Origin of the sequence: Flavobacterium macrobrachii (assembly GCF_014486675.1) — a bacterium.
In the GTDB taxonomy this organism is placed as follows: domain Bacteria; phylum Bacteroidota; class Bacteroidia; order Flavobacteriales; family Flavobacteriaceae; genus Flavobacterium; species Flavobacterium macrobrachii.
The window spans coordinates 1-57,671 of sequence record NZ_JACTAC010000010.1; the positions used below are offsets into that span (position 1 = coordinate 1).

The window sequence follows — 57,671 nt, forward strand, 5'->3', positions numbered from 1 at the left end:
ATATTTATACATGACAGGGTTGTTTTTAATTTACATTTTTACGATTAATGTCCACCACTTACTTTTTTATCAAAACTAATACCTTGTTGTTTTAGAATTCCGCTTACTTTCCATGCGTAGAAAGCCAAATAGGCAAAACAAAGTACACCGACAATATAACTCGATTGAATGGTTGTAACATCGGCTACATAACCTTGCAGTAAGCTTACAAAACCTCCACCCATAATCATCATAATCAAGAAGCTACTTCCTTGGCTAGTGTGTTTTCCTAAACCACTAACAGCTAATGTAAAAATACATGGCCAAAGCGTACTACAAAATAATCCAACACTTGTAAATGCATAAACACTAATCATTCCGTCAGTTGCCATTCCAATCAATAAAGCTGCAATTCCTAAACCGGAGAAAATCAATAACATTCGTGCTGGATTTCCTCTACTAGCAATATCAGCAGCAATCAATACTAAAATGATTAAAGCATATACATAAAATGGTGTCAAATCGTGTTTTGCAATAGCATTAACCAACAAGAAAACTCCAAATGCTAAATAAGGTGCAATGAAACGCAATATCTTTTGTGTGCTCATGTTATCGGTAAACGCTTCAACAGCTCCAGTCCAACGACCAATCATCAAACTTGCCCAATATAACGAAATGTAAGGCGCAATATCTTTAGTTAAAAACCCTAAATTTTTCTCCATATACGCTGGCAAATTACTTGCTGTAGAAACTTCTACACCAACGTAAACAAAAATGGCAATCATTCCCAATACTAATTGAGGATATTTCAACGCCGAACTTCTTGCTGAACTTGCTTCACTTTCTGTTTCTAAAATAGCTTGCGGTTTATCTGGAATTGATGAAAACTTTAATAAAATAGCAACCAATAAAAATGCTGCTCCAAGAACCAAATAAGGAATTTTTACACTTTCAATACTCATTTCTGTTTTTTCGGAAGTAGCAGAACCAAAAATAGCAAAACTCACAATTAATGGTCCAATTGTTGTTCCAAGGTTATTAATTCCTCCAGCCATTGTTAAACGTTGTGAACCTGTTGTTATTGGTCCTAGGGCAATCGCTAATGGATTTGCTACTGTTTGTTGTAACGAAAATCCTAAAGCTACGATAAACAATCCTGAAAGCATTAATGGAAACGAACCAGTATTTGCCGCAGGATAAAACAATAAAGTTCCTAAAGCCGAAATCGCTAATCCTAATGCTAGCGAATTTTTGTAGCCAATTCGGTTAATTAAATCGCCTTTGGTTACATACGAAATCAATAAATACAAAAGTGAACCAACAGTATAAGCAATGTAAAATGCCAAAGAAACCAATTGACTTTCTACTTGTGATAAATCAAATGCTTCTTTAAAAACAGGAATTAAAATATCATTACTTGCAGCAACAAATCCCCAAAAGAAGAAAACAGTTACCAAGGGAATAAATTGTGCCCAATTGGTTTTAATTTGGTTAGTACTCATAAATAAATTTTTAAATTTTGGTTTAGTTAATTGGTTTAAAAGAAATAGCAGTTCCTCCACCTTTGGCCAAAAGTAATTTAATTTTTGACTTAGAAGTAACTTGTATAGTTTTTATAGCATATGATTTTGGGTTCTTTTCCCAGTCAGCATCTTTACCATCTTGATAAATAACCGCTTCGTATTTTTTGTTTGGAGAAAGGAAATCTAGTATTATTTCTGTTTGACGTGCATTTTCATCAGTAATTGCTCCTAAAAACCATTTTTCAGATTTTTTATCTTTCCTCGCAACTGTGATATAATCTCCAGGTTCTGCCTCAATATATTTAGTCTCTTGCCAATCTGCTGGAACATCTTTTATAAATTGAAATGCATCAAGGTGTTTTTCATAATTTTCAGGTAAATCAGCAGCCATTTGTAAAGGCGAATACATGGTTACATATAATGCTAGTTGTTTTGCTAAAGTGGTATGTACTTGCTCTTTTTTAGTCTTGTCGTAAAAGCTCATTTTGATTTCAAAAATTCCCGGTGTGTAATCCATTGGTCCACCAAGAAGTCGTGTAAACGGAAGTATTGTTTCGTGCATTGGTGGATTTCCATTACTCCATGCATTAAATTCATTTCCTCGAGCTGCTTCTGCTGCAATATAATTTGGATAGGTTCTGTGATAACCTGTTGGTCGTGAACTTTCGTGAGAATTAACCATTAATTTATTGTCTGCCATTCGTTTAGCTACAAAATTGAAATGGTTTACCATAGTTTGTCCATCGTGAAACTCGCCACGCGGAATAATTTTTCCAACATAACCTGATTTTACCGCTGGATAACCGTATTGTTTCATTAAATCCATTGCTCGGTCTAAATGCCTTTCATAATTAGCCACTGAACCCGAAGTTTCGTGATGCATAATCATTTTTACACCTTTAGATTTGGCATAATCGTTAACTGCTTTTAAATCAAAATCTGGATATGGCGTTATGAAATCAAAAACGTCTTCTTTCCAATTACCGAACCAATCTTCCCAACCTACATTCCATCCTTCAACAAGAACTCCATCAAAACCATGCTTTGCAGCAAAATCAATATATCTCATAGTATTTTCTGTAGTTGCACCATGTTTGCCACTGGCTATCAACTCGCGAGACTCTGTATTTTGAGCATTTTGACTTCCTGCATAATCCCAAGTTGATTTTCCAACGTGCATTTCCCACCAAATTCCAACATACTTCATAGGTTTTATCCAAGAAGTGTCTTCAATTTTTGAAGGTTCATTTAAGTTCAAAATCATTTTAGAATTTAAAATATCTCTAGCATCAGTACTTATTATGATTGTCCTCCAAGGCGAAACAGACGGAGTTCTTAGATAAGCTTTATCTCCAATTGCATTTGGAACTAATAACGAAGTAAAACCAAAAGTCTTAGTATCTAAATTCAAATGCATCACTGGATAGTCAACAACTGCTGCTTCAAAAATATTCAAATAAACACCATCTTTTGATTTCATCATTAATGGTGATTGAACTACATGTTTTCCTGAAATAGACTTAACTCCTATTCCGTTATTCAAATTTAATTTTTGAGTATCAATATCTGACAAAAGTGTTTCATTATACTCATATTCCTGACTATCAAAATCACCAGGTATCCAAAATGAATTATGGTTTCCTGTTAAATTAAATTCAGAAACTTCATCTGAAATCACAAAATAGTTCAGATTAGGTTGTTTAGGAAAAGAATATCGAAAAGCAACACCTTCATCAAAAACTCTAAAAATAATCGAAAGCTTTTTATCATTTGCTTTTTGTACCAAAGTAATTACTAACTCATTATAATTATTCCTAATCGCACTTTGTTCACCAAGTACAGGTTTCCATACTTCGTCAAAGGTTGATGTATTACTATTTTCAACTGTAAATCCTTTAGTAAAATCGGTTCCATCCTTTAGTTTTAAACCTAAAAAACTCTGATTTACTACTTTCTTGTCTTTTAAAGTTACATAATAATTTGGTTTTCCTTCATTATCTAAACCAAAATTAACTGTTAAAGATTTGGAAGGTGATTGAACTTTTTGAGCATTTACAACTGAAACCAAAAAAAGTAATACTAAAATTTGAATTTTTTTCATCTAAAATACTTTGAAAATTTTTACAGAAAAAGTGGTACTAACTTTTCTATTTTGTTATTTTTTAATACTAAAAATTAATACATTCAAAAAAATGCTGATATAATTTTCATAAAAATACATTTAATCGCAAATTCTACTAACAGAGAACAAAAATAGTTATTAACGAAAACGATTTCTTTTACCATTTTTAACAAGTCTGAAAAAAAAATCCCGATTATATCGGGACTTTATTTATTTTCCATCAACATAATCCTGAAGATAAGCAAATCGTGGTGTTAATTTTCCATTTTCGGTTATCTTAGCACGATGTAGAATTCCGTCTTTATCATTATTAAAAAATGCAGGAATAACGTGTTGCATGAACATTTCGCCAAAACCTTCGCTGGCATCTTTTGGCAATTCACATGGAAGATTATCTACCGACATCACCATGATTGAACCTGGATGAGTGAATGGAACTTCTTTATCTTCGCTTGGCAAATACCCAAAAAACGGTTCCGCAATAGTTGATGCTTTAATAGTGCAAGCAATTGGTCCGTTAACATCACACGAAATATCGGCAACAACTTGAATTTTATTTTTTGACGAATTCAACATTTCACGAGTTAAAATATCAGGTGCGTTATTTCCATGAAAATGTCCTGCCATATAAATATCCGCTACCTTGGTAAATCGTTCAAAATCAGAAATATAATCTTTTGGATTTTTATAAAAATCTTGATTGTCTAAAATTTGACCGTCTTTTCGTTTGTTGTAATCTAAAACATCAATTTGAGTATAAACGGGTTGTGTATAAATTTTATTCAAAAAATCATCCACCGAAACTTGTTTTACCTTCATTCCGTCTAGAATTTCTTTTGCACCCATTCCTACTTTTCCGTGACCAGTCAACACAATTTTTATGTTGGGAAGAATTTGTCTTTTTAGTCTAACTATTAAATCGTCTTTGCTTTTTAGTGTTTCAGCTTTGGGCAATGTAAATAAATCATATTTAATTCCAAAAGCTCTAAAACCGTTGTAAGCACCAACAATTCCTGCATATCGCCCAAAACCAATCAATCGTCTGTTATTGGCATCAACTATGGTTTCGTGGTCAAAAAGTTCGATGTTTTTTTCTAAAATAGCTTGCAGTAACTTTCTATTATAAGGTTGAAATTTAATGGTATGCGAGAAGAAAAAGTATTTTTTGTTTGCAAGTAATGCGTCAACTGGAATTTCTTTTACGCCAAATAAAACATCGCAATCCGATATATCTGTAGCAACTTCAATTCCAAGATTAGCGTATTCTTCATCTGAAAAAACTCGAATATCTGAACTTTCAACTTTAATTTCAGCTTCCGGATATTTCGTTTTCAACTTTACTAATTCTTCGGGAGTAAAAACAACACGCCTGTCTGGCGGATTTTTTCTTTCTTTAATAATTCCAAATTTCATTACCTCAAATTTTAATTGCCCAAAAGTAAAGGTAACGAAAACGTTTTCAAAACTTTTTTTTATAAAATAATATTGTGGAAAACATGTTGAAAGGTTTGTCGTTTTTGTTCTATAAACCCATTTTGAATAATTATATTTGTTATTCCACATATTTATGAAAATGAAAAATAAAATTATTCTATATATTTCCCTATTACTATCCTTTTTTATAATTACAACTATTGCCGTTAGCTCGTGTTCCAAACAAGAAAAAATCGAAGAAGACGTTGTTAAAATCAACGAAAACGGAATTCCAATAATGCAACCTTTACAAGAAGAATTGCCAAAGCTTTCTGCTGATTTTTTAGCCGATAAAAAATATGGTGCATCATTTTTTTTTGAAAAGACTTGGTCAGAGAAAAATGATAATGTAGCTTTTTTGGTTGCTAAAAATGGACAGATTATTTATGAAAACTACATGGGTTTTGCCAACAAGCGAACCGATGAAATGATTACCAAAGACACACCTTTGCATACCGCTTCGGTAAGTAAAATTTTGACTGCAACAGCCGTTTTGATGCTTATTGATGCCAAAAAAATTGCGCTTGATCAAAAAGTTAATACAATTATTAACAATTTCCCTTATCCAGATGTAACCGTGCAAACACTTTTAAATCACAGAAGCGGAATAAAAAACTACGCCTACTTTACATATGAAAACAACAATTGGGACAAAAAGAAAACCTTGACCAACGAGGACATTATTAAGGTTATGATTGATAAAGAAATTCCGCTTGAGCGAAAAACAGATACTAACTTTAGTTATTGCAATACCAATTATGCTGTATTAGCTTTAATTGTGGAAAAAATCACCGGAATGAAATTTCCAGCAGCAATGAAAGAAATGATTTTCACACCACTTGGAATGACCAATACCTATGTTTGCGATTTTGAAAAAGACCGCGAAAACATTGTTCCTTCATACAAAGGTAATAATATGGAAATTGGCACCGATTATTTGGATGGAATTTATGGCGACAAAAACATTTATTCCACGCCACGTGATTTACTGAAATTTGATACCGCACGATATGCACCATTTTTCTTAAATCCTGAATTGATTAAAAAAGTATATCAAGGTTACAGTTACGAAAGCAAAGGTTTGAAAAATTATGGTTTAGGTATTAGAATGATTGAATTTGAAAAAGGCGAACCATTTTATTTTCATAATGGTTGGTGGCACGGAAACACTTCTTCTTTTATAAATCTTAGAAAGGAAAAAGTGACAATTATTACTTTATCCAACAAATACACCAAGAAAACTTATCAATCTAAAAAGCTTGCTGGCCTTTTTGGTGATTATCCATTTTCTCCAAATGAAAATAGTGATGATTAATAAAAAAACAAAAAAGCCTATCTTTAGATTAATCTAAAAATAGGCTTTTTTGTTGTAAACATGCCTAATTAACTATTCTTCTTTTTTAGTTTTTTTAGTTGCCTTTTTTGCTTTTACTTCTTCTACAACTTCTTCTTTGATTGTTTCAGCATTTTCCACTTTTGGCTCTTCTTTTGAAACTAAACCTTTAGCTTGAAGAATATTATACCAATTCAAAAGCTTTTTAATATCAGAAGCATAAACTCTTTCTTCATCATAATCAGGAAGAATTTCTTTGAAATAAGCAACCAATTTTGTGTTGTCTTCTTTATGAGAAATTGCTGGACCTTCGTTTTCTTTGATGGCAATTGCTCTCAAAATTTCTACTAAAGGTTTTTCTTCACTGTATGTGTACATTGAAATTTCAGACAATAAACTAACATTACTTCTCATTCCAACAGTAATTTTTTTTCCGTCTAACAGCGATTCTGCTAAAAACCCTGAACGAGTTTGTATTTTTAATTCAAATAATCCTGGTTTTCCAGCAATAGCTAATATTTTATCTACGTTCATCTTTTTTGTTTAATTAAGGGCACAAATATATAAATCAAAAATCAATTTCAAAGTTCAATTTCAATTGTGAAGTTTAAATTTTCTATTTTCGCAAAACGCTTGATTTTTGTTATTGATTTTGTAATTGTTATTGAAAATTATCTTCCTTTTTTGTTAGCAAATTTCATGCGGTAATCTGGTCGCGCTTTTCCATCCATAATGTTTTGGAGTTTCTTTTTAATCAATGTTTTTTTCAACATCGAAATTTTATCGGTAAAAAGAATTCCTTCAATATGATCGTATTCATGCTGAATTACGCGAGCAATCAATCCATCGAAAACTTCCGTTTTTTTATTGAAATCTTCGTCATAATATTCTAACGTAATTCTTTCGTTTCGATAAACATCTTCGCGAACGTCTGGAATACTCAAACAACCTTCGTTAAAACCCCATTCTTCGCCTTCTTCTTTCAACATTTTGGCATTGATGAACGTTCTTTTGAAGCTTTTTAGATGTTCGTGTTCTTCTTTTGACAAATCATCGCTGTCACTAAAAGGTTCGGTATCGATAATAAACAAACGGATAGCCAAACCCACTTGTGGCGCAGCTAAACCAACACCATATGCATTGTACATGGTATCATACATATTGGCAATAATTTCTTTTAAGTTTGGATATTCTGGCGAAATCTCTGCTCCAACCTGTCTTAAAACCGGTTCACCATATCCATAAATTGGGATAATCATTTTGATTGCTGATTTTAGATATTAGATTTTAGATATTAGATATTTCATTCTTTTATCTATTTGTCTATCGTCTTTATCTTAATTAATTTCTGTTTTTTTAAAGTGGCAAAATTAATGAAATTAAATCATTTTTCGGAGTAAATAATCTTGGAGTAAAATTGTAGCGGCAATTTCGTCAACCAAAGCTTTGTTTTGGCGTTTTTTTTTCTTCAATCCGCTATCAATCATGGTTTGAAAAGCCATTTTTGAAGTAAAGCGTTCATCCACTCGCTCTACTTTCATTTCGGGAAAAGCGGTTTTAAAATCAGCTACAAATTTTTCGATAATCGGTGTACTTTCAGAAGCTAAACCATTCATTTGCTTTGGTTCGCCAATCAGCACTTTTATTACATATTCTTTTGAAAAATAGTCTTTTAGAAAAGCAATAGCTGTTTCGGACGGAACGGTTGTCAAACCCGAAGCAATGATTTGCATTTCATCGGTAACGGCAACTCCGGTTCGTTTTATTCCATAATCGATGGCTAAAATTCTTGGCATATTTTGTTATTTTATCGCTTTAAATCGAGCTAATGGTGCCATTTTTCCTTTAACTAATTGAAGTTCATCTTCAACAATTACATAACTATCTACTTTTTCAAGCATTTTGACAAATTTTTGTTCCAAATCCATTTCAGGACAAGCCATCATGGTAGAAGCAACTGTCGAAAAAGACAGTGAAAAACTGGTTTTCATTACATAATTTCCCATCATATTATTACAACCCGCAAAAGCAGAAAATCTTCCGTCTTTGGAATTCAATTTTAAGAAATAATCCTTTTTGCCTTTTTGTTTGATTACTTTGGTATTCAATTCTACTAATTTCCATTTTGTTTCTGCTAAAGTAAACTTTCCTACCGCTGGATTTCCTTTTTTGATTATAGTTTTAGCCTCAATTCTATCATTCAAGTTTACAGTTGATTGATTATCATGTTCTGAATTCTCCATAGTTACATTGGAAACGTGTTGTTTTGATAATATGTAATCTTCAGCCAAACCGCCAGTGATTTTTTTACCTTCCATATCAAGTTGAGTTAAGTTATTTTCACCCACAAAATAGAATTTTGGAGCGTTTTCCATATCGTTCAAAATGATTGTATTTCCTGATTTATTCCATGAAAAAGTTCCTTTCTTTTCAAAAACTTTCTCACCTTTTCCTAGATATTTAGTTTTAACACAATAAGTGTTATTTTCATTAATAACAACCGTAGTTTCTAATCCTTCACAATCTGCACAAGGCAAAATACCTTTGTAAATTCCAACATAATCTATAGAACTCTTGGCATTATGACCATCCGTTACTTGAGATAAAACGGTATCTTTTTGAGTGTTTTTTTGTTCTGTCTCTTTTTGTTGACAAGCGAATAAAAAACTAAAAACCATAGCTAATGTCACTAATTTTGATTTCATTATACAACTGTTTTGGTTAGGATTATTTCTACTACAAACTTACTATTTTTGGTTTTTCTTTAGAACAGTTTAACATTATTTTTTAACTATTTAAAAAGTAAAATTCCACGATTGTAGAATTAAAAATTGGAAGTATATTTGTCAAAATTCAAAAAATCATGGTTACATTACAAAACGTTATTGAAACGGCTTGGGACAACCGAGCTTTACTACAAGAAGAATTAACAATTAACGCTATCAAAGAAGTTATTGCTTTGCTTGACGCAGGAACTTTGCGTGTTGCTGAACCAAGTTCTACTGGTTGGCAAGTAAATGAATGGGTAAAAAAAGCGGTTGTAATGTATTTTCCAATTCAAAAAATGGAAACTTGGGAAGCAGGCATTTTTGAATATCATGACAAAATGCTTTTGAAAACAGGTTATGCCGAAAAAGGAATTCGAGTTGTTCCACCAGCAACAGCAAGATATGGTGCTTACATTTCTAAAGGTGTGATTTTAATGCCAAGTTATGTAAACATTGGCGCTTATGTTGATGAAGGAACAATGGTTGATACTTGGGCAACGGTTGGAAGTTGTGCTCAAATTGGTAAAGACGTTCACCTTTCTGGTGGCGTTGGAATTGGCGGTGTTTTGGAACCATTGCAAGCTGCACCAGTAATTATTGAAGATGGCGCATTTATTGGTTCGAGATGTATTGTGGTTGAAGGTGTTCGTGTAGAAAAAGAAGCTGTTCTTGGTGCCAATGTTTGCTTAACTGCTTCTACCAAAATTATTGACGTTACTGGCGATGAACCTGTTGAATATAAAGGATTTGTTCCGGCACGTTCGGTTGTAATTCCAGGAAGTTATACTAAAAAATTTGCTGCTGGCGATTATCAAGTTCCATGCGCATTGATCATTGGAACAAGAAAACCATCAACCGATTTAAAAACATCTCTTAATAATGCATTGAGAGAATATGATGTAGCAGTTTAATTTTCTGAAATAAAAAATATAGTAAAATCTATGAGTTTATCGCCAATTGGGCAAGCTCATAGATTTTTTTTATTTGCTTTTCTTGGAAGTGGTTTTCAATAATATGTTCTCTTCCTGCTTGTCCCATTTCTTTAGCTTTTGCTGGATTTTCTAGAAGTTGTATCATAAAATCTGCCATAGCATTTTCGTCTTTTTCTTCAACTAAAAAACCTGTTTTTCCGTGAATTACGGCTTCTTTAATTCCGCCGTGAAGTGTGCTTACAACTGGTAAAGCCGAAGCACTTGCTTCTAGAATTCCGAGTGGTGTTCCTTCCATATCGCCATTAGAAGCTGTGATAGAATGCTGTACAAATGCCAATGAATTCCCCATCAAATTAGCAATTTCATCCGAATTAAGAACGCCAGTAAAATGAACCGAATTTGAAATATTTAATTCATCAACTAGTTTTTGACATTCTTCATACAAACCGGTTTTTCCACCAACCATAACTAATTTAGCTTCGGGAAATTGTTGTAATGCTTTATTGAACGCTCGAATGGTAAACAGTGGACCTTTTTTTTCTGTAAATCGTCCAACAGCTAGAAAAGTATTGGTATTGTTGTTTTCGGATATTGGTTTGAATTTTGAAACATCAACACCATAAGGAATAAGCTTCAGTTTTTCGGGAATTGCTCCAACTGCTATTAACTTATTTTTCATGACTTCTGAAACCGCAATGGTGAAAGTTGCATATTCAAACATTGCTTTGTATTTAGTTTTGTACTCTTTCAAAAGTCTTTTATCGGTTGCATCATGTCCGTGAAAAATTACAACTAAAGGAATATTCAACGCTTTACAAACTGGTACCATGTGCGCGCCAGGCATTCCATAATTTGCCAAAACAACTTCGATTTTATTGTCTTTCAGGTATTTTTTTACGGCATAATTTCCGAAGAAATTGTTTCTTCCTAAAAACAATTTTACCACTTTGTGAATTGCCCATAAAAATTTAGACGTCAACAAAGTTCCATCTTCTTTTTTCTCAGGAAGTCGTCCGCTATGAATAGTATAAACATCAGCCCAATTTTTAAAACCCGCAATTTGATCACGAATAAAAGTTTCGGAATAAGCATTTCTACTGGAACGAGTTATACAAATACGCATAGCTTTTTTTGAGTTTAATTAAAGATTAGAATCAATACCGATTGGTGTTTTGACTACTTTATTTTTTCTGGTGTTTTCTCGGATGGCATGATTTTTTTTCCATGTTTCTTCGTTTACGTAACCGCGTTTATGATCAAGATGAACACAAATAGCTGAATAACGTATTTGTTTGGATTTCAAACCTTTATTGAAAAGCCTTTCGCCCAATTCTCTATCTTGTCCGCCATATTGCATTTCTTGATTAAAACCGTTGACTTCCATCAAATCTTGTTTCCAACCCGAAGAATTATGTCCGTTCCAAGAAGCATTAGTTGGCGTTACAAAATTTAAGATTTTGGAACCTAAACCCGAGGCTAAAAATTTAATATTTTTAAAACTTGACGGCAAACCATTGGCTTTTAACCAATTCAAATCAAAACATCTTTGATTGATAATATCGTCTTTTGAAATTAATTTGGAAATATCCATTGGCAATTTAAAATAACCACCTGAAAGAAAATAACCTTTTTCTCTGAACTTACCATGAACTTCTACAAAATCTTTCCTTGGAATGCAATCACCATCAGTAAAAATTAAATAATCGGAAGTTGAAGCTAAAATGGCTTTATTCAAAATTTGCGATTTTTGAAAACCATTATCTTCTTGCCAAACATGAATAATTGGAATATCAATTTCGGTTCTTAATTTATCTATCAAATTTTTGGTAGCTTCACGCGAACCGTCATCGGCAATTATAATTTCGAAGTTTCGAAACGTTTGCACGCTAAAACCTAGTATCACTTTTTCAAGCCATTCTTCTGAATTATAAGTACTAAATATGACCGATATTTCCATTTATTTTAATTTTCGTTGCAAAATTACACTTTTTTATTCTTTGTCAATTCCTGATGTTATCCAAGTAACTTTATTTTTTTGATTAAATTTTCGAACTTCGGAATTGAATTTCACTTTTTCGGGATTGACATAACTTCGAGTATGATCGAGATGAACACAAATTGCCGAATAGCGTATTTGTTTAGACAACAACCCATTATTAAACAATCGTTCACCCATTTCTCGATCTTCGCCACCATATTCTAACAATTCATTAAAACCATTTATCGCTAGAATATCATTTTTAAATCCGGAAGAATTATGTCCGTTCCAAGAACGCTTTGTTGGCGTAATCCAATTCATAAAACCAGCAAAATAACGATTTCCAGTAAGCTTTGATAATTTGAAATTTGTTTTCAATCCTTGCTTTTTCAACCAAGAAATTTTGAAACAATCTTGATTGATAATGTCGTCATCTGAAATAGTTTTGGAAATCGACATTGGCAATTTAAAATAACCACCTGAAAGAAAAAATCCGTTCTCCTTGTATTGTAAATGTGTTTCCACAAAATCTTTTCTTGGAACGCAATCACCATCGGTAAAAAGCAAATAGTCAGAACTGGATTGAAGTATGGCTTGATTGAGAATTTTACATTTTCTAAAACCTAAATCTTCGTGCCAAACGTGTTGAATGGGATGCAAAAACTTTTGCTGAAAAAAATCAATTACTGCTTTAGTTTTTGAAGTCGAACCATCATCGGCAATGATTATCTCAAAATCTTTTTCTGACTGTACAGAATATCCCAGCAACACTTTGTGCAACCATTCTTCGGAATTGTAAGTAGAGATAATTATGGACAACTTCATACTATACAAACATAAAGAATAAATTGGATTTTAAGCAAAAGTTGGACTATCGTTTTTTAGGATTGAAAAAAAAACTAATTTTACCAAAAATACTAAGACCAATCTCAAAACAAATGACCAATCAACTGAAAAGCAATTTTGATATCGATGCTGTAATTTTATGGGTTGATGGAAGCGATGAAAAGCATATCCAAAAATTATCGCAATATGTTGAAAACAAATCTTTACTGGATAAAAAAGGTTTTTTAACGCGCTATTTACAAGTTGATGAGATTGAATATTGTGTAAAATCAATACAACGATTTGCGCCTTATGTTCGAAATATTTACATCATTACAGACAATCAAATTCCTTCGTTTTTAAAAAATCAATCCAATAATTCGGAATTTGAAAACGTAAAAATCATTGATCATAAAGTCATTTTTAAAGGATTTGAACAGTATTTACCAACGTTCAACTGCTATCCAATTGAAACGATGATGTCGCGAATTCCCGATTTGGCTGAACATTTCATTTATTTTAACGACGATATGTTTATTGTAAAAGAAACCAAACCAACCGATTTTTTTACAGCCAATGGTTATCCAGTTTTGAGAGGAAAATGGACCAATTTTGACACTAATAGTTTTAAAGAATTTTTGAGAAAAATTGGCATCAAAAAACGACGCATTTCAAAAGTTACTTATAAAAAATCTCAAGAAAACTCGGCCAAAATGCTCGAAATGAATCAGTATTTAAAAGTTAGTCACACGCCTTTTCCAATGCGAAAATCACCCTTCAACGATTATCTCGATAAAAATACTGACATTATGATTAACAGTATCAAACATCGTTTTAGAGATTCTTCTCATTTTATGATACAACTTCATGCAGCACATTTGGAAATATTGAACAATACTTATGAATTGAAAAAAAACTACAACTTAGTTCATTTTGGTTCTACCGAAAAATCGATGCTTTGGATAAAATCGAAGTTGTTTTTAACTGAAAAAGACAAAAGCAAACTATTCGTAAACATTCAAAGTTTGGATCTTTACCCCAAAGAAAAAATTGATTATATCTTAAATTGGTTGGATAGAATTTTAAAATAATTATATAGGTTTCTTATTCCTATGTTTCCATCTTTTGTGCGTCCAAAGATAAAATTCTGGAGCTTCAAGTATTTGTTGTTCTACTTTTCTTAGAAATGTTTCCGTAATTTCAAAATCAGGAACTGACTTGGCATCATCGGTTAATAATTCAAATTCCATTTCATAAAAACCTCTTTTTACTTTTTTAATTTTCATAAACATAATGTTCATGTCAAACTTTTTAGCAAGCATTTCGGCACCAGTATAAACAGGAACTTCAATTCCCATGAATTTACTCCAATAGGTTTTTTGTTTTACTTGTGGTGATTGATCACTGGCAAAACCATACAAACCTTTGACTCCTTTTTCATTGTTTGATTCAATAGTTGGAACGGTTTCTTTGGTCGTAATCAAGTATGCCTTAAAACGTGAACGTATTTTTTTTACTAAATCGTCAAAATACTTATTATTTATTCGTTTGTAAATGGCAAAACCCTCAAAAGTAATTCGGCTATTAATAGAAATACTCCATTCATAACTAGCATAATGACCACACATTAAAGCAATACTTTTTCCTTGTTTTTCTATTTCTAAATAATAATCTACATTCTTCAAAACAAATCTTTTCTCGATTTCTTTTACCGAAATCGTCATTGTTTTTATCATTTCAAGAAACATATCACACAAATGTTTATATGATTTCTTTTCTACAAGAAGTCGATCCTTTTCACTCAAATGAGGCAAAGCCAAAGCTAGATTCTCTCGAACTGTTTTTTTTCGATAACCAATAATTCGGTAAACCAAAATATAAACACAATCGGAAAAAATATACAGCAATCTGAACGGCAGAATTGAAATTAAAAAAAGGATTGGGTATAAAAGTATATAAAGTAGAAATTGCATTTTTATTTTTTTTGCAAATATAACCAAAACTAAATTCTGATTGTTTACCTTATCTTTGCTAAAATTTTGAAAAAAATGAATATCAACGAAGAAGTTCATAAAGCCTTTGAAGTAATCCAAAACGGAGGAATTATTCTTTATCCAACTGATACGGTTTGGGGAATTGGCTGTGATGCTACAAATCCAGAAGCAATCAAAAAAATCTACGCTTTAAAACAACGCGAAGAGAGCAAAAGTATGATTTGCTTAATGAATGGCGAAAAAATGATGTACAATGTTTTCAAAGAAATTCCAGAAGTAGCTTGGCAAATTTTGGATTTATCCGAGAAACCAACCACTTTAATTCTAGATAATCCGAGAAACGTAGCTGACAACATTATTGCGGAAGACAAAACTCTTGGAGTAAGAATTGTCAAAGAACCTTTTTGCTTCAAATTGATGGAGCGAATGAAAAAACCATTGGTATCGACTTCAGCAAATATTTCGGGTATGTTTACCCCTAAATCTTTCAAAGAAATTGCTCCCGAAATTATAAATGGTGTTGACTATGTTGTAAATTTGCACCGCGAAAAAATTTGTGACAAACCATCAACGATTATTAAGTTGACCAATGATAGTCAAGTAACAATTATACGTAAATAAAACACTACTCGTTGTCATTCCGAGGAACGAGGAATCTCATCAAACTATTCTGATTATGAGATTCCTCGTTCCTCGGAATGACAAGATTGAAAATAAATTATGAACTACAAAACAGCCTTAAACAATCCAATATTTGAAATAATCTCCAAAGCGAGCCAAGAACTTAACCTTGAAAGTTATGTTATTGGTGGTTTTGTTCGTGATTTTTTATTGCAACGCGATTTTAAAAAAGACATTGATGTTGTAGCTGTTGGTTCTGGAATTGATTTGGCATTAAAGGTTTCGGAATTGTTGCCAAACAAACCTAAAGTTCAAGTTTTTAAGAATTATGGAACAGCAATGCTTCGTCACAAAGAAATTGACATTGAATTTGTTGGCGCGCGAAAAGAAAGTTATACAGAAGAAAGCCGTAATCCAACTGTTGAAAACGGAACATTAGAAGATGACCAAAATCGACGTGATTTTACTATAAATGCGTTAGCTTTTTCATTAAATCCAACTAATTATGGTGAACTGATTGATCCGTTCAATGGATTGCAGGATTTAGAAAACAAAATTATCAAAACGCCTTTAAATCCTGACATTACCTATTCTGATGACCCGTTGCGAATGTTACGAGGAATTCGTTTTGCTACGCAATTAAATTTTACCATCGAAGAAAAATCGTTACAAGCCATTGCCGATAATAAAGACCGAATAAAAATTATTTCAGGTGAAAGAATTGTGGATGAATTAAACAAAATTCTGGCAACCGAAAAACCGTCCATTGGATTTTTACATTTATACAAAACTGGTTTACTCGATATTATTTTACCCGAATTGACTGCGTTAAACAATGTAGAAGAAATTGAAGGTCATACACATAAAAACAATTTCTATCACACCTTAGAAGTTGTCGACAATATTTGTCCAAATACTGATGATTTGTGGCTTCGTTGGTCGGCATTGTTGCACGATATTGGAAAAGCACCAACAAAAAAATTCAATAAAAAACAAGGTTGGACATTTCACGGACACGAATTTTTGGGCGGAAAAATGGTCAAAAAAATATTTGAGCGTTTGCACATGCCATTAAATCATAAAATGAAGTTTGTTCAAAAAATGGTGATGATGAGTTCGCGACCAATTGTTTTGGCAGAAGAAATTGTTACTGATTCGGCTGTACGACGATTGGTTTTTGATGCCGGCGAAGATGTTGATAATTTAATGACACTTTGTGAAGCTGATATTACCACCAAAAACCCGAAGAAATTCAAGAAATACCACGATAATTTTGATATTGTTCGCAAGAAAATCATTGAAGTAGAAGAACGTGATCGTGTTCGAAATTTTCAACCACCAATTTCGGGAGAAGAAATTATGGAACTATTCAACTTAAAGCCATCTCGTGAAATTGGCATTCTAAAAGAAGCCGTAAAAGAAGCCATTCTCGAAGGAGAAATTCAAAATGAGTATCAAGCGGCTTTGGATTTTGTTTTAAAAAGAGCAGAAAAATTAGGATTGAAAAAAATATAAAATTTTGGTATTAGATTAACTATTGTTATATGTTTTTTTATTCATCAATACTTAATTTTGTAAAAATAAAAAATTGTGAAAAAAGATAAATCAGTCATTTATTGGCTACTTTCAGGATGTATTTTACTTTTTATAATGGTAACTGTTGGTGGAATTACACGACTAACCAATTCAGGATTATCAATGACTGATTGGCATTTGGTTACCGATACTTTCCCACCAATGAGTGAAGAAAAATGGCAAGCTGCTTTTGACGAATACAAGAAATTTCCCGAATACCAAAAGATTAATATTCATAACGATTTTCAACTCGACGATTATAAATTTATCTATTTTTGGGAATGGTTTCACCGTTTTATTGGTCGAATTATCGGTTTGGTTTTCATTATTCCGTTTGTTTACTTTTTAATCAAAAAACGAATTGATAAAGCCACACTTAAAAAATGTTTTGTTCTCCTTTTTATGGGCGGATTTCAAGGATTTTTGGGTTGGTTTATGGTAAAAAGTGGTTTGATTGACAATCCAGATGTAAGTCATTTTCGATTGGCTTTACATTTGACTTTTGCATTTATAACCTTTGCTTATACGCTTTGGGTTGCATTGGATTTAATTTATCCTGAACGAAATGAAGTGATTATTTCGCTAAAAAAACTAGCCAGAATTACTTTAGTTTTTCTAATTATTCAAATTATATATGGCGGATTTGTAGCTGGTTTAAATGCTGGATTAATTCATAATCATTGGCCATTAATGAGTGATGGTCAATTTTTTCATGAAAGTATAAAATTGGAATATGACAGTTGGTTGCTTCGCTTCACCGAAGGAAAAAGTGGTGTTCAATTTGTTCACCGAACAATGGCTTATGTGGTTGTTGGTTTAATTTTATTTTTATATTTCAAAAGCAAAAAATATTCGCTTTCAACCCAACAAAAAAATGGATTAAATGCTTTGGTTATTTTGGTTTTTTTACAATTTGGGCTGGGTGTTTTTACGCTTTTATACGCTGTTCCGCTTTGGCTGGGATTAACCCATCAAATCATGGCTTTCTTTCTGTTGTCAGCAATGACATACACATTACATCGATTATCAAAATAATACGATTTTCATGACTATATTGTCGCAGTTACTTGTTAACCATTTAAATGTCAAAACTTGCCAAAGAAGATAAATTTTTAGATTTATCAGATTATGGAAGATCTTTCGGGAGATTTTTTGCTAATCAATTAAAAGAAACTCGCTTTACTCCTATTCATGTTACGCTCCTTTTCGGAATTTCTGGAATATTAGCTATTTATTTTATCATAAATAATCAATATTGGCTAGCCGCTTTTTTTATCGTGCTAAAATCGGGCATTGATGCAGCTGACGGTGAACTGGCAAGAATGAAAAATACGCCATCCTATTCGGGAAGATATTTGGATAGTGTTTTTGATATTATTTTAAATTTTCTGTTTTTAATGACCATTTGTTATGTTTCAAAAACTACTATTTGGTTTAGTTTATTGGCTTTTATTTGTATTCAGCTCCAAGGAACATTATACAATTACTATTATGTTATCTTGAGAAACAAATCTGTTGGTGGCGATACAACGAGTAAAGTGTTTGAATACAAAACGCCCAAAGCTTTGCCAGGCGAAACTCAAAAATCCGTTGATGTTTTATTTAAAATTTATACTGTAGTTTATGGTAGTTTTGATAAAATGATACACGCTTTAGACAATGATGCCTACAAAGTCAAGACATTTCCAAACTGGTTTATGACACTACTTTCAATTTATGGTTTAGGATTTCAATTATTGATTATAGCGGTAATGCTACCTTTAGGTTGGATTGAATTTATCGTTCCCTTTTTTATTGTTTTCTCCATTCTAATCTTTGTATTAATATTGATTAGAAAACGATTTATAAACTAAAAAAAGACTTCAAATTGAAGTCTTTTTTTGTATTTGTTATGCTTTTTTCTTCACTTTTATCGAACATCCAATGGCTTTTGTAACCACTGGAGAAGGTTCAGTTCCTTTTTCTAAAGCCGCAATGGCATTTTCTAAATATTTTTCTTTTACTGCCGAAGCATCATCGGTGTTATCATCTATCGCACCAATATATTTTACGATAAGATTTTTATCCAGAAGAAATACATGAGGTGTTTTGGTTGCGCCATATTGTGGATAGATTTTTTGCCCTTCATCAACTAAGTAAGGAAACGAAAATCCTTTTTCTTTGGCTTTCTTTTGCATCAATTCAAAAGTATCGTCAGGTTGTGCCGCTGGATCATTTGGATTGATTGCCAAAAGATAATAACCTTTCTCTTTATACTTCTTTGCCAAAGTGTTAATTCTATCTTCATATTTTACAGCAAACGGGCACGTATTGCATGTAAAAACAACAATAAAACCTTTAGCATCTTTATAATTTGCCATGCTGTATTGCTTTCCATCAACCGATTTAAGTTTAAAATCTGTTGCTTTATCGCCTGGTTGATAACCAGTTGATACTGTTTTTTCTCCAACTAAAAAGGAAGAAAAAAACATCATTAGTAATGTTACTACTTTCATAATTATTATTTTAGATTGATAAATGAGTTTACGTATTGATTAAGTTCATCAAAATTTTCAAAATCGCGTTCGGCAAATTGTTTTTTCTTCCTATTGAGAAGTAACGTAGCCGGAATAGCACCAGACCAATCAGCATCTACTTTCGAAAGCCACGAATTATAATCTTTGTCTGCTAAGAGCAAAACTTTGGATTTCAATTTTCTTTTATCGATAAATGGAATGAGTTTTTTGTCTAAATCTTTCTTGCTGTCTAAACTGACCAAAATGACTTTTACATTCTTATTCTCGGCATTTAATTTTTCAAAATAGGGTAATTCTTTGATACACGGCGCACACCAAGTTGCCCAAAAATTGATAACATAAATGTTTTCATCTTCTATCAAAATGTTTGTGGCAAAATCGTCATAGGTATCATAAACCGTAACTTTTTCTTGCGCTTGAACCGAAAAAGTAACGAAAAGTAAAACGAATAAATGATGAACAGCTTTTTTTATCATAATCCACGAAGTTAGTGAGTTATGATAAGAAGCAGTTTTGTGTTAACAAAATTTTATTATTGTTTTGCCCTTCGAATACGCTCTGGGTGACAAAAGTACTATTGAATTAATACTCTTTAAAAAACAATCCTTACTTTAGTAATTCAATTCTACAATTATGAGAGAAGAAATCACCAATTACATTTCGCTTTTGGATGAAAATTATCAGGAAATTGCACATCGATTATTTGAAACGATTGAAGCAAATTTGGTTTCAACCGAAAATAAAATTTGGCATCGACATCCAGTTTGGTTTATAGACGGAAACCCAATTGTTGGTTTTGACAAACTGAAAAACGGTTTGCGATTGATGTTTTGGAGTGGCGCAAGTTTTGATGAAGAACAACTAAAAATTGGCTCAGGAAAATTTAAAGATGCTTCCATAACTTACACGTCTTTAAACCAAGTAAATACTGACGATGTAAAACGCTGGGTTGAAAAATCATTCAATATACAATGGGATTATAAAAATATCGTGAAACGAAAAGGTAAACTTGAGCCACTTTTTTAAATACCCAAACCATTCCTTACAATCATTCACACGTTCGCGAGCAACAATTACCTCATCGTCTTTATTGGTTTGGAAAGTTAATTTTTATTATATTTTTCTTTCTTTTACTTAAAAAAAGATTTTTTTCATGAGCTAAATACTAAAATTAAAGTTTTATAACTCCTATTTAACAATTCTGAAGAAAGTTGAACAATAATTATTAAGTCTATACGTTTAGTATAAAAACATTTTAATTTTCAATTGAACATGATTAAATCATTTCATCTTTTTTTCTTATTACTACCTTTTATTCTATTTTCTCAAAACCAAAGTCAATATCCTGATACAATCATTGACTCTTATAATAGTACTTCCAAAACTCGTGATAAGTTTTATGGAGGTTCAAAAGTTCCGTCAAAGAGAATCGCAGTATCTTTAGACTCTCTTTTCTTTAAAAATGACTGCTTCATTAGTTTACCTCAAGACAGCTATATAATTGTTGGATTTACTGATAATTACATAATTGATGCACCACAACAGAATGATATTTTTATTGAAGAAGTTGGTGGTGCAGGTGAATATGCTGATGTATTTGTAAGTTCTGATAATTTAGAATATACTTTTTTAGGTGTTGCTGGAGATGGTAGTGTTAATGAATTTGATTTGGCAAAAATCAATTATAAAAAACAAGTTAAATACATTAAAATAATTGGTAAAGACAATAAAGGTTCCTCTCCAGGTTTTGACTTAGGAAGTGTTTATGGATTACCAGGAGCTAATAAATATGAAGAAATTATCATTCTGGAAAACGTATTATTTCAAACCAACAAATCGATTTTATTGGAGCAATCTTTTGAGCCTTTAAATAAATTAGCCCAACAACTTGAAATTAATTTGTCTATAAAAATAGAAATAAGAGGTCATACCGATAACAAAGGTACAGAGGCTAAAAATCAATCACTTTCTGAAGAACGTGCCAAGGTAGTTCTGAACTACCTTGTTTCAAAAGGTATAGCTACGAGTCGATTTTCTTATAAAGGCTTTGGAAGTACACAGCCAATAGCTTCAAATGATACCGCTGAAGGACGTGAAAAAAATAGAAGAGTTGAGTTTATAAAAACCGAATGAAAAGTTTATCTTACCCCAACCATTCCTTAAAATCATTCACACGTTCGCGAGCAAAAGTAAATTTTATTTTTTTTGTAAAAATTACCAATTTTTGGTAACTTTGATTAAAATTAAAAATTATGGGACGAAATACATCTGTTTCTTTGGGAGATTATTTTGAAGATTTTGTAGATAAAAAAGTGAATCAAGGTCGTTTTAAAAATACGAGCGAGGTTATTCGTGCTGGTTTGCGCTTATTAGAAGAAGAAGAAAATAAAATTTTAGCCTTAAAAAATGCTATTCATCAAGGAATTGAAAGTGGAATTGCTGAAAATTTTGATGCAAAAAATCATCTAGAACTTCTAAAAGCAAAGAAAAAAAATGGCTAATTTTTTATTAACCAATAAAGCTGTTGATGACTTATCTGAAATTTGGAATTACACCTTTCAAGAATGGTCGGAAAGCCAGGCTGATAAATATTATTTTCAACTTCTAAGCGATTTTAAAGAGTTAGCAAGAAATCAAAATCTCGGTAAAAATTATTCTGAAATTTCAAAAGAAATTTTTGGATACAAATCTGGAAGACATATCATTTTTTATCGAAAAATAGATAACCAAACGATAGAAATCACAAGGTTTTTACATTCTCAGATGGATTTGAGAAATAGAATTCAGGATTAAATTACCCCAACCATTCCTTAAAATCATTAACGCGTTCACGAGCTACAATTACCTCATCGTCTTTGTAGGTTGGTAAAATCACTTTTAGTCGTGAATTACTGTGCAACTGAATTTCCTTAATCGCTTTCATCGGGATGATGAATTTTCTTGAAACTCGATAAAATAGTTTTGGATCAAGTTCGGTTTCGAGTTGTTCTAAAGTGTTGTCTAACAAATAATCACGATTATCCAATGTATGCAGATATGTTCCTTTGTTTTCGCTGTAGAAACATTCTACTTCTTCAATGGCAATCATTTTCAGTTGTTGTCCCATTTTTATCGTGAAGCGTTTTTTATATTCGCGATCCATTGGGTTAACCAACATTTTTTTAATCATTTCGAAGTCTAAAGACAAACTTGGAGCTGCAACGTTTCTAGCTTTGAATTTATTAACTGCAATTTCTAAATCGTCTTCGTCAATAGGTTTCAACAAATAATCAATACTGTTTAATTTAAAAGCACGCAACGCATATTCATCATAAGCAGTGGTAAAAATCACGGCACTTTTGATTTCGATTTGCTCAAATATTTCAAACGACAATCCATCGGAAAGTTGAATATCCAGAAAAATCAAATCAGGATGTTGGTTACTGTTGAACCAGTTGATAGCTTCTTCAACCGAATGCAACATGGTGTTGACTTGCAATCCTAATTTTTCAACCTTTCTTTGCAATAATCGTGCGGCTGGTTTTTCGTCTTCAATAATAATGATATTCATATTTGATTATTTGTGGATTTGATGATTTGACTTCTAAACTTTATTCTGCGTAAAATGGAACTTTAAATTTGCACTCTATATTGCTTCGTCCATTTCACAATTAATGGTGTGAAAATTACTGTTGGCAGCAACCAACCAACAATACCTGGCAAAAAATGATTATTCACCACGATAAAAGCCGTCAATGCAGCAATATAGGAACCAACCATTCTTTGAATGTGCAATAACAACCAATAGTTTTTTTCTTTGATATTACCTTTATAGACTTTGATGTCTTTTATTGCCATCAAACAACAAACTACTCCAAAAACAAGAAGTACTATTCCAAAATAGACTTTGTTTATCAATAAATAACTTCCGTAAGTAATGAAAAGGAATGCAAAAACTAACATGGTATAAGTCAAAATCCAATCAATAGCTTTTGGTTTTTGTTCTTTATTCAACTGTTTTAAAGAAAGAAACCGTTGTCCTGTTGCGACCATATAAATAGAAAAAACAGCAACAATCAGCAGAAAATCATTTCTATGAATTAATGACATTATGAAACCTGCGAAACCATTTATCAACATACTGTAAAAGAAAAACTTACCAACGCTTTTATGCGTTTTATCGCCTTTCTTTTTGATGATATTTATCGTTCCTGTTAGCAATCCGATGCTTCCAGCGATAATGTGAATAATTAGTAAAATTGTAAAAATAGTTTCCATTGGCGTTTATTATCTATTGGTGATTGAGTTTTAAAATTACTCCCATTTATTGTTCTTTTCTTTCTCCAATAATTCTTTGATTTTCTTTTCTTCCCAGTTTTCACCTAAAATCATCGATGGTAGAAAAACCGAAAGTCCGTGAGCCACTAATCCAATTCCCCAAAAGAAAGGAGTTGACAACGTTTTCCATTGAAAATAACTTTCGCCTTCGTTAACACTTTGTGCATTTACTATAAAAATCATAATGTTTACAACAAGATAAACACCTAAATGAGAATAAAATCCTTTGATTTTCTTTACGCGTTTTGCGGCTTCTTGATATCTAATTTCGTCTTGATTTTCCATGATTAATTGTATTTGTTTTTTGATTTTTCTTCTTCCATAAATTCTCTAATCTTTTTTTCTTCCCAATCTTTTCCTATGAAGGTAAAGAATTTGAAAACCAAAGCAGCGTGAATAAATAGTCCAATTCCCCAACCTAATAGTGACCAAAAAAACCATAAATAGTGTGGTGTGTATTTTAAATTGATAAAAATCAACACTATCATCACTGCGATATAGGAAGAAAGATGAACATAAAACCCTTTGATTTCTTCCACTTGCTTTTTAGCCTTTTGGTATCTTTCGTATTCGTTATTATTCGTTTCCATAATTATTCCCATTTATTATTGGATGTTTTGTCTTTATCCAGTATTTTATCAATTTGCTTTTGTTCCCATTTTGAACCAAAAACTTTTTCAGCAAAAAACACTTGTATTCCTTGAACTACCAAGAAAAAAGTCCAAACCCACATTACAAATTCATTTATATATTTTAGTGGTAAAAAGTTAAATGGTACATTAAAATATGTTTTCAGTATGTAAAACACTATTCCAATAACGTAAATAAACAAATGAGTGTAAAACTTCTTTAATTTGTTTACTCTATCTCGAGCGAGTTGTTCTAAAATACTCTTACTGTCTTGATTTTCCATGGCTAATTCCATTTGCTATTTTGATTGTTTTCTTTCTCAAGAATTTCTCTAATTTTCTTTTCTTCCCACGTTTTTCCATAACCGAAAACTTCAAGTGCGTGAAACGTTAAACCCATTCCCCAACCCAACATTGGGAACCAAAACCACTGAAAATTTGAAGTACTTAGATTTATAAAAATTAAAATCGGGATAACAAAGCAGTAAGAAGTTAAGTTGCCATAAAATCCTTTTAATTGGTTTACTCTATCTTTAGCTTTGGCATAAGCCATATTTTCGTTATAAATATTTTGTGTTTCCATGATGACAATTTGTTTGGTTAAAATTGGAATTTTTACTTTAAAAACTTCTGATGTTTCTTCCACCAAAACTTTTCGTTCTGAAATCAGTGCATAGCGATTAACGATGTTCTGCAGTCCAACGCCTTTTCTATCTTGAAGCACTTCTTTCTTTTGTAAATTATTCTCGATGATTAAATAATTGTTTTCGATATAAATTTTAATGTGCAACGGCTTTTGCTCGCTTACTACATTATGTTTTATGGTATTTTCTAATAAAAGTTGCAATGATAACGGAACGACTTTAGCTTCTAAATTATCAAAATCGGTTGGTAATTCATAGCTGATACTGTTTTCAAAACGCATTTTCAGCAAATTCATATACGTTTTTGCAAATTGCAATTCTTCTTCTACTGGAACTAATTCTTTGTCTTTTTGTTCCAAAACGTAGCGGTAAATTTTGGACAATGAAGTCGTAAATCGTTGTGCATTATCTGGATTTTCTTCAATCAAAGAACTCAATACATTCAAGCTATTGAACAAGAAATGCGGATCAATTTGGTTTTTTAAACTTTCAAACTTTGCTGAAGCAGTTCCAGCAATAACTTTTTGTTCTTTAACCTTGCTTTCATTGTAAGCTTTATAAAAATAAAAGGTATGAAAAGCTAGTGTAACTACAAATGTAATAATGATAGCTGTCAAATAGTTAGCCAATCTTTCTCTCAAAAAGAATTCGGTAAAAGTGGTTCCTTCTATGATTACATCTTCGAAAACACGAAGCAAAAAGATGACTAATAAAGATGATAAAAAGGAAGATAAAAAACCAATTAAAACTCTCCTTGGTGAAAATCTATCGGCTTTGAAGACTTTATCCAAATACATAAATAAAAAAGCATTCACAAGATAAAGTACAACTCCGTATAACATCGTATAACCAAAGTTTGACAACATATTTTGGTCAAATGTTATTTTTCCTCCAACTACATATCGAATTCCAAGCAATACCATAAATATTACAATGGCTATAATTACGGATTTGAATAACTCTCTGATTAATTTTTGAATCATTTCTAATTTTTTAAAGTTTACTGAACTTTCTCTTTATTTACAACCTTTCAACGCTTCTTGCGCTCTATCTAAACCCCAATTTGGTGCAAAAGGTGTATCCGTTTTAAAAGTAGCAAATAATTCAATTGATTTTGCAATTTGCGCACACATTGGTTTTGTATCAGCTCCAGACCATTTTGCACCACCAATTTCAAACTCTGCTTTGCAGAACATTACTCTTGGATTGTTTGGCGCAATTGCTTGAGCTTTATAATATTGTTCCATCGCTAATCCTGAATATTTCATACCATTAGTCATTGGATCTTGTACTAAAATAGCTGTGTAAAGCATTGCTTGTAACACCATAATCTCAGCATTATTTGGAGAAATGACACTTGCTTGGTCGATGGCATCTTGCGCTTTTTCAATTAACGAAGCTACTTTGTCTTTGTTTTTTGGATTGAAAGCTTCAGTAGTATTTACCATTCCGATGTAGTAGTTTGGCAACCAATTTGATTTTTCTGCGGAAGCAATTCTTTCAAATAAAGCGGTTGCTTCTGTTGCTTTTCCTTCACCCCAAAGTGATAATGCTTTTTGCATTCCTGTTTCATATTGTGTTTGTGCTGTTAGCATTGTACTAACCAAAAAAGTAGTGATGATAATAAATGTTTTCATAATTTCTAAGGTTTTAAATTGTTGATTTTTTTAATTGATTAATTGAAACTTGTTGTTTAATTATAGTCCAAAAGTATAGCGGTTCTATTGGCTATAAAATTTATTATTACTGAACTGTCGTTTTTGATGGATGAATTGTTTCTTTTAGCAAATAGTGATAAGCTATACTACTCTTGACTTTTTAATTTTTACTTTTTAATTTTTACTTTTTATTACAAATTATTCAACTGATTATCCTTCATATTATCGCTAATAGTCCAAAAGAAACCTACGAAGAAAAACTGATCGGCTGTTGGACGAATTTCTCTTCTGTCGAATGTTCCGTTGGCATTAACTGTATTCGAATATTCGTAGCCAAACACATTTTGTGTAGCCAAAACATTTGTCGCTGAGAAATACAATATCTTTTGCTGTGTTAATAAATACGACCAACCTAAACTAAGATTGTTGTATCCTTTTGTTCTTCCTGCCATAAAATTTGCCTCGTTTGGATTATTAAATGGTCGTCCAGTTGAAAAACTATTGGTAATACTCAACTGAGATTTTAATTTGTTTATCCACCATTTTGATACTACACTTAAACTATGTTTTGCTACGAAGTTGGGTGTTACTTCCGTTGGAAAGTTTCTATAATCTCGCTGCGTATCGATATACGAATACGAAACCCAATATTCTAAATTCTTGATTGATTTATTGTCTCTCCAAAAAATGTCCAACCCTTTTGCATATCCTTCGCCAGTATTGAAATAGTTGCTATTAAATTGTGGACTATCCGTGTCAAACTTCACTAAATCAGCATAGTCTTTGAAATAGGCTTCTGCTCTAAACGTTCTTCTGTCTTTGTTATACTGATAGTTCAAAATATAATGCGATGCTTTTTCGCTGCTTAAATAATCGGCATATTTCAAATATTCTTGTCGTGGAGCTTGTGTAAAACTTCCATATGCCAAAGAGAACTGACCGTTTTTAGAAACTTTATACGCCATTGAGACACGAGGAGAAAGTACTGTTTCATTTAGCAAATCGTTATTAGAAAGTCGAGCACCAAGTTTCATTGCAAAGTTTTTTGAAAAGAAAATATCGGTTTCCGCATAAGCTGCCACGATATTTGCATTGTAACCAATAGCAAACGTATCACCTAAATTTTCTTTAAAACTTTCGTCAAATTTTGTGATGAAATAATCTGCACCAAACGTCAACTTCACTCTATCAGAAAATGATTTTTTCAATCGTAATTTCATGTGAGAGGAATGTTCATCGTTCTGTGCATCGTCAACATTAATTCCAATTTTGTTTTGACCAAAACCATAACTTAATCCAGTAAAAAACTGCCATTGATTACTCCAATTGGCTTTATATGAAGCATTCAAGTAGAAATTGTTATTATTCAAATCTATTCTAGTTTTGTTTGCTGAGTTGATGCTTTCTTGGTTAATGTCAAACTGAGCCGCATCAAAAGCAGCATATAATTTGAATAAACCATTCTCAAAATTGTATCTATAAACCGCTTCACCCGAAAGTGATTGATACGGTTTGTTCCAATCAGCGTTTTGTGGAATTAACTTTTGATACGGTTCTAAATTGATGTAAGCTGTATTGAAAGAGATAGAATTCTTTCCCCATTTTTGAGTGTTAGCTAATCCTAAACCAACTGTCATTAGTGAAATATCTGTTTTTTCTTCAACCATTTCGTCTTGCGTATTCAATAACAAAACGCTTGATAATGCCTCGCCATATTCTGCAGAATAACCACCAGTTGAAAACGACATTCCACTAAAAAGAAATGGAGAAAATCGACCACGAGTTGGCACATTAGCTGTTGTTGCTCCATAAGGTTGTGCTACGCGAATTCCATCAACAAAGGTTTGGGTTTCATCAGCTTCGCCACCACGAACAAAAAGTCGTCCATCTTCACCAACAGTATTTGTTCCTGGTAGCGTTTGCAATGCCGAAACAATATCACCCATTGCACCAGCAGTCGTCACGATGTCTAATGGTTTCAAAACTGAAACACGTGCTTTTTCGCCTGCGTCAAACGTTCCTGCGGTAACGATAACTGCATCTAAAGTGTTAACACTTTCGCGCATTTTATACGTTTTATTTTTAGCGTTTGTAACATCAATTGAAACTGATATATTTTCATAAGTGATAAAACTAATTACCAACGTTTGGTTGCCAGTAGTCGTTGTTGTGAAAGAGAATTTTCCATTTTCGTCAGACGATGCGCCGTCATACGAACCATCAATATAGATGTTTGCACCAGTGATTGGCTTGCTTTTTTCGTCAAGAACTGTTCCCGAAATTTCGTTTTGTGCTAAAGCCGTTACGCTGATAAAAAATAAAACTAGATTGTAAAAAGTTTTCATAGAGGTTGTATTTTGATGGGACAAAATTGCATCAAGTACAAACACTTTAAAATATTTGTTTACCGAATTGTAGAATTATTGGGATGAAATGTATTAATTATGTTTGTTGTAAATTACTAGTAACAAACTCGCTGGTAATAGTGAGTTATTTGCTTTCACTGGCTTGCATTTAACTATTTCATCTTAAAAATTAAATTTAATAAAAACAGTCTGCACTAATTTTAAAGCTATAAATAGTAGTATTTCATAGTGTTGAAATCACTAAAAAAGATTTTGTTATTTTTTTCAAAATTTAAGTAGGGTAAATTGAAAGTAACTTGTTTTACTAATATAACACAAAATTTATAACTATGAAAAATGTAAAAGCACTTTTGGGTATTTTATTTTTAGTATTGACTATGGCGTCTTGTTCTAGTGATGACAGTACCAGCAACAACGGTAACAATCAACTACGTATCAAAGCAAGCGCTGTATATACGCCAACAGCCAATCGTTCTGCAAACGGTGCAGCGATAAATGAAGATGTAGTTTTAACTTCGTTCAAAATCAACATTAGAGAAATTGAATTTGAATTTGCTGAAGATTATTATGATGACAACGATAATGATGACGACGACGATGATAATGATGGTTATGATGATGATGACAACAGCTATGACGATGACGGATTTTATGGAGATGATGATGAGTTTGAGTTAAGTGGTCCGTTTGAATTAGACTTATTAAATCAAAGTTCAGTAGTTACTACGGTTACTATTCCAAATGGGATTTATGAAGAGGTTGAATTTAAACTTGACAAAAACAACAATAGCAGCTCAGAAATGTTTAATAAATCAATAGAAATTAAAGGTACTATTGGTGGAATTCCATTTGTATTTTGGCACAATGTAGAAGAAGATTTTGAAATTGATTATGAAGATACAAATCAAAATTTAGTTGTTAATAACGGTTCCTATGAATTGGTATTTAATTTTAACTTAAATCAAGTATTAAGTCAAGTAGATATTAGCAATGCTACTGACGGTAATGGCGATGGTTTAATTGAGATTAGTCCAAATGATAATGATGGAAATCAATCATTAGCAAACACTATAAAAAATAAGATTAAAGAATCTTGCGATTTAGATGATTAATATTTTTTATGTTAGTTTAAGACGAAAAACTCCAAGCCTACACTTGGAGTTTTTTAATGAAAATTAGTCCAGATATAAATGTTATTTTGCGATTGATTAATTTGGTTATATTTGCTAGACTAAATCGATATCGTAAATGGAAGAATGTATTTCAGTCTTTGATATGCTTAAAATTGGCGTTGGGCCATCAAGTTCGCACACACTTGGACCTTGGCGTGCTGCTGAACGATTTCTTGAAGAGCTAAAAACCCAAAACAAACTCCAAGCCACTACCCGTGTAAAAGTAGATTTATATGGTTCATTATCTTTAACAGGTAAAGGTCATGCTACGGATTTGGCGGTAATGTTAGGTTTATCTGGTCAAGATCCTGAATATATTCCCATACAAAACATTGCCGGTATCATTAAAACAATAGAAGACAAAAACGAAATCATTTTAGCCAACGAAGTGACTATTCCGTTTTATTTTCTTCAAGACATAACATTCAATAAAAACTTCCTACCGTTTCATGCCAATGGATTAAAATTTACAGCTTTCCTCAATGACGATAGCGAATATGAAGCTACCTTCTACTCCATCGGTGGCGGATTTGTAGTCAAAGAAGAACGCGTAAATGCCCAGAAAAAACACGAAATTAAATGTGCGTTTCCTTATCCTATCCAAAATGCAGAAGAGTTATTAAACTATACCATTGATTTAAATAAATCCATTTCAGAAATCGTTTATGAAAACGAAAAGTCCATGCGCAGTGAAGAAGTAATTCACACCGAACTAATGCGCATCTGGAACACGATGCTGGAATGTATGCATATTGGTTGCCACAGCGAAGGCATACTTCCCGGTGGATTAAATGTTAGACGACGCGCTTTCGATATGCATCAAGGTTTGATTGGATTAGCCAATTATTCCAATCCACAAGAATGGTTAGAACAAATCAGAAAAACGGAAGTAAAGTTTCGTCAAATATTAAAGTGGGTTTCCTGTTTTGCACTTGCTGTAAATGAAGTCAATGCCGCACTTGGAAGAGTAGTTACTGCTCCAACCAACGGAAGTGCTGGTGTTATTCCCGCCGTTTTGATGTATTATTTAGTTATTGAAAACCACAATGCAGGCGAAAAAGAAATCAAACAATTCTTGATGGTTGCTGGAGAAATTGGAAGTATTTTCAAAAAAGGTTCAACCATATCTGCTGCAATGGGTGGATGTCAAGCCGAGATTGGCGTTTCATCAGCTATGGCTGCTGCAGCTTTGTGCGAAGTAATGGGCGGAACACCAGACCAAGTTCTCATGGCTGCCGAAATAGCGATGGAACATCATTTGGGATTAACTTGTGATCCAATTGGCGGATTAGTTCAAATTCCGTGTATCGAACGTAATACTATGGGTGCAATCAAAGCTATAAATGCAGCCGAACTCGCTATGGAAACTGATGCTAAAAATGCAAAAGTACCATTGGATAAAGTAATTGACACCATGTGGCAAACAGCAAAAGATATGAATTCTAAATACAAAGAAACTTCTGAAGGTGGATTGGCTGTAGCTGTGAATATGGCGGATTGTTAATCACAAAAGAAAACGGAAACCATTTTTTAAGTGGCTTCCGTTCCTAATTTAATTGTTAATTACAAAGAATTATTGATGTAATAGCTTATTCATTATTTGATATAAACTTCAATAATTCCATTAGCATCTTTCAACTTTAATTCACTAAGAGTTAGATTAACAATATCTTGTGTTTTCGTCACTCCATCAACAACTCTAGTCAGATTGTTGTGTGATCTGGAATAAATACCTTGATTTGTAAACAATGCACATGGATCAATGGCAGAATCATAATCGCCTTCTTCCAAAGTATTGTCTGTTTTCAATTGGATAAAATCTTTATCACATCCTTCCTGATTTTGGGGTGCATCAATTAAAACTTCACTACCATTTACGATGGTTCCTACTTTACTGATGTTCCATTTACCGGTTATTGGAGCTAATGTTTCGCCATCGTTGTCATCATCACTACAAGAAATAGTAATTAAACTAAAAATACCAACCATTAAGACAAACAACATTGTTCTACTTTTTATGCTTTCTCTGTTCATAACATTTTTTATTATTTTGTTAATTACAAAGTTAGTTTTGAAGTCAGCGAAACATATTATACAATTATTTTTATTACTTGTATAATTATATGTATTTTAATAAAAAGTAGTGATAGTTCTTGTGGATAATTTTACTTACTCACTTTCAACTGTTTAATTTCTTTTTTCAAAACTTCGATTTCAGTGCTTAGTTTTTCAAATTCTTGACGATTGGTTTTTCTTGCTTCGATGGATTGATAAATTTTAAGCTTTGCATTTTGTATTCCGTAGTTCTCAAGTTTTTTTTCAACTACGTTTTGAAGCAATTCATCATATTGTTCAACCATTACGTCAACCTCAATTAGTTTGGATTTATCATCAATTTTTGTTTGAACAACATGGTATTTAGCATCTATTTCATTGGTAACAAATTGATTGGCTTTTGCAGTAAAAATATTTGCGACAGCAAAATTATAAGCTAAATATACCGCTGGAACTATGGCGAGAAATATCAATACTCCAAACCAACTGTTTACATTTTTTACATTATCAGAAGAATGTGGTTTAAACTTCAAATACTTGACAATGATGTAACTTCCAACGCAAATAAAAAGTGCGTTTATAAAATAAGTATAAAGTCCGCCAACAAAGTATTCCCATTGCAACGTTGCCAATCCAAAACTTGCTGTACACAATGGCGGAATACATGAAGTAGCAACAGCAACACCAATTAAAACCTGCGTTCCGTTATGACGAGAAATTGCTATAAAACCAGCCATTCCGCCAAGAAATGCTAATAAAACATCAAAAATAGTTGGATGCGAAAATGATAATAATTCATCGGTTGGAATAGCATAAGGCGTAATTAAGTAATATATTGTTGCTACCAGAAGACTTGTCAAAACAATTCTAACTGCGTTTTGAATACTAACTTTCAACAAATCTAAATCGGAAACGCCAAGTGAAAAACCTATTCCAAAAATTGGTCCCATTAATGGCGAGATTATCATTGCACCAATAACAGCTGCTTTTGAATTAATATTTAAACCAATGCAGGAAATAAATATTGCAAACGCTAGAAGCCAAAGATTTTTACCTTTAAAAATAACACCTTCGCGTACTTCTTTATCCGTAATGGTTTCATCTTCTTGACCTCCTTTTAAATCAAAAAGAGAACAGAAATAACGTTTTATGACTTTAGTATTTGTACTCATTTTTCAGAATTGATTGTGATGCTAAATTAGAATTAATACTTAATGCATTACAAGACTGGATAAATATATTTTAAATATTAAACCCAATTCAATCCAATACTAAAAGTACTTCCTAAACCTAATTCACTTTCGACGGAAATGGTGCCGTTCTGTGCTTCAATAAACTCTTTACTGATGGCTAGACCAAGACCAGTTCCCGATTTATTACTTCCTGGAATTTGAAAATATTTATCAAAAACTTTGGATTGATATCGTTTGTCAATTCCTTTTCCATTATCGATAACTTGAAATATAACTTGATTGTTTACTTTCTTTAATTTGACGATAATTTTACTTTGATTTGAGGAATATGTGATGGCATTTGTTAAAAAATTAATTAAAACCCAACCTGTTTTTTCGCTATCTGCTTTTACTTCTGGTAACTCTTTTTCTGTATCAATAATTAACTCTATTTGCTTTTGTTCAGCTTGGACTTTTACTGCTTCAATTGCATAATTGACAATATCATACGGATTACTTTTTTCGATGTTTAGATGAATGTTTCCTGTTTCTAATTGTGAAATATCAAGCAATTCTCCTGTGATTTTTAATAACCGTTGACTATCCTCTTTTATACTTTCGATTAGCTGTTTTTGTTCATCGTTGATAGTTCCTGTTTCCGATTTTTCTAGTAATTGTAAACTTAATTTTATTGAAGAAATTGGAGTTTTTAATTCGTGTGAAACAGTTGCAATAAAGTTTGTTTTTGCAAAATCCAACTCTTTAAAAATAGTGATATTACGCAAAATAATTACGTCGCCAATATCGATAGTTTTATCTTCTCCTGTTGGTGTAATTGTGATATTGACCATTTCTTTTTCAAAATAACTTTCTTTACCATCGGCGAATATTTTTAGTGGTGCTGCTTTTTGAGAACTATTTTTATTATTTAATAATGTTCTAATCAAATCATTTTCTAATGCTAATTTAAGAGCCGATTTTCCAATAACATCTTCTTTTTTTAAACCAATAATTTTAAGAGCTTCATTGTTTATAAATAAAATAACTCCTTCACTATCCAGACCAATTATTGGATCGTGCATATTATTGATTAGCGTTTCCAATCGTTTCTTTTCAAATGTCAGTTTATGCAAATTACTATTGGAGTATTCTTCTAATTTTTCAGCCATTGTATTAAACGATTTTGCCAAATCTCCATATTCGTTATGATTATGAAAATGAACACGTTCGGAATAATTTCTATTGGCAATTTCTTTGATACTAGCGGTTAATTCTTTGATTGGGTTGGCAATATTATTGGGTAAATTAACCAACAAATTAAATGCAATTAAAAAACATAATGAACCAACAATTGCAATCCATAAATTAGCCGTTTCTGCCGTTTTCTTTGCAATATCACCTTTCACTTTTATGGCATTCATGTTGAGTTTCATAATCTCAAAGATGTCATTTCTAATTTGAGATTTTAAAGTAGCATTGTTTCTATCTTGCTCTAAAATTTGAAATTTCCTTTGTAAATCATAAGTAACTTTATCTTCTCCAACTTCTGAAATATTTGCTATTTGTTTTTTTAAATTGGTTTCAAATAACACAATCGCTTTCGTTTCATTAACTTCAATTTCATCTAATGAAGAAAGCATATTTCGAGAATATTCTAAAGTTTCATAATTGGCTTTAAGAATATTTTGAGTATCTTTTTTTATCGAATAAATGTAAAAGGCACTCACTAATGAAAGGACAATTATTAAAACAAATAATAATCCAACGCCTAAATTTAATTTGGTTTTTATTCTCATCAGGAAAGAATTACTAGGTCAATATTAGAAGATGATAAACTATTCAATAATTTATTGAATATACTGGTAGACAAAATTACTTTAAATAAATTTAAGTGAGGTTTTCCAATACAAACGGTTGTTATTTTTTTTTGTTCGACAACGTCTAAAATGGCATCGGTTATTTTTGCGTTTTCAACTTTGATAATTTCTGCACCAAGTTCGGTGGCTAACTTGAAATTATTTATCAAATGACGTTGTTTGTCTAAAGCAATTTTATCGCTACTTTCTTTGGGAGTTTCAACATACAAAACATACCAATCACTGTTATAATAACTAGCTAAACGAGCCGTTTTTCTGATTATAATTTTGGCAGTTTTATCGTTACTACTGATACACGCTAAAAGCTTTTCGTGTCGTAACGCTACATTTTTTGGTACTTCATTTTCTACCTTTCGAACTACTTGACTGGCAACTTCTTTCAAAGCCAATTCGCGCAATTGTAGAATTTGATCTGATTTAAAAAAATTGTTTAACGCTGCTTGTATTTTGTCTTCAGTATAAATCTTTCCTTCTTTTAATCTGGAAATCAATTCATCTGAAGTTAAGTCAATATTTACTACTTCTTCAGCTAATCTTAATACATTGTCTGGAACTCGTTCTTGTACATCAACATTGGTAATTTGTTTTACATTTTGATTTAAACTTTCAATGTGCTGAATGTTGACCGCTGAAATTACATTAATTCCTGCTTCTAAAATTTCCAAGACATCTTGCCAACGCTTTTCGTTTTTGCTTCCTTCAATATTGGTGTGTGCCAATTCATCTACAATTACAATTTCGGGACGAAGATTAATGATGGCTTGCACGTCCATTTCTTCCAATTCTTTTCCTTTATAGAAAATAGTTCTACGCGGAATAACTGGAAGTCCAGCTAATAATTCGTGGGTTTCTTTTCGATTATGCGTTTCTATATATCCGATTTTGACATCGATGCCTTTTTTTAAAAGTGTATGTGCTTCTTGTAGCATACGAAATGTTTTGCCCACGCCAGCACTCATTCCAATGTAGATTTTGAATTTTCCTTTTCTCGATTTTTGAATTAAATCTAAAAAATGCTTTACACTTTTTTCTTTTTCAGCATCCATGATTTTTGGATTTGTAATTTGTATTGTTGTATACTGTATTATTGTATACTAATCTGAAAATCAATATACAATAATACAATATGCAGTTTATAGTAGTTTAAAACGAAATAGCCAATGAAGTTGTCAAAAAAGTATTGCTATCCGTCGGGTTTCCATCTTTCAAAAAGATATCATCTTTACTTGATAAATTTCTAGCTTCAACTCTAAACATCACATTATCTGAAACTAGATAATCAAAGTTGGCTGAAAATCCATAAGTTTTAAATCCGTTTTCAGTTCCCGTTGCAATAATTACACCGTGTTTGTCTTGATAATATTCACCTCTTCCTGCCAATTGAATTTTAGCAGTTGGCTTGTATTGCACAATTACAACTGGCGAATACCAAACATCATAATCGCTACTTCCGTTTGCAGTTTGTTGCGCTCCAATATCAAAACCGGCAGTTACATTGGTTTTATCAGAAACTTTAAATTGTCCGTAGAAATTATTGAAATAACGCCATTTTCTATCGTTATCTGGTTGTTCGTTTCCTGCATAAGTACTCCAATTCAAAGTAACTTTTCCTGAAGGTTTATACGTAATTTGCGTTCCAAAAGCAGGTGTTTGATTGCCTTCTATTTTTTGAATACGTTGCCAACCATTCAAATACATGGCTGCTAAATACCATTTTTCGGATGAAGAAGTATAACCGACTTTTACACCTGCTTCATAATAAGGAGAGTTATCGGCTAAAATACTTCGGGTTAAGTTCATACAATCTTTTCCAATGGCACTTTCAAAACCGATGTGCGAAGGCATAATTCCGGCATCAACCCATAAATTATGTTTTGAAGAAATTTTAACTCCTACATTGGCTTCAAAAACATTACGCAATAAATCTTGTTCGGCTGCCAAGTTGTATTGGGCATAAGTTCCTGCCATTATAGCCAAATTTCCTCGCACGTTATCTTTTGCATAATTTACTTTGGCAAAACCTAAATTGAGGTTTACTTCGTTATGTCTGTTATAACTGTAGAAAAAACTGGGTCTTTCATGGTTGTCTGGATTTCCAAAATCATAGCTGTAATACGTTTCAATATATCCAGAAAACGTTAATGGACTTTTTTCTTTTTCTACTTCTTGAGCATTAACTATTGTAAATCCGAAAGATATTAATGCTATTGCTATTATTTTTTTCATTTTTTTATTGTTTTTATTTTCCTAATTACTAATTGAGTTTTGTTTACTACTAATCGAGTTTTGTTTAAACCTAATTGAGTTTTGTTTAAACCTAATTGAGTTTTAATTATACCTAATTGAGTTTTATTTAAACCTAATTGAGTTTTGCTTAAACCTAATTGAATTTTGCTTAAACCTAATTAAGTTTTGCTTAAACCTAATTTAGTTTTGTTTAAACCAAATCGAGTTTTGCTTATTACTAATCAAGTTTTGTCTAAATCAAATCGAGTTTTGCTTATTACTAATCGAGTTTTGCTTAAACCAAATCGAGTTTTGCTTATTAATTAGTATTTCAATTAATCTAAAGCTATGTTCAATTCTAAAACATTTACTGTTTCTGTTCCCATAACTGTTGGTTTGTTAGTCATTTTTTCTACTAAAGCTTTTACTTTTTCTTCAGGCAACTTTCTTGCTTCAGCTACTCTTTTTACTTGAATTAAAGCACCTTGTGGTGATATATTTGGATCCAAACCACTACCTGAAGCTGTAACCATGTCAGATGGAATGTCCGCTTTTTTCAAATAAGGATGAACTAATAGAAAAGTATCAATTCGTTTCTGAACTTGAGCCAAATAATCTTCATTACTTGCACCTTTATTACTTCCTCCACTTCCAGCAGCATTGTAATCTACGGCTGATGGTCTTCCCCAAAAATAGTTTGCTTTATCAAATTTTTGACCTATTTTTTGATAACCAACTACTTTTCCGTTTACCGAAATGGTTTCGCCTTTACCTTTATTTGGTGCTAATTGCGCTATTCCTAACATGGCTAAAGGATAGATTACTGCAAACAAAATTACTATTAATGCTGTGAATTTAATTATTGCTATTGTATTTTTCATTTTCTATAAATTTTAAAAGAACATTGCTACTACTAAATCAATCAATTTGATACCAATAAATGGGATAATAATTCCACCTAATCCATAAATTAAAAGATTTCTTTTTAGAATGGCACTTGCTCCAATTGGTTTGTAATCCACACCACGTAATGCTAACGGAATTAGTATTGGAATTATAATGGCATTAAAAATTACCGCTGATAAAATGGCACTTTCAGGACTATGCAGTTGCATAATATTCAATCCTTGCAACGCTGGAATTGAAGCAATAAAAAGAGCAGGAACGATAGCAAAATATTTGGCTACATCATTTGCAATTGAGAAAGTAGTTAGCGTTCCTCTTGTCATTAAAAGTTGTTTTCCAATTTCTACTATTTCAATTAATTTGGTTGGATCATTATCTAAATCCACCATATTTCCAGCTTCTTTTGCGGCTTGCGTTCCACTATTCATGGCTACTCCAACATCGGCTTGCGCCAAAGCTGGAGCATCATTGGTTCCGTCACCCATCATTGCAACCAGTTTTCCGCTTTGTTGTTCGTTTTTGATGTAGTTCATTTTATCTTCGGGTTTTGCTTCCGCGATAAAATCGTCTACTCCTGCTTTTTCTGCAATGAATTTTGCTGTTAATGGATTATCACCTGTAACCATAACGGTTTTTACACCCATTTTTCGCAAACGGTCAAAACGTTCTTTCATTCCGGTTTTGATGATGTCTTGCAATTCTACAACACCTTGAACTTGACTGTTTTTAATTACTACTAAAGGCGTTCCACCATTAGAAGAAATTTCAATGACTTGTTTAGCTGTATCTTCTGGGAATGTATATCCTGCTTGTTCCGAAATGTTTTTGGCAGCATCTTGAGCACCTTTTCTAATATTAGTTCCATCTTTTAAAACTACACCTGAAGTTCTAGTTTCGGCTGTAAATTTGATTAAAGTTGCACCATCAATAGAAAGTTTTTGAGCTACTTCATTTCCTGCTAATTCCACAATACTTTTACCTTCGGGAGTATCATCTGCCAAAGAACTTAATACGGCTGATTGAATAAACTCTTCTATAGAAATACCATTTGTTGGATAAAAATTAGTAGCTTTTCTATTTCCGATTGTGATTGTACCTGTTTTATCTAACAATAAAACATCAATATCACCTGCTGTTTCAACGGCTTTACCTGATTTTGTGATAACGTTTGCACGTAAAGCTCTATCCATTCCAGCAATACCGATAGCTGATAATAAACCACCAATTGTCGTTGGTATTAAACAAACAAAAAGTGAGATGAAAGCAGCGATTGTTATCGGTGCATTTGCATAATCTGCAAAAGGTTTTAGTGTTACACAAACGATTACAAAGATTAAAGTAAAAGCTGCTAATAAAATAGTTAACGCAATTTCATTGGGTGTTTTTTGACGAGTGGCGCCTTCTACTAAAGCAATCATTTTATCTAAGAAACTTTCGCCAGGTTCGGTTGTTACTTTTACGGTTATTCTATCACTTAACACTTTTGTTCCACCAGTTACAGAACTTTTGTCGCCACCAGCTTCACGAATAACTGGTGCGCTTTCTCCTGTGATTGCACTTTCATCGATAGTGGCTAAACCTTCAATAATTTCACCATCGGTTGGGATAATATCACCTGCTTCACAAAAAAACATATCGCCTTTTTTTAGTTGAGATGAAGAGATCATTTCTATTTCGTGTGAATAAATCTTACCTAATTCTAATACTTTTTTAGCTGGAGTTTCTTCTCTGGTTTTTCTTAAACTATCAGCTTGAGCTTTTCCTCTTGCTTCGGCAATAGCCTCAGCAAAATTGGCAAACAAAAGCGTTAATAATAGAATGATGAATACAATAAAATTATAAATGAAACTACCTTGATTTTGTGCGCCCATTAAGATGGCAATACACACAATAAACATAATGGCAGTTCCAATTTCTACAGTAAACATTACAGGGTTTTTGAACATTACTTTAGGATTAAGCTTTACAAAAGATTGCACTAACGCTTCTTTTACTTGCTTGCTTTCAAATAATGAATTGGATTTATTTTTAGTCATTTTTATTTAATTATTTTATTGTAAAATATTCTGCTAATGGACCTAGAGCCAATGCTGGAAAGAAGGATAGTGCTGCAATAATTGCGATTACTGCAAAGACCATAATACCAAAAATGGTAGTGTCCGTTTTTAAAGTTCCTGCGCTTTCTGGAATGTATTTTTTATTAGCTAATAATCCTGCTATAGCAAGCGGTCCAATAATTGGTAAAAATCTACCTAATAGTAACACAATTCCGGTTGTGATATTCCAAAACGGATTGTTATCACCTAAACCTTCAAAACCTGAACCATTATTGGCAGCACTTGAGGTAAATTCATAAAGCATTTCAGAAAAGCCATGATTACTAGGATTGTTTAACCAACTTGTAGCATTTCCATTAAACCAATATCCCATTGGAGTATCATTGGCAGCAAAATAAGAGGCTAAAGCAGTACCAGATAAAATTAATAAAGGGTGAAGAATGGCAATAAATGCGGCGATTTTAACTTCACGAGCTTCTATTTTCTTTCCTAAAAACTCTGGTGTTCTACCAACCATTAATCCTGAAATGAAAACAGCAAGAATTATGAAAATATAGAAATTCAACCAACCAACACCGCAACCGCCATAAAAGGCATTGACCATCATAGCTAACAATTGCATTGCTCCTGACATTGGCATTGAACTGTCGTGCATACTATTCACAGAACCTGTTGAAATAACTGTTGTGGCAATACTCCAAAAACCTGAAATGGCTGGACCAAATCGCACTTCTTTACCTTCCATTGCTCCAGTAGTTTGGGTTATTCCCATTCTTTCAATAGCAGGATTTCCGTTTAATTCGGAACTAATTGTTGGAATGACCAAAAGCAAAAACCCGATAGTCATTACACCAAAAACGACATAAGAAAATTTACGTTTTTTAAGATAAAATCCCAATGCAAAAATCATTGCAAAAGGAATAATCAATTGTGCCCAAAGTTCTACTGCATTAGTAAAATAAGTTGGATTTTCAAATGGATGTGCTGAATTCACTCCAAAGAAACCACCGCCATTAGTACCAATATGTTTAATACCAATAAAAGCTGCAGCTGGACCTCGAGATACTTCAACTGTATCACCTTGTAAAGTAGTAATGCTATCTTTACCTTCAAATGTCATTGGTGTTCCACTGAAAATCAATACGACAGCAACAATTGCTGATAATGGTAATAAAATACGAGTACAGCTTTTGATGAAATAGTTATAGAAATTACCTAAATGTTCGGTTGTTCTTTCTTTCATAGCATTGAAAACCATAGCTGCGGCTGCCATTCCAACACCAGCAGAGACAAATTGTAAAAACATCAACATTAATTGTCCTAAATAAGACAAACCAGACTCACCGGAATAATGCTGAAGATTACAATTGACAACAAATGAAATAGCGGTATTAAAAGCTAAATCGGCACTCATTGAAGGATTTCCATCTGGGTTTAAAGGCAAGCTTCCTTGAAAAAGTAAAACAAAAAAACAAAGAATAAACCATCCCAAATTGACACTCAAAAGTGCTTTAAGATGTTGCTTCCAATTCATTTCTTCTTTGTCATTGATACCACTTATTTTAAAAATTAGGCGTTCAATAGGATTAAAAATGGGGTCTAAAAGTGTTTTATCTCCTTTGTAAACTTTAGCAATATATTTCCCGACAGGAATTGCCAAAACAATGGTTAGAAGAAAAACAGTTATAACTCCAAGAATTTCTGTATTCATAATATATTTATTAAAAGAATGTTTAAAATTTTTCGGGTTTAATTAAGACATAAACCAAATAGCCAAATACAGCTAAAGCGACGATAAAAAGTACTATCATAATTTAGATTTTTTCAAAAAATTCGACCGATTTAAAACAAATGGCAAAAAGAAAAATTCCTAATGCGAGTAAAAGAATAGTGCTTATCATATAGTTAATTTAATAGTTTAGAATTATACAGAAGTAGCATTGATTTGCTTGATGTATTCTGCTCGCAATGCTTTAGGAAAAAGATTGGAAATACTGCAATGTCTCAATTCCATAAACGAAGAAACGGAATAGACGTAAACATTTGAAATTACATTTTTAGTTTCATTGCTACCTGTTTCAAAAAGATTTTCTGCAATGCTCAATAGTTTTTTTGCTCTGGAAATGTTTCCTGAAATGATGGCTTTGTTAGTAATTTCTGCGAAGCGTTCGGCTTGTTTGTAAATGGTATTTATTTTATTTCTCATAACGATGAATTTGTTTGTTCTTCATCGCTTATGCCAAATTGTGTTCCAATAAAAATAAAATTACGTAAGGTATTGTTATTGTTGATTTTGTGATTATCGTGCCAAAAATTGAGCATAAAAAAACCTATCAAAATGATAGGCTTTTATTAAAATGATAAGGTTGTTTATTGAATATTGTATTCGTCTAATTTTCTGTATAAAGTGGCAATTCCTATTTCTAGTAATCTTGCGGTTTCTGCTTTATTCCCTTTGGTATAATTTAGTACTTTTTGAATATGTAGTTTTTCAACACTATTCATTGAAAATGCTGACATTGATTTGTTTTGGTTATCGGTTTGATGTTGGATTTCATATGGCAACACATCAAGTGTTAACACATCATTGTTAGCTAAAATAACGGCTCTTTCAATCACATTTTTTAATTCTCTGACGTTTCCTGGCCAATGATAGGCTTCTAATTTGTGAAGAAAATTATCTTCAATTTGCAATGTTTTTTTATTGATTGAAGTAGAAAATTTATCTACAAAAAAATCTACTAAAGGTGCAATATCCTTAACTCTTTCGCGCAACGGCGGAATATTGATTTCAAAAATATTCAATCGAAAATACAAATCGGAACGAAAACGATGTTCGTCGCTTTCTACTTTTAAATCACGATTTGTTGCCGCAATTAATCTGAAATTTGATTTTTTTGGAGTAGTATCACCAACAGGAATAAACTCATTTGTTTCTAGTACTCGAAGTAATTTGGCTTGCAATTCTAAAGGCATTTCACCAATTTCATCCAAAAACAAAGTTCCACCATTGGCTTCTTCAATAAATCCTTTCTTGTCTTTGATTGCTCCTGTAAAAGCACCTTGCTTGTGTCCGAATAATTCGCTTTCTAAAATTTCTTTGCTGAAAGTGCTGCAATTTAAAGCTACAAACGATTTACTTGCGTTTGAACTATTTTCGTGAATGGCTTGAGCAAAAACTTCTTTTCCTGTTCCTGTTTCACCTGATAATAATACTGTTGAATTTGTTTTCGAGACTTTCTTTGCTAAATCTATGACTTGTTCAATTGCTTTTGATTTTCCAATTATGGTATCAAAAGAATATTTGTCGGAAATCCTTTTTTCGAGTTGTTTGACTTTCTTTTGCAATTGTACTTTTTCGAAAGCTTTGTAGAGTAATGGAATGATTTTATCGTTATCATCGCCTTTTACAATATAATCGAAAGCACCATTTTTCATCGCTTGCACTCCATCAGAAATATTGCCGTAAGCTGTTAACAGAATTACTTCAGTAAGTGGAAAACTAGCTTTGATTTTTTGAAGAAAATCTACACCATTTCCGTCCGGAAGTTTAGCATCACAAAGTAAAACATCAATATCATTTTGCTCCAACTTTTTGAAACCCGATTTTAAATCTGATGCTTCAATTACGTCAAATCCTTCAGATTTTACTATTCGAGCCAAAAGTCCACGAAGTTTTTCTTCGTCGTCTATGATTAGGATATTTTTCAAATGAAAATAATTAATTTTTGCAAAATTACATTTTTACTTCCTTCTGGTATCTATAAGATGTATTATCTTCCAATCATTTTGCTCTTTATAAAGCGTAAAAGCATTCACGCCTTTATGACTTAATTTCCCGTTAACATAAAATTCATAAGGAGTCCACGCATGTGCCATCGCACCATCCACTTGAATGTTGTAGCTCAAAATCCGCTCTTCAATTTTCATATCCGATGGAATAGTTGCAATCGATATAAAAAATTCGTTGGGAGTTTCATTAATTAACTCATTTCCTTTTTCACCTTCATTAATGGTTTGTAAGATTAAATTATTTACACAAACTTTTTTCATAAAAAGACTATCCTTTTTGTGAAAACCTTCAAAAAAAGTTTCAATTGTTTTTTGAACTTCTTTCTTTTGAGCGTTGGAAATGAAGCTGATAAACAATAATATAATAAATAAATATTTTTTCATAATTTTAGTATTTAATCCATTTATACAATTCTTTCCAAGTTGGTTTTTTACCGTACATTAAAATACCAACACGATAAATTTTTGCTGCAAACCAAACCACTAAAAAGAAGGTTGCAAATAATATAATCAGTGAAACTGCGATTTGCCATAGCGGAACGCCAAACGGAATTCGCATCATCATTACAATTGGCGAAGTTAATGGTATCATGGAAAAAACTGTTGCCACTGTTCCGTGTGGATCATTAATTACAGTAAAAAACCCAATGTAAACTCCTAAAATTAAAGGCATTATAATTGGAAGAAGGAATTGTTGCGAGTCGGTTTCGTTATCAACTGCTGCACCAATCGATGCATAAAATGAACTGTACAAGAAATATCCTCCAATGAAATAGAAAATGAATGAAATTAGTATTGTAGCAATTGGTAAATTCCACAATTCCACAATGTACAATTGCATTGTTCCGCCCATTTCTTTCTCAGCCATTAGTATTGCTTGGTCTTCCATTCCTGAAGTTGCGCCCATTTGTACATTGAAAAATGTGGATAAGACAAACATTGCAATCAGTCCGAGAAATGCCCAAATTAGAAATTGTAAAATTCCGGCTAACGATGTTCCAATTATTTTTCCCATCATCAATTGAAATGGTTTTACCGATGAAATAATAACCTCAATAATTCTTGAAACTTTTTCTTCGATAACGCTTCGCATGACCATATTTCCGTATATAACAATAAACATCATAATCAAATAACCAAATGCACCACCAATTCCAATCTTGATTTCGTTTAATCCTTTAAGTGCTTCTTCACCTGTTGCTTTGGTCAAATGAATGGATACATCAGATTTTGCCTTTTTGATTGCTAAAGTATCTAATCCTTCTTTTTGGAAATTTTCTTGTGTCAATTTATGATTGATAACCTCTTCGATATCACTAATAAACATTACACTTGGACTATCATTTGAGATGTATTGAATTGATTTTTGAAGCGAAACATTGGAGGAAACATTTGGAATAACTAAAAGTCCTTCATAAGCTTCAGAAACGATACTATCTTTTAAAACTTGAAGATTTATGGTAGAAAAATCGACGTATTTATATTCATCATCGCTTTTAAATTCACTGAAAAATTTACCCGATTGATCATGAACCGCGATCGTCTTTAAATCGGCTTTCATTGTACTTAAATAGCCAACAAAAACAGCAATTCCAACAAATAATAACGGACTTAAAAAAGTCATTACGATGAATGATTTGTTACGAACTTTGGCAACAAATTCTCTTTTGATGATTAGACTTAATTTACTCATTTTTTTAGACTTCTTAGATTTTTGGATTATTAGACTTCTTGGATTTTAATGATTGCTAAATTTTCTTTTTCTAAAATTCTAACAATCTAACTTTCTAGCTATCTAATCAGTTACTGTTTTAATAAAAATATCGTTCACACTCGGAATTTTCTCCATAAAATGAGTTACTTGTCCGCGTTGAATTAACAGGTTTAAAAGTTCGTTTGGTGTTGATGTTCCTATGTTGATTTGCAGTTTTAACTCATCATGCAGTGATTTGAAATCGGTTTGTGAAAGCGTGAATTTTTGAGACAAATCATACATCAATCCTTCAATATTATCGGTCAAAATTCCAACTTCATAGTTATTGGTTCTGAATTGTTTTTTTACATCCGAAAGTTTTCCTTCAATCAATTTATTCGATTTATGGATTAAAGCAATGTGATCACACATTTCTTCTACGCTTTCCATTCGATGGGTTGAAAAAATAACCGAAGTTCCTTTTCTATTCAACTCGATGATTTCGTCTTTTATCAAATTAGCATTCACAGGATCAAAGCCTGAAAATGGTTCGTCGAGTATCAATAATTTAGGTTTGTGCAAAACAGTTACAACAAATTGTACTTTTTGTGCCATTCCTTTTGACAATTCTTGCATTTTTTTGTTCCACCAACCTTGAATTTCCAATCGGTCGAACCAATATTCTAATTCGCGTTTGGCTTCGGCTTTTGAAAGTCCTTTTAATTGTGCTAAATACAAACACTGTTCGCCAACTTTCATCGTTTTATACAAGCCGCGTTCTTCGGGCATATAACCAATAGTACTGACATGAGACGGATTTAATTTTTCTCCATCGAGAATAATTTCGCCACTATCTGGCATTGTTATTTGGTTAATTATTCTAATTAAGGATGTTTTTCCAGCACCATTTGGGCCGAGAAGTCCATAAATACTTCCTTTTGGAACAGTTAAAGAAACCTCGTTAAGCGCAGTATAATCAGCATATTGCTTCACTACGCTTTTAACTTCAAGTATATTGCTCATATTTTTTTAAGTTTCAAAAATCAATTTGAACTTCAAAATTCAAATTTAAAAATCAATTACAATTACAAATTCAAATTGACTTTTGAAGTTGCTTTTTGCTATTGACTTTTGATATTGCTTTTTGATATTGTTTTCGGTAAAAGTAATTGAAAAAATGCATTTCAAAAAAAACCCACCCAATAAAATGAATTACAGGATGGGAAAAATTGCTATGAAAAAGAAATTACTTGTTTCCAAGTAATTATTCAAATGTAAAATTATTTTTTTAATTATGAAAACATATCTTTCACTTTTTCAAAAAAAGATTTATCTGTTTTTTCAGGATGAGGAATAAAATTTTCATCAGTCATTGATTTTTCAAAGAATTGACGTTGCTCTTTACTCAAAGTCTTTGGTGTCCAAACATTTACATGAACCAATAAATCTCCATTGCCATAGCTATTTAAACTTGGAATTCCCTTTCCTTTTAGACGTAAAATCTTTCCAGACTGAATTCCTTCTTCTAGCTTTATTCTAACTTTTCCATTTATTGCTTCAATATCTTTTGAAACACCTAATGCCGCTTCTGCAAAACTTATGTATAAATCATAATGCAGATTTTCACCTTCACGTTTTAAAAATTCATGTTCTTGTTCTTCGATTGCTACTATTAAATCACCTGCAACTCCGTTTCCTGGTGCATCATTTCCTTTACCCGAAACTTTTAATTGCATTCCGTCAACAACACCTGCTGGAATTTTGATAGAAACCGTTTCGTCTTCCAAAATCATTCCATAAGCATCGGCATTATGAGGCTTGCTCTCGATAGTTTGCCCAGAACCGCCACAAACATGACACGTGGTTGCCGTTTGCATTCTACCCAAAATCGTATTGGTTACTTTCAATACTTGACCTTGTCCGTTACAGGTTGAACAAGTTTTGTATTTTACGCCTAGCGCTTGAATTTTTCTTTTAACTTTTACTTTTTTCTCAACACCATTTGCTATTTCTTCCAAAGTCAATTTAACTTTGATGCGAAGATTGCTTCCTTTTACACGGCGTTGTCCGCCAGAATTTCCACCGAAACCTCCAAAACCGCTTCCGCCAAATGCGCCACCAAAAATATCGCCAAACTGACTGAAGATATCATCCATGTTCATGTGTCCATGACCGCCAAAACCTCCAGTACCATCAAATGCTTGATGACCATATTGGTCGTATTTTGCTTTTTTATTTGGATCGCTTAATACTTCATAAGCTTCGGCAGCGAGTTTAAAGTTTTCTTCTGCCAGAGGATTTCCCGGGTTTTTATCGGGGTGAAATTCAATCGCTTTTTTTCGATATGCTTTTTTTATTTCTTCGGCTGTTGCGCTTTTTGAAACACCTAATATTTCGTAAAAATCTTTTTTGCTCATATTTTTAATTTTATTAAACGTGATAAATCACGTTTCTATTCGAAAAGATGTAATTGGAAATAGATTAATTTCCAATTACAACTTTAGGAAAACGAATAATTTTATCGCCTAGTTTATATCCTTTTTCAACTACATCAACAATTTTTCCTTTCAAGTCTTCACTTGGCGCAGGAATTTGGGTAATTGCTTCTGCAAAATCAGCATCAAAACTGTCTCCTGCTTTAATCTCAACTTGCTCTAATCCTTTGGCAACTAATGTTGATTTTAATTTTTCATGAATTAACGCTACACCTTTTGCCAAGGTTTCATCGCCACTTTTAGAGATTTGTGTCATTGCTCTGTCAAAATCATCTAAAACTGGCAACATGGCTTGTAAAACTTCCTGATTGGCAGTTTTGAATAAGTCAATACGTTCTTTTGTTGTTCTTTTTTTGAAGTTTTCAAATTCAGCAAAAAGTCTAATAAATTTATCTTTTTCATTTGCTAATTCTTTTTGCAATTGCTCTTCAACACTTAGTTCTTCGGCAGTTTCAACTTCATTTAGAACATTTTCAATTTCATTTTCAATTGGATCTTTATCGGTATTTTCAGTATTCATTGAAGTTTTATTTTTAAATATATCTTTAATTTTCATATTGTTGTTTTGTATGCAAAAGTACTGCCATTTCTCTTTTTTTGCCAAATTGTCATATTTTTTTATTGAAATTAAAAATCAAATTTTAATAAAATTTTAAGACTAAATCGATTTCGCAATGATTACATTTGTTATTATTGAATTTGATTTCAACATTCTAAATAATTATTAATTCAAAATTAGATAATAAAAAAGTGCTTGATTAAGCACTTTTTTTATTTTAGTATGTTTTGTAAAGCAACTTGAAAATCAGGATATCTGAATTTGTAACCCAAATTTTGTATTTTTTGTGAAGATAAATTTTTACTACTAAAAAGTAAAATTGACATTTCGCCTAAAACTAATTTCATAAAACACTCTGGTATATTAGGAAGAAATAGTGGTTTACCGAGTTTTTTTGCTACCAAATAAGTTAGATTCTTATTGGTAATAGAATTTGGTGCTACCGCATTATATGTTCCTTCGAAGTTGTTTTCTAAAATGAAACAGTATATTTGTGTGAGATCATCAATGTGTATCCATGATTGAATTTGTCTTCCGTTACCCATAATAGAACCTAAACCAAATTTAATGGGTTTAATCATTTCTTGAAATGCACCACCATGATTGGCATATACAACTCCGGTTCTAATTTTTGAAACTTTTATTGACAATTCTTTAAATTTATCAACGCTTTGCTCCCATTGCTTAACCACAGTAGAAAGAAAATCATTTGCTTCTTCAGATGACTCTTCATTATAAACTCTATCATAACTTTCAGGATAAATTGCCGTTCCAGATGCTGAGATAATATGCTTTATCGGAAACTTATTTTCTTTTATGGCGTTAAAAAGAAGGTTAGTTGTTAAAACTCTACTTTCAATAAGTTCTTTTTTATAAGCTTTTGTCCACCTTTTTGCTATTGTTGCTCCAGACAAATGAATTATAACATCAACTCCGTCAAAACATTTTGTATCAATCTCCATAGTTTTAATATCCCAATAAAAACCTTTATAATTGGGTTCTTCAACTAATTTATTTTTTGAAGTAGTTAAATAGTGAATGGTATGCTCTTTTTCCAAGAGCAATTTTGTCAATCTTGAGCCAATAAAACCTGTTGCTCCGGTTATTAAAATTTTCATTTTCTTGATTTTCATCAAATTTATTCACAATTATTAAATGATGAAAAATGATATTAAAAGTTTAACTATTGTTTATCTTTGACTTTTATAGTCCATTCAAATTCCATTTCGGAAACTTGTTCTCCTTTTGTATTCACGCCAATGGATTTCATCCAAATGGTTTGACCTTCGCCTGTAGCAATTGCTTTTTGGATGGCATCGTCAATTAAATGACCATCATTACAAGTAAAAGTGATTAATCCAGTAGCTTTTTTGGAGAAATTACTTTTGTTATTAGCAACCAACATGGAAATATTCTTTCCGCTTTGTTTGATTTTCATCATCATTAAAGCGCCAGTTGTAAGTTCGGCTGCCATTGCTTGAACCGCAAAATACATTGACTTGAATGGATTTTGATTAAACCATTTATGTCGAACCGTTGCTTCGCATTTGGTAGCTGAAATTGACTTTACTCGGACTCCAGACCAAAAAGCTGAGGGTAATTTAAAAAATAAAAAACTATTTAATTTACTAGGTGAAATTTCCATGAAGTATTGATTTTGTTGTAAATATACTAAAATCATAAGATAAAATTGAATTTTATTAAGTGTTAATTTTTTGTTAAATTAAAGTACTTTGTATTGCATAATACCTTTTTTTGATTGTATCTTTGTATAAGAAATTAATAGCCATTCTATAGTATTGTTAAAATCGAGTTTTAATCATCATCAAAAAAAATAAAATCATGACAACAACTGCATCTACAACAAATGAAACGAACACCGCAGCGTTACTCCATTTAAGTTCGTTAACTCAATATTTTATTCCGTTTGGAAATTACATTTTCCCAATACTAATTTGGAGTGCCAAAAAGAAAGAATCTGCTTTTATTGATGCTAGCGGAAAAAGTGTTTTAAACTTTCAATTGAGTATGTTCTTATACACTTTAATTACTTTGTTGATTGCTATTCCAATTTTTATCTATTGCATTTTTAAAAATGTAACTATTAATGAATTTTCAGATAGTGAGGATTTAATTATTGATAATTTTCACTCTGGTAACATTACTGGAATAGTTATTCTAGCCTTTGTAGCCATACTTCTATTCTGCTTTTTGAAAGTAATCGAGTTTATACTAATCATATACGCATCGGTAAAAGCATCAAATGGAGAAGTTTATAAATATCCGCTGAGCATTAGCTTTTTAAAATAATCATCAACAAATCATCAATCAAATCATCAATCAAAAATGAACAGTTTAATCAATCTGACTAATCATCAGAAAAAAACAAAATCGTATTATGAACATTGAAAACACAAAAGCCCAGATGCGAAAAGGAGTTTTAGAGTTCTGTATCTTATCCGTATTAAAAGAAAAAGATGCTTATACTTCCGAAATTCTTGACACCTTGAAAAACGCAAAATTGCTTGTAGTAGAAGGAACGGTTTATCCGCTATTGACAAGACTAAAAAATGACGGTTTGCTCAACTATCGTTGGGAAGAATCAACTTCTGGTCCGCCAAGAAAATACTATGGTTTGACCGAATTAGGAAAAACATTTTTAAACGAATTAAATGGCACTTGGACTGAATTGTCTGATGCAGTAAATATCATCACAACCAAAAATTAACAAATCATGAACAAAACAGTAAATATTAATATAGGTGGTTTATTCTTCCATATCGATGAAGATGCATACCAAAAGTTATCAAGATATTTTGATGCAATAAAACGTTCACTTTCAAATTCATCTGGAAAAGACGAAATCATGAAAGACATTGAAATGCGTGTGGCTGAATTGTTAACCGAGCAACAAAAATCAGACAAACACGTAATCAATTTAAAAGATGTTGATCAAGTTGTTGCTGTGATGGGACAACCAGAAGATTACAGAATTGACGACGATAATCAAGAACCAAGCAGTGCTAATTTTACTTCTTCAGGTAGAAAAAAACTGTATCGCGATAAAGACAAAGGATTAATTGGTGGAGTTTGTACCGGTTTAGGACATTATTTTGGGATTGATTCAATTTGGATAAAAATTGGGTTCATTCTATTAGTTTGGGCTGGTGGTTCTGGAGTATTAGCTTACCTTATTTTGTGGGCAATTACACCAAAAGCTGTTACAACTTCTGAAAAATTAGAAATGACTGGCGAACCAGTAACTATTTCTAATATCGAGAAAAAAGTTAGAGAAGAATATGAAAGTGTTTCTAGCAAATTCAAAAATGCTAACTATGACGAAATGGGAAACCAAGTAAAAAATGGTGCTGAAAAAGTTGCCAACGGATTTGGCAATGTTATCATGAAAATATTTGGTGCTTTTGCTAAAGTTTTAGGTGCATTTATTCTTATTTTTTCTGCCTTATCATTAGTTGCTGTTATCATTACATCAATCGTAATGGTGTTTTCATCATCAATGCCTGATAATAAAATCGTTGAATTTATTCACACACCAATAGGTTTAGAAACACCACTTTGGATACAAGGAATACTTTTCCTTTTTGCTGCAGGAATTCCGATCTTTTTCATATTAATATTAGGATTAAAACTATTGGTAACCAATTTAAAATCAATAGGAAATATTGCAAAATATAGTTTACTAGGAATTTGGATTATATCAGTAGGAATATTAATTTCGTTAGGAATAAATGAGTTTAACCAATTAGCTTATGCTGGAAAAACAGTTCAAAAAGAAACAATCAATATTTCAGCAAACGATACTATCAAAGTAAAATTTAGGTACAACGATTTTTTCTCAAAAAGTATTCATGACCGCGATGATATTAGAATAGCGCAAGATTCAATGGGTAATCCTGTAATTTATTCTACTAATGTTGGAATTCATTTAAAAAGAACTGATAATCCATCGCCTTACATTCAAATTGAAACAAGAGCGCATGGAAAATCATTTGCTGAAGCTAACGAAAGAGCCAAAAAAATAAAATATGGTTTCAAAATTGTTGGAAACGAATTGATATTAGACAATTACTTTTTGACAGATACCAAAAATAAACTACGCAATCAACGTGTTGACATCTATTTGTATTTACCAAACGGTATTGTGTATTATCCTGATGCAAATGTTGAAACTTATTTAGACGGTTCCAATGCTGATTTCGATTACTATTATGGACCAGAAGGTTATAAATACAAAGTAGAAAGCGACAAACTAAGATGTTTAGATTGTCCTGAAAGCGAAAACACAAACGATGTTCAAACGGAAGAAATCAACATAACAGAAACTAACGACACGGTAAAATCAGTTTCGGTAAAAGTGAATGGCAAAGAAATTCTTAACGATACCAAAGGAAAAAAATCAAAGCTTACAATTGACTCAAACGGAATAATCATTAAAACCGAATAATCATGGTAAAATTTATAATCTTCTGCTCAAAAGCAATCATAGCAACCGTTGCAGGTTTGTTGTTAACTTCTTGTAATTGGACAGTCAATTTAGGCGACGGAATTACAGGAAGCGGAACCATTGTTAAAGAAACCCGAAAAGTTGATACTTTTACAAAAGTTGAAGTTAAAACAGGAATTAATTGCGAAATCAAACAAGCCGACAACTTCGAAGTACTTGTAGAAGCTGACGATAATATAATTAAAGAAATCAAAACCCGAGTAGAAAACGGAAAGTTGATTATAGAATCTGATTTTGGAAATTATCACAATGCTACGAGAAAAGTAACTGTTACAATGCCCAAAATTGATAATCTAGAAACTTCAAGTGGCGCAACATTAAAGTCATTAAATGTTTTAACTGGAACTAATATATCGCTAAAATCAAGCAGCGGAAGCGAAATGGATGTAAACGTAGAATCAGATACGGTTTCACTCGAAACGTCTAGCGGAAGCGAACAAAACGTAAAAGGAAAAGCACTAAATGTATTTGCTTCATCCTCGAGCGGAAGCTCAATTGATGCCGACGAGTTATTAGCCAATGATGTTTCGGCTCAATCATCAAGCGGAAGTTCAATAGAAGTCCATTCGATTGTAAATCTTAACGGAAAAGCATCCAGCGGAAGTTCCATCAACTATAAAGGAAATCCAAAAACAATCACCAAAGAAGAAACTTCTGGCGGAAGCGTTTCACGATAACAAAAGTTAATAAAGCATCTCAATGAAAATTGGGATGTTTTTTTTTCTATTTTTGACAAAATAATCATTGAAAAAAATGAAAAAAACAATACTACTATTATTTCTTCTAACGACTACTTTTGGTTTTTCACAAAAAAAAGAAAAAGTAAAAGGTTCAAAAGTGGTAACAATGGAACAAAAACAAATAGAAAATTTTAAATCCATTGAAGTCGAAGACAATTTAGAAGTTTTTTTAGTAAAAGGAAACGAATGCGGTTTAGAAATCGAAGCCGATGACAATCTTCACGAATTTATTGATTATAAACTATCTGGAAGCAATTTAAGAATTACAACCAATAAAGACATTTCAAGTTTTAAAAAACTCAGTGTTAGAATTACTTACACTGACGAACTTGATATGGTAATTGCTAAAAACGAAACCAATGTAACGGCACTTTCTGATGTAGATTTAAAGACAGTTACTTTTAAAAGTTATGATTATGCCAAATTATATTTGAATGCCAAATGCAAAAATTTTACTTTAATGGCAAATGACAAATCTAAAATTGAACTAAACTTAAAATCTGAAAAAGCAGCAATTGATGTAAGCAAAAATGCCCAAGTAAAAGCATTAATTGCCAGTACCGATTTACTTTTTGACATGTACCAAAAATCAACTGCTATTATTGAAGGCGATGTCAACACACTAAAACTCCGTTTAGACAACAATTCCGATTTTAATGGCAGTAAATTAACCGCTGTAAATACACAACTTTTTGCCGAAGCTTATTCCAACGGAAAAATAAATGCAAAAACCAATATCGTAATAGACATTGCAGGAAAATCGGAAATAGAGATTTTTGGTGAACCAAAATTTGAAATAAAACGTTTTACCGATAGTGCAACTTTGAGAAAAAAACCTATCAAATAAAAAACAAAATGCCATCAAATTGATGGCATTTTTTTTATAGTGAAAATCTAAAATTTAATCTAACGAAGCCAAATATCGTTCCGCATCCAAAGCTGCCATACAACCTGTTCCAGCAGCGGTAATCGCTTGACGATAAACATGATCTGCAGCATCACCAGCAACAAAGACACCAGCAACATTCGTTTTTGAACTTCCAGGAACATTTACAATGTAACCCGTTTCATCCAAAGTGATGTAATCTTTAAATATATCAGTATTAGGTTTGTGACCAATAGCTACAAAGAAACCAGTTGCAGGAATATCTACAATTTCGCCAGTCGTTTTGTTTTTAGCTTTAACCAAGTTCACCACTTGACCATCACCAACAACTTCTACTGTATCGTGATTCATCAAAATTTCAATATTCTCCGTTTTTCTCACGCGTTCTTCCATAATTCTAGAAGCTCTAAACTTTTCACTTCTAACAAGCATGGTAACTTTTTTACAAAGTTTAGATAAATAATGAGCTTCTTCACATGCCGAATCACCAGCACCAACAATTACAACTTCTTGATTTCTATAGAAAAATCCATCACAAACCGCACAAGCAGAAACACCACCACCAGTTTGTAAATAATGTTGCTCTGAATCTAATCCTAAATATTTAGCCGAAGCACCCGTTGAGATAATCACCGTTTGAGCGTGAATTTCTTTGGTATCATTAATCCAAACTTTATGAACATCGCCCGAAAAATCAACTTTTGTTGCCCAACCATCACGAACATCAGTTCCAAAGCGTTGCGCTTGTGCTTGTAGCTGAACCATCATTTCTGGACCAGTTACACCATCAGGATAACCAGGGAAATTTTCAACTTCGTTAGTTGTTGTTAATTGTCCACCAGGTTGCGTTCCTTGGTATAAAACCGGGTTCATATTAGCTCTAGCAGCATAAATTGCAGCAGTATAACCCGCAGGACCAGAACCTATAATTAAACATTTTACTTTTTCTATTGTATCTGACATGATTCTAAATTATTAGGTTGCAAATGTAATGTTTTATGCCAAACGGCAAAAGTAAAACAAATTGCTAAAAGCTATATTTTGATAAAAAATAACAATGAAATAAAACAAAAAAAGAGATTTCTAAAATTAGAAATCTCTTTTTGTCGGGGTGGCAGGATTCGAACCTGCGACCTCCTGCTCCCAAAGCAGGCGCGATAACCGGGCTACGCTACACCCCGAAAATGTGGGTGCAAATATACCACTATTAATGACTAAACAAAATATTTTTATTAGAAATTCCATTTTTTCTTCAAAAAATACCTTCGCTTAACATTTCTGAAAAAAAACAAAAAAAGCTTTCGATATAATTTCTATTTTTGTTGCAGTAAAAAAACACAACTAACTATGCTTATTATTGGAATTGCTGGTGGAACTGGAAGTGGAAAAACAACCGTTGTACACCAAATCATGAATGAATTACCCGAAACCGAAGTTGGTGTCATTTCTCAGGACTCATATTATAAAGAAAACACAAATTTGAGTTTCGAAGAAAGAGCTTTAATCAATTTTGATCACCCAAGAGCAATCGACTTTGAATTATTAGTAAGTCATTTAAAAGAACTAAAAGAAGGAAAGACAATCGAGCAACCTGTTTATTCTTTCATTACTCACAATAGAACCGACGATACCATCGTTACCCATCCAAGAAAAGTAATGATAGTAGAAGGAATATTAATCTTAGCTAATGCAGAAATAAGAGACATATTTGACGTAAAAGTTTTTGTTCATGCCGACTCTGACGAAAGATTAATCAGAAGATTAAAACGTGATATTGCTGAGCGTGGACGTGATATGGAAGAAGTTTTAAACCGCTACCAAACCACGTTAAAACCTATGCATCAGCAATTTATTGAACCAACAAAAGCATTTGCCGACATCATAATTCCAAACGACAAATACAATACCGTTGCCATCGACGTAGTTAGAGCAGTAATTAACCAAAGAATTACCTAAATTTACAAAAACAACATCCTATAGAATGGAAACCAAAGAAAAACTAACCAATAAATATCCGATCCTGAAAATCCTCGGAAACCGATACCTTATTGTGTTAGTTTTTTTTGTGGTTTGGATAACATTTGTAGACACAACTTCCTACATGGAACATCGCGTTCTCAACAAAGAAATTGAAGAACTCGAAGAAAACAAAAAATACTACCAAGACGAAATAAAAAAGGACGAAGCAAACATCAAACAACTCAAAAATCCTGACCACGTAGAAAAATACGCTCGTGAAAAATACTACATGAAACGCGACAGC

General features: G+C 32.2%; 60 protein-coding genes and 1 tRNA gene (1 of these 61 running past the window's edge). 20 read left to right on the forward strand and 41 right to left on the reverse strand.

What is annotated here, in order from left to right; genetic code table 11:
- Positions 1-44: 44 nt before the first annotated feature.
- The 3 genes from IAI56_RS03920 to IAI56_RS03930 form a co-directional block, all read right to left on the reverse strand.
- Positions 45-1,481, reverse strand: a complete 1,437-nt coding sequence (locus IAI56_RS03920) for an MFS transporter (protein WP_187656632.1) — start codon at positions 1,479-1,481, stop codon at positions 45-47.
- A gap of 22 nt (positions 1,482-1,503) precedes the next feature.
- On the reverse strand, positions 1,504-3,603 hold the full coding sequence (locus IAI56_RS03925; protein WP_187656633.1) for a glycoside hydrolase family 97 protein: 2,100 nt from the start codon (positions 3,601-3,603) through the stop codon (positions 1,504-1,506).
- A 231-nt stretch (positions 3,604-3,834) separates the two neighbouring features.
- Positions 3,835-5,037, reverse strand: a complete 1,203-nt coding sequence (locus tag IAI56_RS03930) for an NAD(P)-dependent oxidoreductase (RefSeq protein ID WP_187656634.1) — start codon at positions 5,035-5,037, stop codon at positions 3,835-3,837.
- A gap of 160 nt (positions 5,038-5,197) precedes the next feature.
- Here IAI56_RS03930 and IAI56_RS03935 point away from each other — a divergent pair, with 160 nt between their 5' ends.
- Positions 5,198-6,412, forward strand: a complete 1,215-nt coding sequence (locus tag IAI56_RS03935) for a serine hydrolase domain-containing protein (protein ID WP_317192461.1) — start codon at positions 5,198-5,200, stop codon at positions 6,410-6,412.
- A 72-nt stretch (positions 6,413-6,484) separates the two neighbouring features.
- Here the strand turns inward: IAI56_RS03935 and IAI56_RS03940 are convergent, their stop codons facing one another.
- From IAI56_RS03940 to IAI56_RS03955, 4 genes are all read right to left on the reverse strand, one after another.
- Entirely contained in the window at positions 6,485-6,964 is a 480-nt protein-coding gene (locus tag IAI56_RS03940; protein WP_187656636.1) for a DUF5606 family protein, read from the reverse strand.
- A 137-nt stretch (positions 6,965-7,101) separates the two neighbouring features.
- On the reverse strand, positions 7,102-7,689 hold the full coding sequence (gene def / locus IAI56_RS03945) for a peptide deformylase (protein ID WP_187656637.1): 588 nt from the start codon (positions 7,687-7,689) through the stop codon (positions 7,102-7,104).
- 120 nt (positions 7,690-7,809) lie between these two features.
- Positions 7,810-8,226, reverse strand: coding sequence for a Holliday junction resolvase RuvX (gene ruvX / locus IAI56_RS03950; RefSeq protein ID WP_187656638.1), 417 nt, complete (start codon positions 8,224-8,226; stop codon positions 7,810-7,812).
- Between the two features lie 6 nt (positions 8,227-8,232).
- Positions 8,233-9,135, reverse strand: a complete 903-nt coding sequence (locus IAI56_RS03955; protein WP_187656639.1) for a copper resistance protein NlpE N-terminal domain-containing protein — start codon at positions 9,133-9,135, stop codon at positions 8,233-8,235.
- A gap of 158 nt (positions 9,136-9,293) precedes the next feature.
- Here IAI56_RS03955 and IAI56_RS03960 point away from each other — a divergent pair, with 158 nt between their 5' ends.
- On the forward strand, positions 9,294-10,109 hold the full coding sequence (locus IAI56_RS03960) for a 2,3,4,5-tetrahydropyridine-2,6-dicarboxylate N-succinyltransferase (protein ID WP_187656640.1): 816 nt from the start codon (positions 9,294-9,296) through the stop codon (positions 10,107-10,109).
- Positions 10,110-10,137: 28 nt separating this feature from the next.
- Here IAI56_RS03960 and IAI56_RS03965 read toward each other — a convergent pair whose 3' ends face one another.
- From IAI56_RS03965 to IAI56_RS03975, 3 genes are read right to left on the reverse strand one after another with little or no spacing between them, the layout of a single operon-like run.
- Positions 10,138-11,253 (reverse strand): glycosyltransferase, encoded by a 1,116-nt coding sequence (locus IAI56_RS03965; protein ID WP_187656641.1) that lies wholly within the window; start codon positions 11,251-11,253, stop codon positions 10,138-10,140.
- An 18-nt stretch (positions 11,254-11,271) separates the two neighbouring features.
- The gene (locus IAI56_RS03970; protein WP_187656642.1) at positions 11,272-12,087 is read right to left on the reverse strand and encodes a glycosyltransferase family 2 protein; all 816 of its coding nucleotides are present in this window, start codon (positions 12,085-12,087) and stop codon (positions 11,272-11,274) included.
- A gap of 33 nt (positions 12,088-12,120) precedes the next feature.
- Positions 12,121-12,933, reverse strand: coding sequence for a glycosyltransferase family 2 protein (locus tag IAI56_RS03975; RefSeq protein WP_187656643.1), 813 nt, complete (start codon positions 12,931-12,933; stop codon positions 12,121-12,123).
- 113 nt (positions 12,934-13,046) lie between these two features.
- Here IAI56_RS03975 and IAI56_RS03980 point away from each other — a divergent pair, with 113 nt between their 5' ends.
- On the forward strand, positions 13,047-14,024 hold the full coding sequence (locus IAI56_RS03980; RefSeq protein WP_187656644.1) for a stealth family protein: 978 nt from the start codon (positions 13,047-13,049) through the stop codon (positions 14,022-14,024).
- Here the strand turns inward: IAI56_RS03980 and IAI56_RS03985 are convergent, their stop codons facing one another.
- Positions 14,025-14,906, reverse strand: a complete 882-nt coding sequence (locus IAI56_RS03985; protein WP_187656645.1) for a lysophospholipid acyltransferase family protein — start codon at positions 14,904-14,906, stop codon at positions 14,025-14,027.
- A 75-nt stretch (positions 14,907-14,981) separates the two neighbouring features.
- Here IAI56_RS03985 and IAI56_RS03990 point away from each other — a divergent pair, with 75 nt between their 5' ends.
- From IAI56_RS03990 to IAI56_RS04005, 4 genes are all read left to right on the forward strand, one after another.
- Complete coding sequence (locus IAI56_RS03990) at positions 14,982-15,548, forward strand: L-threonylcarbamoyladenylate synthase (RefSeq protein WP_187656646.1); 567 nt, start codon at positions 14,982-14,984, stop codon at positions 15,546-15,548.
- 99 nt (positions 15,549-15,647) lie between these two features.
- Positions 15,648-17,063, forward strand: a complete 1,416-nt coding sequence (locus IAI56_RS03995; protein WP_187656647.1) for a CCA tRNA nucleotidyltransferase — start codon at positions 15,648-15,650, stop codon at positions 17,061-17,063.
- A 72-nt stretch (positions 17,064-17,135) separates the two neighbouring features.
- Entirely contained in the window at positions 17,136-18,158 is a 1,023-nt protein-coding gene (locus IAI56_RS04000) for a COX15/CtaA family protein (protein ID WP_187656686.1), read from the forward strand.
- A 47-nt stretch (positions 18,159-18,205) separates the two neighbouring features.
- Positions 18,206-18,976, forward strand: coding sequence for a CDP-alcohol phosphatidyltransferase family protein (locus IAI56_RS04005; protein WP_133532864.1), 771 nt, complete (start codon positions 18,206-18,208; stop codon positions 18,974-18,976).
- A gap of 36 nt (positions 18,977-19,012) precedes the next feature.
- Here the strand turns inward: IAI56_RS04005 and IAI56_RS04010 are convergent, their stop codons facing one another.
- Positions 19,013-19,618 (reverse strand): thioredoxin family protein, encoded by a 606-nt coding sequence (locus tag IAI56_RS04010; RefSeq protein ID WP_187656648.1) that lies wholly within the window; start codon positions 19,616-19,618, stop codon positions 19,013-19,015.
- A gap of 5 nt (positions 19,619-19,623) precedes the next feature.
- Complete coding sequence (locus IAI56_RS04015) at positions 19,624-20,115, reverse strand: TlpA family protein disulfide reductase (RefSeq protein WP_187656649.1); 492 nt, start codon at positions 20,113-20,115, stop codon at positions 19,624-19,626.
- A gap of 157 nt (positions 20,116-20,272) precedes the next feature.
- On the opposite strand from IAI56_RS04015, the gene IAI56_RS04020 reads away from it, so the two are divergent.
- The 4 genes from IAI56_RS04020 (at position 20,273) to IAI56_RS04035 (ending at position 22,432) form a co-directional block, all read left to right on the forward strand.
- Positions 20,273-20,665 (forward strand): DUF1801 domain-containing protein, encoded by a 393-nt coding sequence (locus IAI56_RS04020; RefSeq protein ID WP_187656650.1) that lies wholly within the window; start codon positions 20,273-20,275, stop codon positions 20,663-20,665.
- Between the two features lie 246 nt (positions 20,666-20,911).
- Positions 20,912-21,772, forward strand: coding sequence for an OmpA family protein (locus tag IAI56_RS04025; RefSeq protein ID WP_187656651.1), 861 nt, complete (start codon positions 20,912-20,914; stop codon positions 21,770-21,772).
- A gap of 119 nt (positions 21,773-21,891) precedes the next feature.
- Positions 21,892-22,140: a type II toxin-antitoxin system ParD family antitoxin gene (locus IAI56_RS04030; protein ID WP_187656652.1), complete on the forward strand. Its 249-nt coding sequence runs from the start codon at positions 21,892-21,894 to the stop codon at positions 22,138-22,140.
- A complete protein-coding gene (locus IAI56_RS04035; protein WP_187656653.1) occupies positions 22,133-22,432 on the forward strand; it encodes a type II toxin-antitoxin system RelE/ParE family toxin in 300 nt (99 codons plus the stop codon). The genes IAI56_RS04030 and IAI56_RS04035 overlap by 8 nt, the downstream gene beginning before the upstream one ends.
- Position 22,433: 1 nt before the next feature.
- Here the strand turns inward: IAI56_RS04035 and IAI56_RS04040 are convergent, their stop codons facing one another.
- From IAI56_RS04040 to IAI56_RS04075, 8 genes are all read right to left on the reverse strand, one after another.
- A complete protein-coding gene (locus IAI56_RS04040) occupies positions 22,434-23,189 on the reverse strand; it encodes a LytR/AlgR family response regulator transcription factor (RefSeq protein WP_133532852.1) in 756 nt (251 codons plus the stop codon).
- A gap of 62 nt (positions 23,190-23,251) precedes the next feature.
- Complete coding sequence (locus IAI56_RS04045; RefSeq protein ID WP_187656654.1) at positions 23,252-23,896, reverse strand: DUF2306 domain-containing protein; 645 nt, start codon at positions 23,894-23,896, stop codon at positions 23,252-23,254.
- Between the two features lie 36 nt (positions 23,897-23,932).
- Positions 23,933-24,241: a 2TM domain-containing protein gene (locus tag IAI56_RS04050; RefSeq protein ID WP_187656655.1), complete on the reverse strand. Its 309-nt coding sequence runs from the start codon at positions 24,239-24,241 to the stop codon at positions 23,933-23,935.
- Positions 24,242-24,243: 2 nt separating this feature from the next.
- Complete coding sequence (locus IAI56_RS04055; protein WP_239106992.1) at positions 24,244-24,546, reverse strand: 2TM domain-containing protein; 303 nt, start codon at positions 24,544-24,546, stop codon at positions 24,244-24,246.
- Positions 24,547-24,548: 2 nt separating this feature from the next.
- Positions 24,549-24,881 carry a 2TM domain-containing protein gene (locus IAI56_RS04060; RefSeq protein WP_187656657.1) on the reverse strand — a complete coding sequence of 111 codons (333 nt, stop codon included), beginning with the start codon at positions 24,879-24,881 and terminating at the stop codon, positions 24,549-24,551.
- The gene (locus IAI56_RS04065) at positions 24,872-26,212 is read right to left on the reverse strand and encodes a 2TM domain-containing protein (protein WP_187656658.1); all 1,341 of its coding nucleotides are present in this window, start codon (positions 26,210-26,212) and stop codon (positions 24,872-24,874) included. Before IAI56_RS04065 ends, IAI56_RS04060 begins: the two co-directional genes overlap by 10 nt.
- A gap of 33 nt (positions 26,213-26,245) precedes the next feature.
- Positions 26,246-26,866 carry a hypothetical protein gene (locus IAI56_RS04070; protein ID WP_187656659.1) on the reverse strand — a complete coding sequence of 207 codons (621 nt, stop codon included), beginning with the start codon at positions 26,864-26,866 and terminating at the stop codon, positions 26,246-26,248.
- A 212-nt stretch (positions 26,867-27,078) separates the two neighbouring features.
- A complete protein-coding gene (locus IAI56_RS04075; RefSeq protein WP_187656660.1) occupies positions 27,079-29,232 on the reverse strand; it encodes a TonB-dependent receptor in 2,154 nt (717 codons plus the stop codon).
- Between the two features lie 350 nt (positions 29,233-29,582).
- Between IAI56_RS04075 and IAI56_RS04080 the strand changes: the two genes are divergently transcribed.
- Together IAI56_RS04080 and IAI56_RS04085 are read left to right on the forward strand one after the other, a co-directional pair.
- Positions 29,583-30,365, forward strand: a complete 783-nt coding sequence (locus IAI56_RS04080; protein ID WP_187656661.1) for a hypothetical protein — start codon at positions 29,583-29,585, stop codon at positions 30,363-30,365.
- A 136-nt stretch (positions 30,366-30,501) separates the two neighbouring features.
- Positions 30,502-31,929 carry an L-serine ammonia-lyase gene (locus tag IAI56_RS04085; protein ID WP_187656662.1) on the forward strand — a complete coding sequence of 476 codons (1,428 nt, stop codon included), beginning with the start codon at positions 30,502-30,504 and terminating at the stop codon, positions 31,927-31,929.
- 92 nt (positions 31,930-32,021) lie between these two features.
- Here the strand turns inward: IAI56_RS04085 and IAI56_RS04090 are convergent, their stop codons facing one another.
- The 18 genes from IAI56_RS04090 to IAI56_RS04175 form a co-directional block, all read right to left on the reverse strand.
- Positions 32,022-32,459, reverse strand: coding sequence for a lipocalin family protein (locus IAI56_RS04090; RefSeq protein WP_222940965.1), 438 nt, complete (start codon positions 32,457-32,459; stop codon positions 32,022-32,024).
- Positions 32,460-32,590: 131 nt separating this feature from the next.
- Complete coding sequence (locus tag IAI56_RS04095) at positions 32,591-33,652, reverse strand: DUF389 domain-containing protein (RefSeq protein WP_187656663.1); 1,062 nt, start codon at positions 33,650-33,652, stop codon at positions 32,591-32,593.
- Between the two features lie 77 nt (positions 33,653-33,729).
- Complete coding sequence (locus IAI56_RS04100; protein ID WP_187656664.1) at positions 33,730-35,448, reverse strand: sensor histidine kinase; 1,719 nt, start codon at positions 35,446-35,448, stop codon at positions 33,730-33,732.
- Complete coding sequence (locus IAI56_RS04105) at positions 35,448-36,575, reverse strand: sensor protein KdpD (RefSeq protein WP_187656665.1); 1,128 nt, start codon at positions 36,573-36,575, stop codon at positions 35,448-35,450. Before IAI56_RS04105 ends, IAI56_RS04100 begins: the two co-directional genes overlap by 1 nt.
- A 97-nt stretch (positions 36,576-36,672) precedes the next feature.
- Positions 36,673-37,755: a porin gene (locus IAI56_RS04110; protein ID WP_187656666.1), complete on the reverse strand. Its 1,083-nt coding sequence runs from the start codon at positions 37,753-37,755 to the stop codon at positions 36,673-36,675.
- Positions 37,756-38,090: 335 nt separating this feature from the next.
- Positions 38,091-38,636 carry a K(+)-transporting ATPase subunit C gene (locus IAI56_RS04115; RefSeq protein WP_187656667.1) on the reverse strand — a complete coding sequence of 182 codons (546 nt, stop codon included), beginning with the start codon at positions 38,634-38,636 and terminating at the stop codon, positions 38,091-38,093.
- A gap of 12 nt (positions 38,637-38,648) precedes the next feature.
- On the reverse strand, positions 38,649-40,697 hold the full coding sequence (kdpB, locus tag IAI56_RS04120) for a potassium-transporting ATPase subunit KdpB (protein ID WP_187656668.1): 2,049 nt from the start codon (positions 40,695-40,697) through the stop codon (positions 38,649-38,651).
- A gap of 10 nt (positions 40,698-40,707) precedes the next feature.
- Positions 40,708-42,429 (reverse strand): potassium-transporting ATPase subunit KdpA, encoded by a 1,722-nt coding sequence (kdpA, locus tag IAI56_RS04125; RefSeq protein ID WP_187656669.1) that lies wholly within the window; start codon positions 42,427-42,429, stop codon positions 40,708-40,710.
- A gap of 22 nt (positions 42,430-42,451) precedes the next feature.
- The gene (kdpF, locus tag IAI56_RS04130) at positions 42,452-42,529 is read right to left on the reverse strand and encodes a K(+)-transporting ATPase subunit F (RefSeq protein WP_187656688.1); all 78 of its coding nucleotides are present in this window, start codon (positions 42,527-42,529) and stop codon (positions 42,452-42,454) included.
- Between the two features lie 113 nt (positions 42,530-42,642).
- Positions 42,643-42,924 (reverse strand): DUF7674 family protein, encoded by a 282-nt coding sequence (locus IAI56_RS04135; RefSeq protein WP_187656670.1) that lies wholly within the window; start codon positions 42,922-42,924, stop codon positions 42,643-42,645.
- A gap of 164 nt (positions 42,925-43,088) precedes the next feature.
- Positions 43,089-44,429: a sigma-54-dependent transcriptional regulator gene (locus tag IAI56_RS04140; protein WP_187656671.1), complete on the reverse strand. Its 1,341-nt coding sequence runs from the start codon at positions 44,427-44,429 to the stop codon at positions 43,089-43,091.
- 33 nt (positions 44,430-44,462) lie between these two features.
- The gene (locus IAI56_RS04145) at positions 44,463-44,894 is read right to left on the reverse strand and encodes a nuclear transport factor 2 family protein (protein WP_187656672.1); all 432 of its coding nucleotides are present in this window, start codon (positions 44,892-44,894) and stop codon (positions 44,463-44,465) included.
- A 4-nt stretch (positions 44,895-44,898) separates the two neighbouring features.
- Positions 44,899-46,203 (reverse strand): ABC transporter permease, encoded by a 1,305-nt coding sequence (locus IAI56_RS04150; RefSeq protein ID WP_187656673.1) that lies wholly within the window; start codon positions 46,201-46,203, stop codon positions 44,899-44,901.
- Between the two features lie 102 nt (positions 46,204-46,305).
- Positions 46,306-47,226, reverse strand: a complete 921-nt coding sequence (locus IAI56_RS04155) for an ABC transporter ATP-binding protein (RefSeq protein ID WP_187656674.1) — start codon at positions 47,224-47,226, stop codon at positions 46,306-46,308.
- A gap of 269 nt (positions 47,227-47,495) precedes the next feature.
- Positions 47,496-48,620, reverse strand: coding sequence for a molecular chaperone DnaJ (dnaJ, locus tag IAI56_RS04160; RefSeq protein WP_187656675.1), 1,125 nt, complete (start codon positions 48,618-48,620; stop codon positions 47,496-47,498).
- A 64-nt stretch (positions 48,621-48,684) separates the two neighbouring features.
- Positions 48,685-49,254 carry a nucleotide exchange factor GrpE gene (locus tag IAI56_RS04165; RefSeq protein WP_187656676.1) on the reverse strand — a complete coding sequence of 190 codons (570 nt, stop codon included), beginning with the start codon at positions 49,252-49,254 and terminating at the stop codon, positions 48,685-48,687.
- Between the two features lie 215 nt (positions 49,255-49,469).
- Positions 49,470-50,375 (reverse strand): TIGR01777 family oxidoreductase, encoded by a 906-nt coding sequence (locus IAI56_RS04170; protein WP_187656677.1) that lies wholly within the window; start codon positions 50,373-50,375, stop codon positions 49,470-49,472.
- Positions 50,376-50,440: 65 nt separating this feature from the next.
- Complete coding sequence (locus tag IAI56_RS04175; RefSeq protein WP_187656689.1) at positions 50,441-50,902, reverse strand: DUF4442 domain-containing protein; 462 nt, start codon at positions 50,900-50,902, stop codon at positions 50,441-50,443.
- A 197-nt stretch (positions 50,903-51,099) separates the two neighbouring features.
- Between IAI56_RS04175 and IAI56_RS04180 the strand changes: the two genes are divergently transcribed.
- The 5 genes from IAI56_RS04180 to IAI56_RS04200 all read left to right on the forward strand — a co-directional run bounded on the left by IAI56_RS04180 (position 51,100) and on the right by IAI56_RS04200 (position 55,369).
- The gene (locus tag IAI56_RS04180) at positions 51,100-51,567 is read left to right on the forward strand and encodes a DUF4870 domain-containing protein (RefSeq protein ID WP_187656678.1); all 468 of its coding nucleotides are present in this window, start codon (positions 51,100-51,102) and stop codon (positions 51,565-51,567) included.
- 88 nt (positions 51,568-51,655) lie between these two features.
- The gene (locus IAI56_RS04185) at positions 51,656-51,985 is read left to right on the forward strand and encodes a PadR family transcriptional regulator (RefSeq protein ID WP_169522769.1); all 330 of its coding nucleotides are present in this window, start codon (positions 51,656-51,658) and stop codon (positions 51,983-51,985) included.
- Between the two features lie 6 nt (positions 51,986-51,991).
- Positions 51,992-53,722 carry a PspC domain-containing protein gene (locus IAI56_RS04190; RefSeq protein ID WP_187656679.1) on the forward strand — a complete coding sequence of 577 codons (1,731 nt, stop codon included), beginning with the start codon at positions 51,992-51,994 and terminating at the stop codon, positions 53,720-53,722.
- A 2-nt stretch (positions 53,723-53,724) separates the two neighbouring features.
- Entirely contained in the window at positions 53,725-54,459 is a 735-nt protein-coding gene (locus IAI56_RS04195) for a head GIN domain-containing protein (protein ID WP_187656680.1), read from the forward strand.
- A 76-nt stretch (positions 54,460-54,535) separates the two neighbouring features.
- Positions 54,536-55,369 (forward strand): GIN domain-containing protein, encoded by an 834-nt coding sequence (locus IAI56_RS04200; protein ID WP_187656681.1) that lies wholly within the window; start codon positions 54,536-54,538, stop codon positions 55,367-55,369.
- A gap of 54 nt (positions 55,370-55,423) precedes the next feature.
- On the opposite strand, the gene trxB is transcribed toward IAI56_RS04200, so the two are convergent.
- Both trxB and IAI56_RS04210 read right to left on the reverse strand, forming a co-directional pair.
- On the reverse strand, positions 55,424-56,371 hold the full coding sequence (gene trxB, locus IAI56_RS04205; RefSeq protein ID WP_169522775.1) for a thioredoxin-disulfide reductase: 948 nt from the start codon (positions 56,369-56,371) through the stop codon (positions 55,424-55,426).
- A 143-nt stretch (positions 56,372-56,514) separates the two neighbouring features.
- Positions 56,515-56,589, reverse strand: a tRNA-Pro gene (locus IAI56_RS04210).
- Between the two features lie 166 nt (positions 56,590-56,755).
- Between IAI56_RS04210 and udk the strand changes: the two genes are divergently transcribed.
- Complete coding sequence (udk, locus tag IAI56_RS04215; RefSeq protein ID WP_187656682.1) at positions 56,756-57,364, forward strand: uridine kinase; 609 nt, start codon at positions 56,756-56,758, stop codon at positions 57,362-57,364.
- Positions 57,365-57,389: 25 nt separating this feature from the next.
- A protein-coding gene (locus tag IAI56_RS04220) for an FtsB family cell division protein (RefSeq protein ID WP_187656683.1) crosses the window boundary here: on the forward strand, positions 57,390-57,671 show its 5' portion. 69 nt of this gene lie beyond the right edge of the window; 282 of the gene's 351 nt are visible here — the first part of the coding sequence; it begins with the start codon at positions 57,390-57,392; its stop codon lies off the right edge, out of view.

Coding starts and splice junctions, on each gene's coding strand:
- IAI56_RS04085 (WP_187656662.1), top strand. CDS start 30,502: ATGGAAGAATGTATTTCAGTCTTTGATATGCTTAAAATTGGCGTTGGG.
- IAI56_RS04030 (WP_187656652.1), top strand. CDS start 21,892: ATGGGACGAAATACATCTGTTTCTTTGGGAGATTATTTTGAAGATTTT.
- IAI56_RS03935 (WP_317192461.1), top strand. CDS start 5,198: ATGAAAAATAAAATTATTCTATATATTTCCCTATTACTATCCTTTTTT.
- IAI56_RS04005 (WP_133532864.1), top strand. CDS start 18,206: ATGTCAAAACTTGCCAAAGAAGATAAATTTTTAGATTTATCAGATTAT.
- def (WP_187656637.1), bottom strand. CDS start 7,689: ATGATTATCCCAATTTATGGATATGGTGAACCGGTTTTAAGACAGGTT.
- IAI56_RS04090 (WP_222940965.1), bottom strand. CDS start 32,459: ATGAACAGAGAAAGCATAAAAAGTAGAACAATGTTGTTTGTCTTAATG.
- IAI56_RS04180 (WP_187656678.1), top strand. CDS start 51,100: ATGACAACAACTGCATCTACAACAAATGAAACGAACACCGCAGCGTTA.
- udk (WP_187656682.1), top strand. CDS start 56,756: ATGCTTATTATTGGAATTGCTGGTGGAACTGGAAGTGGAAAAACAACC.
- IAI56_RS04075 (WP_187656660.1), bottom strand. CDS start 29,232: ATGAAAACTTTTTACAATCTAGTTTTATTTTTTATCAGCGTAACGGCT.
- IAI56_RS03990 (WP_187656646.1), top strand. CDS start 14,982: ATGAATATCAACGAAGAAGTTCATAAAGCCTTTGAAGTAATCCAAAAC.
- IAI56_RS04115 (WP_187656667.1), bottom strand. CDS start 38,636: ATGAAAAATACAATAGCAATAATTAAATTCACAGCATTAATAGTAATT.
- IAI56_RS03920 (WP_187656632.1), bottom strand. CDS start 1,481: ATGAGTACTAACCAAATTAAAACCAATTGGGCACAATTTATTCCCTTG.
- IAI56_RS03965 (WP_187656641.1), bottom strand. CDS start 11,253: ATGCGTATTTGTATAACTCGTTCCAGTAGAAATGCTTATTCCGAAACT.
- IAI56_RS03985 (WP_187656645.1), bottom strand. CDS start 14,906: ATGCAATTTCTACTTTATATACTTTTATACCCAATCCTTTTTTTAATT.
- IAI56_RS04010 (WP_187656648.1), bottom strand. CDS start 19,618: ATGAAAGTAGTAACATTACTAATGATGTTTTTTTCTTCCTTTTTAGTT.
- IAI56_RS04100 (WP_187656664.1), bottom strand. CDS start 35,448: ATGAGAATAAAAACCAAATTAAATTTAGGCGTTGGATTATTATTTGTT.
- kdpF (WP_187656688.1), bottom strand. CDS start 42,529: ATGATAGTACTTTTTATCGTCGCTTTAGCTGTATTTGGCTATTTGGTT.
- IAI56_RS04070 (WP_187656659.1), bottom strand. CDS start 26,866: ATGAAAACATTTATTATCATCACTACTTTTTTGGTTAGTACAATGCTA.
- ruvX (WP_187656638.1), bottom strand. CDS start 8,226: ATGCCAAGAATTTTAGCCATCGATTATGGAATAAAACGAACCGGAGTT.
- IAI56_RS03960 (WP_187656640.1), top strand. CDS start 9,294: ATGGTTACATTACAAAACGTTATTGAAACGGCTTGGGACAACCGAGCT.
- IAI56_RS04185 (WP_169522769.1), top strand. CDS start 51,656: ATGAACATTGAAAACACAAAAGCCCAGATGCGAAAAGGAGTTTTAGAG.
- IAI56_RS04110 (WP_187656666.1), bottom strand. CDS start 37,755: ATGAAAAAAATAATAGCAATAGCATTAATATCTTTCGGATTTACAATA.
- kdpB (WP_187656668.1), bottom strand. CDS start 40,697: ATGACTAAAAATAAATCCAATTCATTATTTGAAAGCAAGCAAGTAAAA.
- IAI56_RS04045 (WP_187656654.1), bottom strand. CDS start 23,896: ATGGAAACTATTTTTACAATTTTACTAATTATTCACATTATCGCTGGA.
- IAI56_RS04040 (WP_133532852.1), bottom strand. CDS start 23,189: ATGAATATCATTATTATTGAAGACGAAAAACCAGCCGCACGATTATTG.
- IAI56_RS04060 (WP_187656657.1), bottom strand. CDS start 24,881: ATGGAATTAGCCATGGAAAATCAAGACAGTAAGAGTATTTTAGAACAA.
- IAI56_RS04165 (WP_187656676.1), bottom strand. CDS start 49,254: ATGAAAATTAAAGATATATTTAAAAATAAAACTTCAATGAATACTGAA.
- IAI56_RS03925 (WP_187656633.1), bottom strand. CDS start 3,603: ATGAAAAAAATTCAAATTTTAGTATTACTTTTTTTGGTTTCAGTTGTA.
- IAI56_RS03970 (WP_187656642.1), bottom strand. CDS start 12,087: ATGGAAATATCGGTCATATTTAGTACTTATAATTCAGAAGAATGGCTT.
- IAI56_RS03980 (WP_187656644.1), top strand. CDS start 13,047: ATGACCAATCAACTGAAAAGCAATTTTGATATCGATGCTGTAATTTTA.
- IAI56_RS04195 (WP_187656680.1), top strand. CDS start 53,725: ATGGTAAAATTTATAATCTTCTGCTCAAAAGCAATCATAGCAACCGTT.
- IAI56_RS04175 (WP_187656689.1), bottom strand. CDS start 50,902: ATGGAAATTTCACCTAGTAAATTAAATAGTTTTTTATTTTTTAAATTA.
- dnaJ (WP_187656675.1), bottom strand. CDS start 48,620: ATGAGCAAAAAAGATTTTTACGAAATATTAGGTGTTTCAAAAAGCGCA.
- IAI56_RS03975 (WP_187656643.1), bottom strand. CDS start 12,933: ATGAAGTTGTCCATAATTATCTCTACTTACAATTCCGAAGAATGGTTG.
- IAI56_RS04020 (WP_187656650.1), top strand. CDS start 20,273: ATGAGAGAAGAAATCACCAATTACATTTCGCTTTTGGATGAAAATTAT.
- IAI56_RS03930 (WP_187656634.1), bottom strand. CDS start 5,037: ATGAAATTTGGAATTATTAAAGAAAGAAAAAATCCGCCAGACAGGCGT.
- IAI56_RS04095 (WP_187656663.1), bottom strand. CDS start 33,652: ATGAGTACAAATACTAAAGTCATAAAACGTTATTTCTGTTCTCTTTTT.
- IAI56_RS04015 (WP_187656649.1), bottom strand. CDS start 20,115: ATGATAAAAAAAGCTGTTCATCATTTATTCGTTTTACTTTTCGTTACT.
- IAI56_RS04170 (WP_187656677.1), bottom strand. CDS start 50,375: ATGAAAATTTTAATAACCGGAGCAACAGGTTTTATTGGCTCAAGATTG.
- IAI56_RS04200 (WP_187656681.1), top strand. CDS start 54,536: ATGAAAAAAACAATACTACTATTATTTCTTCTAACGACTACTTTTGGT.
- IAI56_RS04050 (WP_187656655.1), bottom strand. CDS start 24,241: ATGGAAAATCAAGACGAAATTAGATATCAAGAAGCCGCAAAACGCGTA.
- IAI56_RS04035 (WP_187656653.1), top strand. CDS start 22,133: ATGGCTAATTTTTTATTAACCAATAAAGCTGTTGATGACTTATCTGAA.
- IAI56_RS04080 (WP_187656661.1), top strand. CDS start 29,583: ATGAAAAATGTAAAAGCACTTTTGGGTATTTTATTTTTAGTATTGACT.
- IAI56_RS03955 (WP_187656639.1), bottom strand. CDS start 9,135: ATGAAATCAAAATTAGTGACATTAGCTATGGTTTTTAGTTTTTTATTC.
- IAI56_RS04135 (WP_187656670.1), bottom strand. CDS start 42,924: ATGAGAAATAAAATAAATACCATTTACAAACAAGCCGAACGCTTCGCA.
- IAI56_RS04055 (WP_239106992.1), bottom strand. CDS start 24,546: ATGGAAACGAATAATAACGAATACGAAAGATACCAAAAGGCTAAAAAG.
- IAI56_RS04105 (WP_187656665.1), bottom strand. CDS start 36,575: ATGGATGCTGAAAAAGAAAAAAGTGTAAAGCATTTTTTAGATTTAATT.
- IAI56_RS03940 (WP_187656636.1), bottom strand. CDS start 6,964: ATGAACGTAGATAAAATATTAGCTATTGCTGGAAAACCAGGATTATTT.
- IAI56_RS04150 (WP_187656673.1), bottom strand. CDS start 46,203: ATGAGTAAATTAAGTCTAATCATCAAAAGAGAATTTGTTGCCAAAGTT.
- IAI56_RS04145 (WP_187656672.1), bottom strand. CDS start 44,894: ATGAAAAAATATTTATTTATTATATTATTGTTTATCAGCTTCATTTCC.
- IAI56_RS04025 (WP_187656651.1), top strand. CDS start 20,912: ATGATTAAATCATTTCATCTTTTTTTCTTATTACTACCTTTTATTCTA.
- kdpA (WP_187656669.1), bottom strand. CDS start 42,429: ATGAATACAGAAATTCTTGGAGTTATAACTGTTTTTCTTCTAACCATT.
- trxB (WP_169522775.1), bottom strand. CDS start 56,371: ATGTCAGATACAATAGAAAAAGTAAAATGTTTAATTATAGGTTCTGGT.
- IAI56_RS04065 (WP_187656658.1), bottom strand. CDS start 26,212: ATGATTCAAAAATTAATCAGAGAGTTATTCAAATCCGTAATTATAGCC.
- IAI56_RS04190 (WP_187656679.1), top strand. CDS start 51,992: ATGAACAAAACAGTAAATATTAATATAGGTGGTTTATTCTTCCATATC.
- IAI56_RS04155 (WP_187656674.1), bottom strand. CDS start 47,226: ATGAGCAATATACTTGAAGTTAAAAGCGTAGTGAAGCAATATGCTGAT.
- IAI56_RS03995 (WP_187656647.1), top strand. CDS start 15,648: ATGAACTACAAAACAGCCTTAAACAATCCAATATTTGAAATAATCTCC.